The sequence below is a fragment of the Halorussus ruber genome (genome assembly GCF_004765785.1).
Taxonomy (GTDB): Archaea; Halobacteriota; Halobacteria; order Halobacteriales; family Haladaptataceae; genus Halorussus; species Halorussus ruber.
Map to the genome: position 1 here is coordinate 109499 of NZ_SBIT01000001.1, position 55595 is coordinate 165093.

At 65.0% G+C, this 55595-nt stretch carries 53 protein-coding genes and 2 tRNA genes (2 of these 55 running past the window's edge); 39 read left to right on the forward strand and 16 right to left on the reverse strand.

What is annotated here, in order from left to right; all coding sequences use genetic code 11:
- The 6 genes from EPL01_RS05095 to EPL01_RS05120 form a co-directional block, all read left to right on the forward strand.
- A protein-coding gene (locus EPL01_RS05095; protein WP_135824179.1) for an ABC transporter ATP-binding protein crosses the window boundary here: on the forward strand, window positions 1-1090 show its 3' portion. Its footprint begins 176 nt before the window's first position; the window shows 1090 of its 1266 coding nt (coding positions 177-1266); the start codon falls outside the window, past its left edge; it ends in the stop codon at window positions 1088-1090.
- A complete protein-coding gene (locus EPL01_RS05100; protein WP_135824180.1) occupies window positions 1083-2165 on the forward strand; it encodes an ABC transporter ATP-binding protein in 1083 nt (360 codons plus the stop codon). The genes EPL01_RS05095 and EPL01_RS05100 overlap by 8 nt, the downstream gene beginning before the upstream one ends.
- Window positions 2166-2343: 178 nt before the next feature.
- Complete coding sequence (locus EPL01_RS05105; RefSeq protein WP_135824181.1) at window positions 2344-2745, forward strand: DUF7344 domain-containing protein; 402 nt, start codon at window positions 2344-2346, stop codon at window positions 2743-2745.
- Window positions 2746-2834: 89 nt separating this feature from the next.
- Entirely contained in the window at window positions 2835-3383 is a 549-nt protein-coding gene (locus EPL01_RS05110; RefSeq protein WP_135824182.1) for a peptidylprolyl isomerase, read from the forward strand.
- Between the two features lie 412 nt (window positions 3384-3795).
- Window positions 3796-3878, forward strand: a tRNA-Leu gene (locus EPL01_RS05115).
- Between the two features lie 1059 nt (window positions 3879-4937).
- A complete protein-coding gene (locus EPL01_RS05120) occupies window positions 4938-5495 on the forward strand; it encodes a DUF5813 family protein (protein WP_135824183.1) in 558 nt (185 codons plus the stop codon).
- A gap of 15 nt (window positions 5496-5510) precedes the next feature.
- Here EPL01_RS05120 and EPL01_RS05125 read toward each other — a convergent pair whose 3' ends face one another.
- Entirely contained in the window at window positions 5511-5741 is a 231-nt protein-coding gene (locus EPL01_RS05125) for an Lrp/AsnC family transcriptional regulator (protein WP_135824184.1), read from the reverse strand.
- A gap of 1 nt (window position 5742) precedes the next feature.
- Window positions 5743-6438: a potassium channel family protein gene (locus EPL01_RS05130; RefSeq protein ID WP_135824185.1), complete on the reverse strand. Its 696-nt coding sequence runs from the start codon at window positions 6436-6438 to the stop codon at window positions 5743-5745.
- Between the two features lie 82 nt (window positions 6439-6520).
- Between EPL01_RS05130 and EPL01_RS05135 the strand changes: the two genes are divergently transcribed.
- Window positions 6521-6751: an Lrp/AsnC family transcriptional regulator gene (locus EPL01_RS05135; RefSeq protein WP_135824186.1), complete on the forward strand. Its 231-nt coding sequence runs from the start codon at window positions 6521-6523 to the stop codon at window positions 6749-6751.
- 48 nt (window positions 6752-6799) lie between these two features.
- Here the strand turns inward: EPL01_RS05135 and EPL01_RS05140 are convergent, their stop codons facing one another.
- Window positions 6800-7864: a thiamine pyrophosphate-dependent dehydrogenase E1 component subunit alpha gene (locus EPL01_RS05140; protein ID WP_135824187.1), complete on the reverse strand. Its 1065-nt coding sequence runs from the start codon at window positions 7862-7864 to the stop codon at window positions 6800-6802.
- A gap of 99 nt (window positions 7865-7963) precedes the next feature.
- On the opposite strand from EPL01_RS05140, the gene EPL01_RS05145 reads away from it, so the two are divergent.
- The 6 genes from EPL01_RS05145 (at window position 7964) to nadC (ending at window position 14494) form a co-directional block, all read left to right on the forward strand.
- Window positions 7964-8608 (forward strand): helix-turn-helix domain-containing protein, encoded by a 645-nt coding sequence (locus EPL01_RS05145; protein ID WP_135824188.1) that lies wholly within the window; start codon window positions 7964-7966, stop codon window positions 8606-8608.
- Between the two features lie 112 nt (window positions 8609-8720).
- Window positions 8721-9014 carry a DdfA family disk-determining factor gene (locus tag EPL01_RS05150; protein ID WP_168215817.1) on the forward strand — a complete coding sequence of 98 codons (294 nt, stop codon included), beginning with the start codon at window positions 8721-8723 and terminating at the stop codon, window positions 9012-9014.
- Window positions 9015-9121: 107 nt separating this feature from the next.
- Window positions 9122-10675 carry an amidohydrolase gene (locus EPL01_RS05155; RefSeq protein ID WP_135824189.1) on the forward strand — a complete coding sequence of 518 codons (1554 nt, stop codon included), beginning with the start codon at window positions 9122-9124 and terminating at the stop codon, window positions 10673-10675.
- Between the two features lie 309 nt (window positions 10676-10984).
- A complete protein-coding gene (gene nadA, locus EPL01_RS05160; RefSeq protein ID WP_135824190.1) occupies window positions 10985-12118 on the forward strand; it encodes a quinolinate synthase NadA in 1134 nt (377 codons plus the stop codon).
- Window positions 12115-13683, forward strand: a complete 1569-nt coding sequence (locus EPL01_RS05165; protein WP_135824191.1) for an L-aspartate oxidase — start codon at window positions 12115-12117, stop codon at window positions 13681-13683. Before nadA ends, EPL01_RS05165 begins: the two co-directional genes overlap by 4 nt.
- Complete coding sequence (gene nadC, locus EPL01_RS05170; protein ID WP_135824192.1) at window positions 13670-14494, forward strand: carboxylating nicotinate-nucleotide diphosphorylase; 825 nt, start codon at window positions 13670-13672, stop codon at window positions 14492-14494. The genes EPL01_RS05165 and nadC overlap by 14 nt, the downstream gene beginning before the upstream one ends.
- 398 nt (window positions 14495-14892) lie before the next feature.
- Here nadC and gpmI read toward each other — a convergent pair whose 3' ends face one another.
- The gene (gene gpmI, locus EPL01_RS05175) at window positions 14893-16410 is read right to left on the reverse strand and encodes a 2,3-bisphosphoglycerate-independent phosphoglycerate mutase (RefSeq protein WP_135824193.1); all 1518 of its coding nucleotides are present in this window, start codon (window positions 16408-16410) and stop codon (window positions 14893-14895) included.
- 552 nt (window positions 16411-16962) lie between these two features.
- Here gpmI and EPL01_RS05180 point away from each other — a divergent pair.
- Window positions 16963-18219: a DNA double-strand break repair nuclease NurA gene (locus tag EPL01_RS05180; RefSeq protein WP_135824194.1), complete on the forward strand. Its 1257-nt coding sequence runs from the start codon at window positions 16963-16965 to the stop codon at window positions 18217-18219.
- 17 nt (window positions 18220-18236) lie between these two features.
- On the opposite strand, the gene EPL01_RS05185 is transcribed toward EPL01_RS05180, so the two are convergent.
- On the reverse strand, window positions 18237-18587 hold the full coding sequence (locus EPL01_RS05185; RefSeq protein ID WP_135824195.1) for a DUF7113 family protein: 351 nt from the start codon (window positions 18585-18587) through the stop codon (window positions 18237-18239).
- Window positions 18588-18887: 300 nt separating this feature from the next.
- On the opposite strand from EPL01_RS05185, the gene EPL01_RS05190 reads away from it, so the two are divergent.
- The 3 genes from EPL01_RS05190 (at window position 18888) to EPL01_RS05200 (ending at window position 23048) form a co-directional block, all read left to right on the forward strand.
- Window positions 18888-20792, forward strand: coding sequence for an ATP-binding protein (locus EPL01_RS05190; RefSeq protein ID WP_135824196.1), 1905 nt, complete (start codon window positions 18888-18890; stop codon window positions 20790-20792).
- Window positions 20793-20887: 95 nt separating this feature from the next.
- Window positions 20888-22594, forward strand: a complete 1707-nt coding sequence (locus EPL01_RS05195) for a histidine kinase N-terminal 7TM domain-containing protein (RefSeq protein ID WP_135824197.1) — start codon at window positions 20888-20890, stop codon at window positions 22592-22594.
- A gap of 25 nt (window positions 22595-22619) precedes the next feature.
- Window positions 22620-23048: a universal stress protein gene (locus tag EPL01_RS05200; protein WP_135824198.1), complete on the forward strand. Its 429-nt coding sequence runs from the start codon at window positions 22620-22622 to the stop codon at window positions 23046-23048.
- A 177-nt stretch (window positions 23049-23225) separates the two neighbouring features.
- Here EPL01_RS05200 and EPL01_RS05205 read toward each other — a convergent pair whose 3' ends face one another.
- A complete protein-coding gene (locus EPL01_RS05205; RefSeq protein ID WP_135824199.1) occupies window positions 23226-24737 on the reverse strand; it encodes a KaiC domain-containing protein in 1512 nt (503 codons plus the stop codon).
- Window positions 24738-24797: 60 nt separating this feature from the next.
- Between EPL01_RS05205 and EPL01_RS05210 the strand changes: the two genes are divergently transcribed.
- The 3 genes from EPL01_RS05210 (at window position 24798) to EPL01_RS05220 (ending at window position 27078) form a co-directional block, all read left to right on the forward strand.
- Window positions 24798-25625: an NAD(+)/NADH kinase gene (locus tag EPL01_RS05210; protein WP_135824200.1), complete on the forward strand. Its 828-nt coding sequence runs from the start codon at window positions 24798-24800 to the stop codon at window positions 25623-25625.
- A 50-nt stretch (window positions 25626-25675) separates the two neighbouring features.
- The gene (gene mptA, locus EPL01_RS05215) at window positions 25676-26605 is read left to right on the forward strand and encodes a GTP cyclohydrolase MptA (protein ID WP_135824201.1); all 930 of its coding nucleotides are present in this window, start codon (window positions 25676-25678) and stop codon (window positions 26603-26605) included.
- Window positions 26606-26874: 269 nt separating this feature from the next.
- The gene (locus tag EPL01_RS05220; protein WP_135824202.1) at window positions 26875-27078 is read left to right on the forward strand and encodes a hypothetical protein; all 204 of its coding nucleotides are present in this window, start codon (window positions 26875-26877) and stop codon (window positions 27076-27078) included.
- 18 nt (window positions 27079-27096) lie between these two features.
- On the opposite strand, the gene pyrF is transcribed toward EPL01_RS05220, so the two are convergent.
- Entirely contained in the window at window positions 27097-27990 is an 894-nt protein-coding gene (pyrF, locus tag EPL01_RS05225) for an orotidine-5'-phosphate decarboxylase (protein WP_135824203.1), read from the reverse strand.
- 202 nt (window positions 27991-28192) lie between these two features.
- Between pyrF and EPL01_RS05230 the strand changes: the two genes are divergently transcribed.
- Window positions 28193-28849 (forward strand): HAD family hydrolase, encoded by a 657-nt coding sequence (locus tag EPL01_RS05230; RefSeq protein ID WP_135824204.1) that lies wholly within the window; start codon window positions 28193-28195, stop codon window positions 28847-28849.
- Here the strand turns inward: EPL01_RS05230 and EPL01_RS05235 are convergent.
- Together EPL01_RS05235 and EPL01_RS05240 are read right to left on the reverse strand one after the other, a co-directional pair.
- The gene (locus EPL01_RS05235) at window positions 28844-29218 is read right to left on the reverse strand and encodes a DUF7993 family protein (RefSeq protein ID WP_135824205.1); all 375 of its coding nucleotides are present in this window, start codon (window positions 29216-29218) and stop codon (window positions 28844-28846) included. The genes EPL01_RS05230 and EPL01_RS05235 overlap by 6 nt on opposite strands.
- Window positions 29219-29569: 351 nt before the next feature.
- Window positions 29570-30025: a DUF2240 family protein gene (locus EPL01_RS05240; protein WP_135824206.1), complete on the reverse strand. Its 456-nt coding sequence runs from the start codon at window positions 30023-30025 to the stop codon at window positions 29570-29572.
- 455 nt (window positions 30026-30480) lie between these two features.
- Between EPL01_RS05240 and EPL01_RS05245 the strand changes: the two genes are divergently transcribed.
- The gene (locus EPL01_RS05245; protein ID WP_135824207.1) at window positions 30481-31380 is read left to right on the forward strand and encodes an HFX_2341 family transcriptional regulator; all 900 of its coding nucleotides are present in this window, start codon (window positions 30481-30483) and stop codon (window positions 31378-31380) included.
- 30 nt (window positions 31381-31410) lie between these two features.
- Here the strand turns inward: EPL01_RS05245 and EPL01_RS05250 are convergent, their stop codons facing one another.
- Window positions 31411-32622 carry an outer membrane protein assembly factor BamB family protein gene (locus EPL01_RS05250; protein WP_135824208.1) on the reverse strand — a complete coding sequence of 404 codons (1212 nt, stop codon included), beginning with the start codon at window positions 32620-32622 and terminating at the stop codon, window positions 31411-31413.
- A 48-nt stretch (window positions 32623-32670) separates the two neighbouring features.
- On the reverse strand, window positions 32671-33402 hold the full coding sequence (locus EPL01_RS05255; protein WP_135824209.1) for a DUF1405 domain-containing protein: 732 nt from the start codon (window positions 33400-33402) through the stop codon (window positions 32671-32673).
- Between the two features lie 115 nt (window positions 33403-33517).
- Between EPL01_RS05255 and EPL01_RS05260 the strand changes: the two genes are divergently transcribed.
- Window positions 33518-34249, forward strand: a complete 732-nt coding sequence (locus tag EPL01_RS05260; RefSeq protein WP_135824210.1) for a hypothetical protein — start codon at window positions 33518-33520, stop codon at window positions 34247-34249.
- 51 nt (window positions 34250-34300) lie between these two features.
- Entirely contained in the window at window positions 34301-35209 is a 909-nt protein-coding gene (gene pdxS, locus EPL01_RS05265; RefSeq protein WP_135824211.1) for a pyridoxal 5'-phosphate synthase lyase subunit PdxS, read from the forward strand.
- Window positions 35210-35251: 42 nt separating this feature from the next.
- On the opposite strand, the gene EPL01_RS05270 is transcribed toward pdxS, so the two are convergent.
- Both EPL01_RS05270 and EPL01_RS05275 read right to left on the reverse strand, forming a co-directional pair.
- Window positions 35252-35974 carry a hypothetical protein gene (locus EPL01_RS05270; RefSeq protein WP_135824212.1) on the reverse strand — a complete coding sequence of 241 codons (723 nt, stop codon included), beginning with the start codon at window positions 35972-35974 and terminating at the stop codon, window positions 35252-35254.
- A gap of 59 nt (window positions 35975-36033) precedes the next feature.
- On the reverse strand, window positions 36034-36915 hold the full coding sequence (locus EPL01_RS05275; protein WP_135824213.1) for a homoserine kinase: 882 nt from the start codon (window positions 36913-36915) through the stop codon (window positions 36034-36036).
- Between the two features lie 128 nt (window positions 36916-37043).
- Here EPL01_RS05275 and EPL01_RS05280 point away from each other — a divergent pair, with 128 nt between their 5' ends.
- From EPL01_RS05280 to EPL01_RS05310, 7 genes are all read left to right on the forward strand, one after another.
- Window positions 37044-37688: an adenylate kinase gene (locus tag EPL01_RS05280; RefSeq protein ID WP_135824214.1), complete on the forward strand. Its 645-nt coding sequence runs from the start codon at window positions 37044-37046 to the stop codon at window positions 37686-37688.
- Between the two features lie 632 nt (window positions 37689-38320).
- Window positions 38321-39235, forward strand: a complete 915-nt coding sequence (locus tag EPL01_RS05285) for a DUF106 domain-containing protein (protein WP_135824215.1) — start codon at window positions 38321-38323, stop codon at window positions 39233-39235.
- Between the two features lie 636 nt (window positions 39236-39871).
- Entirely contained in the window at window positions 39872-40447 is a 576-nt protein-coding gene (cmk, locus tag EPL01_RS05290) for a (d)CMP kinase (protein ID WP_135824216.1), read from the forward strand.
- A 4-nt stretch (window positions 40448-40451) separates the two neighbouring features.
- Window positions 40452-41321 carry an RNA-guided pseudouridylation complex pseudouridine synthase subunit Cbf5 gene (locus tag EPL01_RS05295; RefSeq protein ID WP_135824217.1) on the forward strand — a complete coding sequence of 290 codons (870 nt, stop codon included), beginning with the start codon at window positions 40452-40454 and terminating at the stop codon, window positions 41319-41321.
- 71 nt (window positions 41322-41392) lie between these two features.
- On the forward strand, window positions 41393-42472 hold the full coding sequence (locus EPL01_RS05300; RefSeq protein WP_135824218.1) for a succinylglutamate desuccinylase/aspartoacylase family protein: 1080 nt from the start codon (window positions 41393-41395) through the stop codon (window positions 42470-42472).
- Between the two features lie 125 nt (window positions 42473-42597).
- Window positions 42598-42668, forward strand: a tRNA-Pro gene (locus EPL01_RS05305).
- Window positions 42669-42986: 318 nt separating this feature from the next.
- Complete coding sequence (locus EPL01_RS05310; protein ID WP_135824219.1) at window positions 42987-44048, forward strand: beta-keto acid cleavage family enzyme; 1062 nt, start codon at window positions 42987-42989, stop codon at window positions 44046-44048.
- 30 nt (window positions 44049-44078) lie between these two features.
- On the opposite strand, the gene EPL01_RS05315 is transcribed toward EPL01_RS05310, so the two are convergent.
- On the reverse strand, window positions 44079-44609 hold the full coding sequence (locus EPL01_RS05315; protein ID WP_135824220.1) for a hypothetical protein: 531 nt from the start codon (window positions 44607-44609) through the stop codon (window positions 44079-44081).
- Between the two features lie 207 nt (window positions 44610-44816).
- On the opposite strand from EPL01_RS05315, the gene EPL01_RS05320 reads away from it, so the two are divergent.
- The gene (locus tag EPL01_RS05320; RefSeq protein WP_135824221.1) at window positions 44817-45515 is read left to right on the forward strand and encodes a class I SAM-dependent methyltransferase; all 699 of its coding nucleotides are present in this window, start codon (window positions 44817-44819) and stop codon (window positions 45513-45515) included.
- 64 nt (window positions 45516-45579) lie between these two features.
- Window positions 45580-46131 carry a GNAT family N-acetyltransferase gene (locus tag EPL01_RS05325; protein ID WP_135824222.1) on the forward strand — a complete coding sequence of 184 codons (552 nt, stop codon included), beginning with the start codon at window positions 45580-45582 and terminating at the stop codon, window positions 46129-46131.
- Between the two features lie 342 nt (window positions 46132-46473).
- Here EPL01_RS05325 and ilvD read toward each other — a convergent pair whose 3' ends face one another.
- Window positions 46474-48180 carry a dihydroxy-acid dehydratase gene (gene ilvD, locus EPL01_RS05330; RefSeq protein ID WP_135824223.1) on the reverse strand — a complete coding sequence of 569 codons (1707 nt, stop codon included), beginning with the start codon at window positions 48178-48180 and terminating at the stop codon, window positions 46474-46476.
- A 234-nt stretch (window positions 48181-48414) separates the two neighbouring features.
- On the opposite strand from ilvD, the gene EPL01_RS05335 reads away from it, so the two are divergent.
- From EPL01_RS05335 to EPL01_RS05350, 4 genes are all read left to right on the forward strand, one after another.
- Window positions 48415-50556, forward strand: a complete 2142-nt coding sequence (locus EPL01_RS05335) for a glycoside hydrolase family 15 protein (RefSeq protein ID WP_210424079.1) — start codon at window positions 48415-48417, stop codon at window positions 50554-50556.
- A 199-nt stretch (window positions 50557-50755) separates the two neighbouring features.
- Window positions 50756-51715: a glycosyltransferase gene (locus EPL01_RS05340; RefSeq protein ID WP_135824224.1), complete on the forward strand. Its 960-nt coding sequence runs from the start codon at window positions 50756-50758 to the stop codon at window positions 51713-51715.
- Between the two features lie 69 nt (window positions 51716-51784).
- On the forward strand, window positions 51785-52750 hold the full coding sequence (locus EPL01_RS05345; RefSeq protein ID WP_135824225.1) for a beta-ribofuranosylaminobenzene 5'-phosphate synthase family protein: 966 nt from the start codon (window positions 51785-51787) through the stop codon (window positions 52748-52750).
- A gap of 623 nt (window positions 52751-53373) precedes the next feature.
- Entirely contained in the window at window positions 53374-54210 is an 837-nt protein-coding gene (locus EPL01_RS05350) for an RAD55 family ATPase (RefSeq protein ID WP_135824226.1), read from the forward strand.
- Between the two features lie 12 nt (window positions 54211-54222).
- On the opposite strand, the gene EPL01_RS05355 is transcribed toward EPL01_RS05350, so the two are convergent.
- The gene (locus EPL01_RS05355) at window positions 54223-54789 is read right to left on the reverse strand and encodes a hypothetical protein (RefSeq protein ID WP_135824227.1); all 567 of its coding nucleotides are present in this window, start codon (window positions 54787-54789) and stop codon (window positions 54223-54225) included.
- Window positions 54790-55074: 285 nt separating this feature from the next.
- Here EPL01_RS05355 and EPL01_RS05360 point away from each other — a divergent pair, with 285 nt between their 5' ends.
- Window positions 55075-55392 carry a helix-turn-helix transcriptional regulator gene (locus EPL01_RS05360; protein WP_135824228.1) on the forward strand — a complete coding sequence of 106 codons (318 nt, stop codon included), beginning with the start codon at window positions 55075-55077 and terminating at the stop codon, window positions 55390-55392.
- A 3-nt stretch (window positions 55393-55395) separates the two neighbouring features.
- Window positions 55396-55595, forward strand: the 5' portion of a protein-coding gene (locus EPL01_RS05365) for a hypothetical protein (RefSeq protein ID WP_135824229.1). The gene runs 130 nt beyond the window's last position; the window shows 200 of its 330 coding nt (coding positions 1-200); the start codon lies at window positions 55396-55398; its stop codon lies beyond the right edge, outside the window.

Consider the following 55595-nt stretch of genomic DNA (forward strand, 5'->3'; position numbering starts at 1 on the left):
GGAGTCGCCCGGTCGCATCACCAGCGGCGAGGTCTGGTATCGCAACCCCGACCTCGCCGACGAGGTGCGCGACGACGACCCCGAGGCGGTGGACGGCGACTACGTGGACGTGCGCCAAGTGCCCGAGAACGTCCGGCGCGCGCTCCGCGGGCCGTCGTTCGCCACCATCTTCCAAGACCCGATGAGTAGCCTCAACCCCTCGATTACGGTCGGCGAGCAGATCGCCGAGGCGGTCGAGGTCCAGCGCCGGGCGCGGTCGAATCCGCGCTCGACTCGGTCTCGGACGCAGGGCTTCGGCCTGACCGACATGCTGGCGAGTACCGTCCTTCCGGGCCACAACTACGTCAGCGACGAGAGCAAGGAGCGAGCCATCGAACTCCTCGAACAGGTGGGGATTCCCGACCCCGCCGACCGCGCCGACGAGTACCCCCACCAGTTCTCGGGCGGGATGCTCCAGCGCGCGATGATAGCCCAAGCCTTGGCGGGCGAACCGGATCTTCTCATCGCCGACGAACCGACCACCGCGCTCGACGTGACGATTCAGGCCCAGATTCTCGACCTCCTGCGGGACTTGCAGGAGGAGACGGGCATGAGCATCGTGATGATTACTCACAACCTCGGCGTCATCGCCAGGATGTGCGACCGCGTCGGGGTGATGTACGCCGGGGAAATCGTCGAGCGCGGCGAGTTGGAAGACGTGTTCGACCACCCGGTCCACCCCTACACGCAGGGCTTGCTGGGGTCGATTCCGGACTTGGACGACCCCGCGCCCCGCCTGCAACCCATCGAGGGTAACGTGCCGGACCTCATCGACTCGGAGATGGACGACCGGTGTTACTTCGCCGACCGGTGTCCGAAGGCGATGGAGGAGTGCCTGAGCCATCCTCCCGAGTTCGATGTGGAGACCGGCGAACCCCGAGACGAGAAGACCGCGGCGGGCGAACACGGCGTCCGGTGCGTCCTCGCCCAACAGGAGTTCGACCCCTCGCGGGCGCTCCCCGAGGACTACTTCGAGAGCGACGCTCGGCGGACCTCGGAGGGGGCGCGCGATGCTGCCGCCGAGGACGAGGAGGTGAGCGCGGATGACTGACCCGCTCGTTCGCGTCGAGGACTTGGAGAAGTACTACTACGAGCGGGACAACTTCACCGACCGACTCCTCGGCAGAGAACCCGAGAGCGTGCAGGCCGTCGACGGCGTGAGCTTCGAGGTCAAGGAAGGCGAGACGCTCGGGCTGGTCGGCGAGTCCGGGTGCGGCAAGTCCACCACGGGCGAGACCCTGCTCCACCTGCGAGAACCGACCGGGGGCGCGGTCCATTTCGACGACCAGAACGTCTTCGAGATGGACGACCTGACCGAGTTCCGAAAGCGCGCGCAGGTCGTCTTTCAGGACCCCTTCTCCAGTCTCGACCCGCGGATGACGGCGGGCGAAATCGTGCGCGAACCCCTCGACGTTCACGAAATCGGCACGAAGGCCGAGCGCCGCGAGCGCGTCGCGGAACTCATGGAGCGCGTTGGCCTGTCGGCCGGACAGGTTGACCGCTACCCTCACGAGTTCTCGGGCGGCCAGCGCCAGCGCATCGGCATCGCTCGGGCCTTGGCGCTCGAACCGGACTTCGTCGTGTGCGACGAACCGGTCTCGGCGCTGGACGTGTCGGTGCAGGCCCAGATTCTGAACCTCTTGGAGGACTTGCAGGAGGAGTTCGGCCTGACGTACCTGTTCATCGCCCACGACCTGAGCGTCGTTCGGCACATCTCCGACCGCGTGGCGGTGATGTATCTCGGCGAAATCGTGGAGGTCGGCCCCGTCGAGGAGATATTCGAGAACCCCGGCCATCCCTACACCGAGGCCCTGCTGGAGAGCGTCCCGCGGGCCGACACCAGCGAACACGGTCGGCAGGTCGAGACGCTCTCGGGCGACGTGCCATCGCCGCGGGACCCGCCGTCGGGATGTCGGTTCCACACTCGGTGTCCCTACGCCCGGGAGGTCTGCGCCCAAGAGGACCCCGACGAGTACGAAGTCGAACGCGACGACGCGGCGGGCCACCGCGCGGCCTGCTTCCGGCGAGTCGAAGACCACGAGTACTGGTCGAGTCCGACGCTCGAAGCCGACCAGCAGGCGGCGGCTGGTGAGACGACAGCCGACGAGACGGCGGCCGACGACTGAGGCGCTTTCCTCCTCGTTTTCGGGAGTCTCAGGGTTTCGGCATGAATTGTCGGGCAGTACCCTTTTCTCCGGGAAGGTGGTTTTTGTTGCACGGAGTGACGCTCGGCGCGCGCCTCGACGGGGGTGGTTGGGACGCCGCCACAGGCGCGGTTCGTACTGCGAGCGTCCCACACTACACATGAGTAAGGAAGAGAACGGAGAAACCGTCTCCACGCCACACGTCTCCGAGAAGGACGTACTGCCAGTCAGAAGCGAGAGCGAATCGCTCGACCCGGTGTTCCGGGCGCTCTCGGACCACCGGCGGCGATGCGTCTGTCACTACCTCGCGCAGGCGGAAGACCTGCTTTCGGTGGACGAACTCGCGGAGTTGCTCGCGGCGTCGATGACCGAGAAGACCCGCGCGGTGCTGACCTCCGCCGAAATCGAGAAGACGCGGACCGAACTCCACCGAATCCACCTGCCGAAGCTGACCGAGGCGGGTATCGTGGAACACGACGACGAACAGGGAGTCGTCCGCCTCGCCGAGTCGCCGGGCATCGCCGACACCCTGCAAGCCGCCGCGAGCGTCGATTTGCAGTAGACACGCTTTTTTCGCGCAGACGACGCTGCGAGAGCGCCCCGTTAGTCGCGTCCGGCACCGTTATCTGTCTATGGTCCGTCCACGGAACTATGGCAGACGACCTGACTGCGACGCTTCACACGACGCACGGCGAGATAGAAGTACAGCTCTTCGACGAGCGCGCCCCGCGAACGGTCGAGAACTTCGTCAATCTGGCGAAGCACGACCCCGCCGCGAACGACGACCCCGCGCCGGACACCACGACGTGGAAAGACCCCGAGACCGGCGAGGTCCGCGGCGACTCGCTGTACAGCGACGTGCCCTTCCACCGCATCATCGCGGACTTCATGATTCAGGGCGGCGACCCGACCGGCACCGGCCGCGGCGGCCCCGGTTACGAGTTCGAAGACGAGTTCCACGACGAACTCCGCCACGACGACGCTGGCATCCTCTCGATGGCCAACAGCGGTCCCGACACCAACGGCTCGCAGTTCTTCATCACCCTCGACGCCCAGCCGCACCTCGACGACCGCCACGCGGTCTTCGGCAAGGTCGTAGACGGCATGGACGTGGTCGAGGAGATCGGCTCGGTCCCGACCGACCACAACGACAGCCCGAACGAGGAGGTCCTCCTCGAGCGGGTCGAGATTCACGAATAGAAGCGCCGCTCGTTCTTTTTGGCACAGCCGTTTCCGGTTAGTCGGACTGGCAGTCACGGGGTAGGGGCGACTCCGGTGCCACCAGCGAGGCGACGGAGTCGCCGAGACGACACTGCTGACTGACTCGCCAGCTATCTGCCCATAACCACGCGAAGCGTCCGGGCAGGGTTCGTTGCGCGCTGGTATTTAAATACTCGTGACGGCGGACCGATTCTCCGACATGAATGCGCCGGGAGCGAAATCCCGCGGTAAAGAAATCATATTGTTATCTTAAAACAATAGAACAATGTCTAAAGCAATGTAAGGGTATGTAGTAAGTGGAAAATTACATATCGGATAGAACTCTACCACTTCCTTCCTCGTCCGAGCAGACCGAAACCCACTTCGGGGAGAGTCGTCAATCCACTCCTGCGCGAGGGTTGCCGAGCGGCCAAAGGCGGCGGGCTTAAGACCCGCTCTCGAAGGAGTCCATGGGTTCGAATCCCATCCCTCGCATACCACCTTTTTATTGCGAGCGCAGTCGCCGCTGGCGACTGCGCTCGATAAAAAGCTGGACCAAAAGCACGGCGTCACCCCCTCAGAAGCGCCGGAGGCGCTTCTTCGAGGGTTCCTTGGCCCGCTCGCTCACTCGCTTCGCTCGTTCGCTCGCGGTAGAAGTGCTGGTGCGTGACCGCCGACCGCACAGTACCGCCGACCGCACAGCACCGCAACCGCCAACCGCACAGCACCGCGACCGCTTCATGTGCTCGCCTTCTCAGCACGCCGTGAAAATCGGCTGAGCGTGCTACTCCCAACTCGTAACAGAGTTTATTTCTGGTCGGCGCTTTGCTGACTCGTCCACGTGCGGAAGCAGGCTTTACAGGTGGTGCGAGGCGAATGCCACGGGGCTTGACCCCGAGGCACTTCACAAATCGGTTCTCCTTTGTATCGCCCTTCCAGTTCCTCGACGGGCGTCCGGCAATTATAGCAGAGGAGGACCTCGTCGTGGTCATCCACAGTTCGCTCGTACTCTCGTGGCCTCGTTGACGGATTGTCGGGCGTTTCACCTCGCTTTAGGTCAGGAACTTTCGACCCCAGCGGCCCATCCCTGATTTTCTGGGTAATCACGTCGAACAAAGACCCCGCACGCGGTCGCCCTTTCTCCGCCTCTCCCGGTTTCGTGTCTCTGTCACGCATGAAAATCACTAACGCAGGCAGTCCTTGAGCATATATAAGCTGTAGATCGTTTACCATTCCACTTCGTTTCAACTGGTTGTTGTTTGTTCCGTGTTCACATATGCGATTTTCTCTTTGCGATTAGTTGTCATACCTCGGCGCGAATCAGCGACGTTCGCTTGCCAACTCCTTCCGGTGATTCTGGCGTATCTCCTCCCACACAGGTAGCGTTTCAATTCGCACGTACGAACTCGGAGAGTCGCGGAACGCGACGATACGGACATGACTTTGACGATACCCTCAGCATTTTAAACATCGCACGAATACGAGGACCCCACTACACGGTCGACCGTCTCCCAGTCGAAACCCACATTCCTCCGAATCCACTACCCAGAGCCAATGACCGACGAGTCCGTCGAACGCGCTTTCCGCGAGCATCCAGACTTCGAGCAGACCGACGACGACCAGTTCGAGACGCCCCAGAAACCGTTTCCGGGCGTCGTAACAGTCACCGAGGAGGACGCGACTGACACCGACCCGGACGAGGCCCGCCACTACGAGGTCGAGGTCCGAGCGCCCATGCTCGACGCCGTAGTCGAGGGCGAGGAGGTCGCCGAGGTGGTCGAAGACGGCTGGTTCGAGACCTTAGAGTTGCGACTCGAAGACGCCCACACCGTCACCAACGCCGATTCGGCCTCGCCGCCCGAAGTCGAGCGCGAGGGGTCGGGCGAGGACGCGGAGGTCGTCGTCACCGTCGAGTTCGACCGCGCCGACCCGGAGTACGCCGCCGAGGACGCGCTGGCGGTCGTGGAGTACGTCGAGGGGACGTGGGTGCAGGGCATCATCCCTGGCTACGACTACGGGGAGCCTGCGGCGAGTCTCCGCGAGCGCGCCAGACAGAATTACGACGAGGGGGGCGCGGGCGGCCGGGGTGGCCCCGGTGGCGCACCGATGTAGACTCGGACGACGGCGCTAATCCATAGCGATGTACGTCTGGGTGTCCTCGACGCCTCGGACGCCCTGAATCCCGTCGGCCGCGATTCCCTTCACGTCGGCGGGTGAGTCCACGTCCAACTTGGCGATGATGTCCACGTCGCCAGCGACGATGTGGGCGTCTATCACCCCGTCGAGGTCCATGATTGCGCTCTTGAGCCTGTCCGCCTCGCCCGTGTTCGCCTTGACCATGACGTATGCAGTAACCATGTTAGTTTTCTCCCGTCATCGCTTGTGCAGTCTCTCGGCTGGCGTCGCCCACCAGAATCTGTCGCACGTCCTCTAACACCTTGAAGTCGGCCAGCACCGCCAGTCGGTCGCCGACCTCCAGCGAGTCGTCCGGCAGGGGAATCCCCATCGCCTCGTCGGCCTTCCCGAAGGCGAGAATCCGCGAGTCGGCCGGAATCGAGAGTTCGCTGATGGAGTAGCCCTTGACCGGCGACTCGTCGGTGATGGTGAGCTCCACCACCTGCAAACTCTGGGCGATGTCGGCGATAGCCCGGACGTTGCCGCCCATCATGGCGTTCTTCGCGGCGATGGCTCCCAGACGCTCGGGGTAGACCACCTCGTCTACGTCGCTGGCGAACTTGCGGTAGATGTCCTCGCGGTAGTCCTCGTCGATGCGCAGGACGGTCCGACAGCCGTAGTGCTTGCCGACCATGCAGGCCGCGAAGTTGACGTTCAGGTCGCCGGTCAGCGCGCCGACCGCGTCGGCGGACTCCAAGTCCGCCTTCTTGAGCGCCTCCTCGCGGGCACCGTCGCCCTCGATGACCTCGAAGTCGTCGTTCCGGGCGCGCTCGACCTTGTTTGCGTCTGCCTCGACCAACGTGACCTCGTGGCCCTCCTCGCGGAGAACTCGGGCCGTGCGAAGCCCTACCCGACCCGAACCTATGATAACGAAACGCATGGTAACGCTTACGACGGGACGACTGAATAACTTTTCTCCGTCCCAAAGGTTTTTCTCGTATGGTACAGAATCCCATAGTGCGATGGTTCACGCTTTTATTATGGTAAAAACGGCCGCTGGACGCTCCGAGGACGTGATAGAATCGGTTCGAGAGCTGAATCACGTCTCGGAGGGCCACGTCGTCGCGGGCGAGTTCGACATCATCGTGGAGGCCGACGCCGACGAAGTCTACGAGGTACTCCACGCCGCCTCCTCGGACATCTCGGGGATAGACGGGGTCGCCGACACCAAGACCTACATGGCGCTCGACTGAATGGGAGACACACAGAACTGAGCGGGGGAACGGTAGAATCGACTTCGCTTAGTGGTCCAATTCCTGCACGTCGTTCTCGCCGAGGAACGAATCCAGCCACGCCTTCTGCTCTCGCAGGTTCGGGGGCAGGTCGGCGTAGACGCGGTCGAACACGTCGTGGGGGTCGCCGGGTTCGACCGACTCGGCGCGCTCGACCGCCTCGTCCAACTCGGCGTCAACCTCGTCCTCAACCTCGGCGACGAACTCGTCGTCCAGCACGTCCTGCTCGCGGAGGTACTCCTCGTAGCGTTCGAGGGGGTCGGCGGTCCGCCAGTCGGGCAACTCGCGGGCGGTCTCCTCGTACTGACTCGGGTCGTCGCTGGTCGTGTGGGCACCCTGCCGGTAGGTCAGACTCTCCACGAGGACCGGGTCGCCGTCCCGGGCCGAGTCGAGGGCCTCCGAGACGGTTTCGCGGACCGCGAGAGGGTCGTTGCCGTCGACCTGCACGCCCTCGAAGCCATAGGCCTCGGCCTTCTGGGCGATGGTGTCGGAGGCGGTCTGGCGGTGTCGAGGTAAACTAATCGCCCACTCGTTGTTCTCGCAGAAGAAGACCGTCGGCGCGTCGAAGACGCCCGCGAAGTTCAGCCCCTCGTGGAAGTCGCCCTCGCTGGTCGCGCCGTCGCCGAAGTAGCAGAGCGCGGCGTGATTCTCTTCGGCACCGCCGACCTCCTCGCGGTAGTTCATCGCCATCCCGGCCCCGGCGGCGTGGGGAATCTGCGTGGCGATGGGGACCGCCTGCGGGAAGTTGGGGACCTCGTGGCCCGAGTGGAACTCGGGGCGGCCCCGGCGGAAGAGGAGGATGTCGCTCATCGGCACGTCGCGGGCGATTTGCATGGCGTTCGACCGGTAGGTCGGGAAGAGCCAGTCGTCGTCGTCCATCGCCAGCGCGGCCCCGACCTGCGAACCCTCTTGGCCCTTGTAGGGCGGCCAACTGCTCATCCAGCCTCTGCGCTGGAGCGCCAGCGCTCGCTCGTCGAACGCCCGCGCTCGAACCATGTCCCGGTAGGTCGCTCGGGCCTCCTCGGGGGAGAACGGCGTCTCCGAGAGGTCACGCTCGCCGATGATGCGGTTCATGCGCCGCGATTTGTCCGCCCCTCGCATAGTGGTTCCGGAAAACCGTTGGCGGGGAACCACCCCAACAACCTTGGACGCGCGTGTCGAACCCCGAGTGTCATGAGCGTCATCGCGGAGCTGTCCGTGCCCGTCGAGGAGTTCCCGCTCGGTCGGGCACTCGACGCGACGCCGGACATGCAGGTCGAACTGGAGCGCATCGTCCCGACCGGCGGGAGTGCGCTCCCCTTCTTCTGGGTCTGGGGCGACGACGTGGACGCCTTCGTCGAGACGCTGCGCGAGAATCGCGGCATCGAGAGCGTCACGGTGTTAGACGAGGTCGAGGACGGCGCGCTCGTCAGGGCGGCGTGGAGCAACGAACCGGGCCTCATCGAGGGCATCCTCGAATCGAAAGCCACCCTGCTGGAGGTCCGGCGGCGCGACGGCGTCTGGCGGTTCCGACTCCGGTCGCCCGACCGGGAGGCCATCGTGGACCTCCAGCGCTACTGCGCCGACAACGACATCGACCTGCGACTCAACTGGATTCACACGCTGAGCGAAGTCGAGGCCGGTCAGCAGTACGGCCTGACCGACGACCAGCGAGAGACCATCCTCGTCGCCTTCGAGGCGGGGTACTTCGACGAGCCGCGTGAAATCACCGTAGAGGAACTCTCCGAGCAGTTCGACGTCTCTCCGCGGGCGGTCTCGAAGCGGATGCGGCGCGGACTCCGGAACCTCGTCGCCGTCACGCTCGTCCCCAAGAAGTGACCCCTACTTAAACCCCTTCGGTGACGAACCCCCGAGGGTACGCCAGCAGGTCACTAGTGTTCGACGTAGCGCGCTCTCGAGAGACCGACGTGCTCTGCGAGTCCGAACACCCATGAGCGAGAAGCAATCAGCACTCAATCGCGGCACGGTACTGACGTACGAAGTAGACGAGAACCAAAGCCTCAGCGAAGGCGTCGTGGCGGCGGTCGCCGCGGTGTCGAACACCGACCCGGCGGAGATGGACCCGCTGGCCGAAGCCATCGACCCCGACGCCCTCGACGCCCTCTTCGCCGACCACTACGACGGGACGCCCCGGTCGGCGGGAACCGCCCAGTTTTCGTTCTTCGACCACGAACTCGTCGTCAGCGGTGACGGCCACGTCTCGGTGGTCGAAGCGCCCCAGTAGTCTCCTCGGCCGGTTCGTCGCTCTTCTGCGGTCGGTTCGTCGCGTATCTCTTGCCCGCGTTCTCCGATTCCCCAACGATTATCGCCTCTCCGGCGCACGTCTCTGGCATGACAGCGGCGGCAGACTGCATCTTCACGAACGCGGAAGTCCACACGCTCGGCGAGTCCGACGAGGTCGCCGAGGCGGTGGCGGTCCGCGACGGCGAAATCGTGCGCGTAGACGACGAGTACGAAGTCGAGTTCCTGAACGGCGTCGAGACCGAGGTTGTGGACCTCGGCGGGCGCGTCCTCCTGCCGGGGTTCATCGACGCCCACACCCACCTCCAGCACCTCGGGCGCTCGCTGGTCCACGCCGACCTCTCGGCGGCCGATTCGCCCGCCGACTGCGTGGAACTCCTCGGTGAAACCGAGAATGGCGATACTGAGTGGACTCTCGGCTTCGGCTACGACGAGAGTACGTGGGACGACTCGCGGTATCTCACCCGCGAGGACTTAGACGCCGTGAGCGAACAGCGCCCGGTCGCGGCCTTCCGCGAGGACATGCACATCGCGGCGGTCAACTCGGTCGCCCTCGACCGCTACGTCGCCGAGATGCCCGAGGAGGACGTGCGAACCGAGGGCGGCGACCCCACGGGCGTCATCGTCGAGGAGGCGGTGGACGTAATCTACGAGGCCATCGAACCCGGTGCCGAGGAGATGCGCGAACTCGTGGCGGCCGCCCAGCGCGAGGCCAACCGGTTGGGCGTCACGGGCGTCCACGACATGGTTCGGAACTCGCGCGCCCCCGAGGTCTACCGCCAGATGGACATGGACGGCGACCTCAGCCTGCGAGTCCGCATCAACTACTGGTCGGACCACCTCGACGCCGCCGTCGAGACCGGCCTGCGGACCAACCACGGGAGCGAGTTCGTCCGGACCGGCGCCATCAAGACCTTCACCGACGGGAGCCTCGGCGGGCGGACCGCCAAGCTCTCGGACCCCTACGCCGACGCCGCGGACGCGGAGGGCGACCCGGAGGATGCGACCGGCCAGTGGGTCGTCTCGCCCGAGGAGCTTCGGGAACTCGTCGCCGAGGCCGACGGCGCTGGCTTCCAGCTGACCGCCCACGCCATCGGCGACGAGGCGGTCGAGGAGGTCCTGTCGGCCTACGCCGAGACCGACGACCCCGGCGCGGCACGTCACCGCGTCGAACACGCCGAACTCGCCGACGACGAGGCGGTCGAGCAATTCGCCGAGACGGGGGTCGTGGCCTCGGTCCAGCCGAACTTCCTCAAGTGGGCCGGAGAAGAGAGTCTGTACGAGGACCGACTCGGGACCGAGCGCCGCGAGCGGTCGAATCGCTACGCCGACCTGCTGGAGGCGGGCGCGCCGCTGGCGTTCGGGAGCGACTGCATGCCGCTGGACCCGCTGTTCGGCGTCCACCAGACGGTCAACGCGCCCGCCGAGCGCCAGCGCCTCTCGGTCACCGAGGCCCTGCGGGCCTACACCCGCGGCGCGGCCTACGCCGGGTTCGACGAGGAGCGACTCGGGACGATTGCGGAGGGCAAGAAGGCCGATTTGGTAGTGCTCGAACGCTCGCCGTGGGAGCATCCCGAGGACATCGAGAACATCGACGTGGCGCTGACGATCGTGGACGGCGACGTGGTGTACGACGGTCGGTAGGGTCGGCCTCTCACCCTACGGGATTATCTACCTTCGTTTGAGAACTAATTAGTTGTCTTTGAGAAATATATTTATATCTAAAATACCTATAATTGTTTCCTAGCCGTCGGCGAGTCGGTCATCTCGGCCGCGTCCGAAACTGTCGCCGAGGCAGACTCCCGACGGTCTCCGGTTCACGAACCGACTCCGTTGGAGGCATCCCCGAATGTAAAAGTCGATAGCACCCGAGCCAATTCACCGCTCGCCTATGAAGAGAAAATATTTTCAATAGTGGATACCGAAGTCTGTTGCAATCGGAGGTGGCTGACTGTGCCAAAAATGGAAACGGCGGACATCGAAACAGACCTGAGTCTCTTCAAATACGACAACCTCGAACAGTTGCCCGAAGCGTATCGGGGTTTGAGCGAGGAAGAGCGCCGCGACAGAACCGAGGCCGCGAAAGACGAGTTGGGCGACGACCTCGTCATTCTGGGCCACAACTACCAGCGCCGCGAAATCGTGGAACACGCCGACTTCATCGGCGATTCGTACCAACTCAGCGTCGAGGCCGCCGAGGCCGACGCCGAGTACGTCGTCTTCGGCGGCGTGACCTTCATGGCCGAGTCGGCTGACATCATCACCGACGACGACCAGACCGTCATCCTCCCCTCGATGGAGGCCTCCTGCCCGATGGCCGGAATGGCCGAGGCCCTGCAAGTCGACGCCGCGTGGGCCGAGATTACCGAAGCGGCCCCCGACGCGAACATCGTCCCCATCACGTACATGAACTCCTACGCCGACCTGAAGGCGTTCTGCGCCGAGCAGGGCGGCGCGGTCTGTACCTCCTCGAACGCCGACAAAGTGTTCGAGTGGGCCTTCGAGCAGGGCGACAAGGTCCTGTTCCTCCCCGACAAGCACCTCGGCGAGAACACCGCCCACCGCCTCGGCATGGCCGATTCTATCGCCGAGTGGGACCCGTGGGACCCCGAGGGCAAGGACGCCGAGGAGGTCGCCGAGAGCGACATCATCCTGTGGGACGGCTACTGTCAGGTCCACGAGCGATTCCGCGCCGACCACATCGAACAGGTCCGCGAGGAGTACGACGACGCCAACGTCATCGTCCATCCCGAGTGCCGCCGCGAGGTCGTGGAGGCCGCCGACGTGGCCGGAAGCACCGCGACCATCTGCCAGACTGTCGAGGACGCTGACCCCGGCGAGACGTGGGCCATCGGTACCGAGATTCACCTCACGAACCACCTCCAGCGGTGGCACCCCGAGGTGAACGTCGTCCCCCTCTGCGGGGACGCCTGCATGGACTGCAACGCGATGCGCCAAATCGACCCCAACTACCTGACGTGGGTGCTGGAAGAACTCGTCGCGGGCCGCGAGCGCAACGTCATCGAAGTCGCGCCACAGGAGGCCGAACTCGCCGACGTGGCGATGCAGCGAATGCTGGAGATATGACCATGACGGACGACACTACGCCAGATTTCGCCGAAGCAGACGTGCTGGTCGTCGGAAGCGGCGTCGCGGGATGCGCGGCGGCCCTCTCGGCGGCCCGCGAGGGCGCGGAGGTCCTCGTCGTCACGAAGGCCGAGCGCCCCGAGCAGACCACCTCCCACTGGGCGCAGGGCGGGGTCGCCACCACGCGCTCGGACCCCGAAGCGTTCGAGCGAGACATCATCGAAGCCAGCGCCGACACCGCCGACCCCGAGGCGGTGGACACGCTCGTCTCGGACGCCCGCGAGGCCGTCGAGGACGTGCTGGTCGAGACCCTCGACGTGCCCTTCGACCGCGCCGAAGACGGCGACGGCGGCAACGGCGGCGACGGTTCGGACTTCGACTACACCCGCGAGGCGGCCCACTCCGAACCCCGAATCCTCCACGTCAACGCCAGCACGGGCAAGCACGTCCTCGGTCCCTTCCTGAACCACCTCGACGACCACGAGCGAGTCACGGTCCGGGCCGACACCGCCGCGCTCGACCTCATCACCCACGAGGGGCGAGTCCACGGCGCAATCGTAGAACAGGACGGCGAGCGCGAGTCGGTCTTCGCGGGCGCGACGGTCCTCGCCACCGGCGGCATCGGCGCGCTCTATCGGAACTCCACCAACCCCGAGACCGCGACCGGCGACGGGATTGCGATGGCCGCCCTCGCGGGGGCCGACGTGGAGGACATGGCCTACATCCAGTTCCACCCGACCGCCTATGCTGGCGAGGACCCCTTCCTCGTCAGCGAGGCCGTCAGAGGAGAAGGGGCGCTCCTCCGGAACGCGGAGGACGAGCGATTCATGCCCGACTACCACGAGGAGGCCGAACTCGGCCCGCGCGACGTGGTCGCCCGCGCCGTCGCGGACGAGCGCGAGCGCACGGGCGGGGTGTATCTAGACGTATCCCCGCTAGACTTCGAGTCGGAGTTCCCCGACCTCGCCGAGAAGTGCGAGGAGCGCGGCGTGGACTGGGAGTCGGGCATCCCGGTCGAGCCGAGCGAACACTTCCTCTGCGGTGGGATTTCGGTGGACGACCGGGGCCGGACCGACCTCGACCGGCTCTTCGCGGTCGGCGAGTGCGCCCGGACCGGCGTCCACGGCGCGAACCGCCTCGCGTCCACGAGCCTGCTGGAGGGGCTGGTCTGGGGCCTGCGCGCCGGGGAGTCCGCGGCCGGATTCGACCCGGAGCGCGTCGAAGCCCCGGACTTGCTGGACCGCGACCCCGACCTGCCCGCCGGGTTCGCCCGCGAGAAGTTCGTCCGCCTTCGGAGGGTGATGGACGAGAACGTTGGACTCAGGCGGACGCCCGAGGGCCTGCAGCGCGCGACGGCGGTCCTCCGGCGGCTCAAAGGCGAGGTGGACGCCTACACCCGGACCAGAACCTCGCGGAGCCTCTACGAACTCCGGAACGCCAGCGTGGTCGCCCTGCTGGTCGCCCGGCAGGCGATGGAGGCCGACCCGGTCGGATGCCACGCGCTCGAAGACGTGACCAGCGACGAGGGTGACGCAGACGAGGTGCCAGCGAATGCGAGTGACTGACCGGAAAGTCGAGGAGTGGCTCCGCGAGGACGTTGGCCACCGCGACGTGACCAACCACGTCCCCGGCGAGACGACGGGCCGACTCGTCGCCAAGGAGGAGGGCGTCGCGGCCGGACTCGACGCCGCGAGGGCCGTCTTCGACTACCTCGACGTGGACGCCTCCGCGACGGTCGAAGCGGGCGACCGGATTTCGGCGGGCGATGTCCTGCTGGAAGTCGAGGGTCCCGCCGAGTCGGTCCTCCGAGGAGAGCGCGTCGCGGTCAACGTCGCGGGCCACGCCTCGGGCGTGGCGACGAAGACCCGCCGGGCCGTGGACGCGGCCCGCGAGGCGACCGGCGAGCGGAGCGACGAGGTCGCCATCGCGGGCACTCGGAAGACCACGCCCGGCTTGCGGGGCGTCGAGAAGCGCGCCATCGCGGCGGGCGGCGGCGACACCCACCGCCTCACCCTCTCGGGGATGGTCATGGTCAAGGACAACCACGTCGCCGAGATGGGGATGGAGGAGGCGGTTGGGCACTTCCGCGAGGAGAAGTCCTTCGCCACCAAAATCGAGGTCGAGGTCGAGCGTCCGTCGGACGCGGCGCGGGCCGCTGAGGCCGGGGCCGACATCGTCCTGCTGGACAACATGACGCCCGACGGGGTGCGCGAGGGCGTGGAGTCGTTGCCGGAGGGCGTGCTGGCGGAGGCGAGTGGTGGAATCGGAATTTCGGACGTGCCGGAGTACGCCGAGACCGGCGTGGACGTGATTTCGATGGGGTCGCTGACGCACTCGGCGGCGAGTCTTGACCTGTCGTTCCGGACCGGAGAGTAGTTTAGATGAATATGTAGTCATGTTTCGGATTTTTTTATTTCTTTTAGAATTGTAGAACTGTCTGGTGGCGGAAATCGAACGGAGCTAGCTTCAGGCTTGAACATAGGAGTCTGCCGCACCGCGCTGCAACCGCGAACCACACCCACCCCGACCGATTGCGTTGCTCGGCCGCCGGAAGACAAACCGCGTCTTCCGAGCCTGCGCTACTCATCCCTCGCGCGGTTGGCGGGGCCACGAGAGACACCGACGGACAAACCGCGTCCGTCGAGCAGTCACTCGCTTCGCTCGGTCCGTCGAGCAGTCACTCGCTTCGCTCGTGACGACCCCGCCAGCGCGCGCCGAGTCGGGAGGAGAGGCCAGTACGTGCCGAGAAGAAGTCAACCCGAGCGTTCGACAGCCTACTCCAACAGATTCTGGCCGGTCATCGCGTTCGGCTGTTCGACGCCGATGAGCGACAGGAGGGTCGGCGCGATGTCGCAGAGCGACCCGCCCTCGCGGACGCGCTTACCACCGCTATCGCCCTCGGGCGTCAGGTAGACGAACGGGACCAGATTGTAGGTGTGGGCGGTGTGGGGGTCCTCTGGCGTGCCCATGTCGTCGGCGTTGCCGTGGTCGGCGGTGACGAGGAGGTGCCCGCCTGCGGCCTCGACCGCCTCCACGAGGCGGCCCAGTTGGGCGTCCACGGCCTCGACTGCTCGCACCGCGGCGTCGAAGTCGCCCGTGTGGCCCACCATGTCCGGGTTCGCGTAGTTCAGCACCAGCACGTCCGGGTCCTCGCGCTGGATGGTATTTATCGCGGTGTCGGTGACCTGCTCGGCGCTCATCTCGGGTTGCTGGTCGTACGTCGGCACGTCGGGCGAGGGGACGATTTCGCGGCGCTCGCCCTCGAACTCGACTTCGCGCCCGCCGTTGAGGAAGTAGGTGACGTGGGCGTACTTCTCGGACTCGGCGATGCGGAGTTGGGTGAGGCCGTGGTCGGCCAGCACCTCGCCGAGGGTGTCCTCGGGTTGGTGGGGCGGGAAGGCGACCGGGAGGTCGAACTCCTTGTCGTACTGGGTCATCGTCGCCACGCAGATTTCGGGGGGAGTCGTCTCGAACTCCCAGACCGGGTCGATGTCCGCGAGCATCCGCGTGAGTTGCCGAGCGCGGTCCGACCGGAAGTTGAAGAAGACTACTGCGTCCCCGTCCGAGAGGGCAGAACCGCCCTCCACGAGGGTCGGCTCTACGAACTCGTCGGTCGTGTCCCGGTCGTAGGACTCGCGGACCGCTTCGACGGCAGATTCGGCCTCCCGCTCGGCCTCGCGGTTCACGATGGCGTCGTAGGCGCGTCTGGTGCGCTCCCAGTTCTGGTCGCGGTCCATCGCGTAGTACCGCCCCGAGACGGTCGCCACGTCGCCGGTCCCCTCGCGCTCTACGACCGACTCCAGTTTCCCCAAAAAGTCCTCGCCGCTCCGGGGCGGGGTGTCCCGTCCGTCGGTGAAGGCGTGGGTCACGGCGTCCACGCCGCGCTCGGCGGCCAACTCGATGAGCGCGTAGAGGTGGCGCTGGTCGGAGTGGACTCCTCCCTCGCTCACCAGCCCCATGAAGTGAACGCACCCGTCGTTGTCCCGTGCGTACTGGAAGGCGGAGTCGATGGCCTCGTTGTCGCCCAACTCGCCGCTCTCGATGGCGTCCTCGATACGGGTGTACTCCTGTTTGACCACCCGGCCCGCGCCGATGTTGAGGTGGCCGACCTCGCTGTTGCCCATCTGACCCTCCGGCAGGCCGACCCTCCTCCCGGTCACGTTCAGGGTGCCGTAGGCCCCCGAATCGGCGTACCGGTCGAAGTTCGGCGTGTCGGCGGCTTCGATGGCGTTTCGTCCACCGTCTTCGCTACCTAACCCCCAGCCGTCGAGGATGATGAGCGCGGCCTTCATGCGCGACAGGAGGGCGTCGCGTCCTAACTACCCTTCGGCTTTCGGAAGCGAGTAAAGAGATTTTCAACCGGAACAAAATCGGGGATTTCTCGTCCGGCGCGCGGGGATGCGCGCAGTTCTGCGCGCATCCCTCGCGCGAGGGACGAGCGAACGACCGGCGGGAGTGAGTGAGGAGGCTGGGGAGGTGTGAGGTCCGCGGTTGCGGTGCAGGGCGGTTGCAGTGCTGTGCGGGACTCCGTGGCTCAAGCCTGAAGTTAGCTTTTTGCTATCGAGCTGATAGCAGAGAGCAACGCTGGGTGGACTAATTTTATTTCTGAAGCCCCCGCCCGCTCGCGGTCGCTGAGCGACATATCCACGGCCCTCAGCAACGCCCGCCGTGGATAGTGGTCGCTCAGACGACCAAAGTGAACGCGACCGCGCGGCCCCTTCACCCACCAACGGTGGATAGGTTGGCTAAGCCAACTGCCGGAAGTCGGCCTGCGCTCGCCAACCGCACGACCTCCTTCCCCGGAACCCAACCCTTTTTGCAGAGTTGGCGAGAATCCATCTCCCATGACTCTCGACCCGGTGCACTTCGACGGCATCGCGGGCCTCGCCGACCACATCGACTACGACGCCGAGGACCGCGACCACCGGGAGTTCGCCGAGGAGGTCTGGAACCACTACCTCGACCCGCTCTACGGCGAGGAGGGCGAGATTCTGACGCCCATCGGCGAGCAGTCGCGCCGCCGGGTGGACGCCCAAAACATCGCACTCGAAGACGACCCCTTCCCGACGACCCACGGCCTCGACGCCGGAACCCTGAACCCCCGACCGTTCAAGAACGGACTGGTCATCGACGTGGCCCACGCCGCGATGAGCGCCACGCCCTCGGAGCTGGACCTCCACGACCGCCGGACCGTGGTGAAGGCGCTCCACTCGAACGACACCGCCGCCAACTTCGGGACCGACTGGGACGAGTACGACGACGGAAGCCAGCGCCGTATCGTCCACACTCACCTCCCCCAGAACCAGTACGAGGAGGACGTGGTCCACGCCCTCGCTCTCTACCTCGCCGAGAGCAGTCACGCCCTCGAACACGCCGACCGGGTCTCGGACTTCCTGCTCCTCGACGGCCCCATCTACCCGAAGGGCGTCCTGCGGTGGTACTCCCGCAGTTCGGTGCTGACCGACCTCTTCGAGGAGTCCGACGAAGTCGCCCGGATTCTGTCGAACTACGTCGAACTGGTCGAGACGTTCGCCGAGCGCGGGGTCCCCTTCGCCGGGTTCGTCAAGAACGTCTCCGCCAAGTCCGTCGTCCGGGCGCTCAAGCAAAAGGCCGACTTCGGACCGGTGCCGTGGGCACACGACGCGGGCCTGTTCGCCCAGATTTTGGAGCGCCGAGACCTCGTGGACGGCGAGTTCGAGCGCCTGACCGACGAGTTGACCCTGACCAACTGGTTCGAGTCCCGCGCGGGCCTCGACGGCTTCTTCGACGCGGACCCGAATCGCCACCTCGACCGAGAACTCGACCCCGAGGACTACAAGGTCACGTTCTGCGTGATTTACGACCCGCGCCGGGACCTCGTGTTCAAGGTCGAGGCCCCGAAGGTGTTCACCGAGGACGACGCGACCCGCGAGCGCATCGAGCGCCAGATTCTCGGCGAAATCGCGGCGCGGCGCGGCCCGCCCCGGGTCGTCTCGAAGGCCGACGAGTTGGCGGCCATCGACCGCGGGAGCGCCGACTCGCTCATCAAATCGTTCGAGGAGTCGCTGGATACCGAACTGGACGAGAACTACAACGCGGTGCGGTGGGGTCGGGACTACTGACGACTCCAAAAACGAGTCTACTGCGGTTCCGCCGCCTCGGGTTCCTGTTTCTCGACAGTGATTTCCACGTCGTCGGCGTCGATGCCGATGCGGACGAACTGCGTCCGGATATGTTCGCGCGCGGCCTCCTCGGCCTGCTCGCGGGTGTCGAACCCGCGGGGCATCGGCGACTCGAAGGCGACGTTGACCTCCTCGCCGTCGACTTTCTGGACCGTCCCGCCGCTCTCGACCTGATAGAACTCGTCGCAGACCCAGACGTACGGCGCGTCCTCGTCGGGCGCGCCCTTGAACCGCGGCGCGCGCTCCCCCCGCTCGTACAGCGTCCCGGTCAGGGTGGTACCCCCTGCTTCGCCACGGATGAGTAGCATAGACCGGACGTAGGACGCGGGGAGATAAAAGGGGTGCGCTCGCGCGAAGTATCCCGGGTAGCGAAGGCCGAAGCGAAGTCGAGAGTCTCGACAGAAACGTATTCACATTTTCTAAAGAATCCCAAACATACCTTTAATATTCATAATTGTGTCTCTAAGTGGGTCGAGACCCGACAGACGACGCCCCGACTGCCGCCCGCACCGGACGAGGTCCTATCCGTGGCCGCGCCGGAGGAGCTTCCACCCGTGGCCGCGCCGGAGGGAAACCTGTTTGTCTCATGCGCTCATTGCCGGGTAACGATGACCGACCTCGGCGACTTCAGCAGGTCCGGCGAGAGCGACGACTCGGAGACCTCCGAGTCGTCGGCTCCCGAGACCGACGACTTCGATGCGGACGCTTCCGGCTCCGACACCGCCGGTTCCGACCTCGACGACGTGGGCGACTTCGAGACCTCGTCGAGTTCCGGCGCGCGCGACGGCGCGGAGTTCGACCAGATGACCGCCAATCCCGCGGGCACCGACCGGGGCATCGGCACGCTGTCGGCGGCCGAGGGCCTACGCATCGGCGAGGAGGACGACGAAACTCACCTCCAAGCCTACGTCACCGCCGACAACCGCGAGGAGGTCCGAGTCGGCCAGTACCTCCTCGTGCCCTACCCCGACGAGGAGAAGCTCTTCTGTCGCATCTGCGGGCTGGAGTACCTCCAAGAGTACCGCGTGGACGACGCCACCGAAATCCACTCCAAGCGCGCGATGCGCCGGGACGAAATCGAGGAGACCGACTACAAACTCATGGCCGACCTCGAACCCGTCGCGGTCCTTTACAAGGACGGGAACGGCCCGGACGCCGAACTCAAGCGCCGGATGACCGACCGCGTGCCCAAGCCCAAGTCGGTCGTCCGCGAGGCCAGCGACAAGTCCGAAATCAAGACCGGCCTCAAGATGCCCGAGGACGGCGTCTTCCTCGGGCACCTCTCGGTCGGCGGCGAGAAGGTCCGGACCGCCGCGGAGCCGCCGACAATCGACTACCGGCTGAAAGACGACTACGAGGACGGCGACCCCCTCGTCTTCCGCCACACCCTCGTCGCCGGTGGCACCGGGTCCGGCAAGACCCACGGCGCGAAGAACATCCTCCGGCAGTTCCTCGCCGACGAGCGCCGATACGAGATGGAAGACGGCGCGGAGCGCCGGACCGCGGTCGTCCAGTTCGACCCGCAGGACGAGTACGCCCAGATGCACGACGACAACCCCGACGTGACTCGGGAGGACGAGCGCACGTGGGAAGCCGAGAACGTCGCCCACGGTGGCCACGACGAGACGAAGGCGTTCGTGCCGAAGGTCGGCGGTGGGCGCTACGCCGCGGACCACCACCGCGCCGAGCAGGTCGAGTTCACGATTCCGTTCTCGATGGTCGCCCGGCGGCCGTGGCTGGTCGCGGGCGCGAGTCTCAACGACAACCAGTACAACGCCCTGCGCCTCCTGTTAGACCGCTTCTTCGAGCAGTACGGCGACTCGGCGACCTACGAGCAGTTCGTCAGCTACATCGACGACCCCGCGCTCCGCGAGGAGTTAGACGAGAGCGGTCGGGTCCACGAGGCGACGTACGACGCCGTGAAGCGCCGCGCGATTAGTTCGTCGTTCTACGACGTGTTCGACCAAGACGCCCGGCCCATCACCGACCAAATCAAGCAGTTCGTCAAGCCCGGCCAGTTGAGCGTCGTGCCGACCTACCACCTCAACGACTCGCGGGCGACCGAGGTCGTCGTGCTGGCGCTCGCCAGCCTGCTGGTGGACGAGAAGCTGTCGAACGACCCGACCCACGACCGCATCAAGCAGACGCCCCTCGTGGTCGGGATGGACGAGGCACACAACTTCCTGACCGACGCCGACAGCGTGCAGGCCCGGAAGGTCATCGGGAAGTTCACCGAGGCCGCCAAGCAGGGCCGCAAGGAGCGTCTGGGCCTGTTCCTCATCACGCAGGACCCCCAAGACATCGCCGAACCCGTCTTCAAGCAGGTCAACACCACCGTCGTCCTGAATCTGGGCGACGAGGACGCCATCAAGAGCGTCAACATCCCCGCCAAGCTGGAGGGGAAGGTGCCCTACATGGAGAAGGGACAGATGGTGGTCTACTCGCCGGACAACTCCGAACCGGTCGAAATCATCGGCCTCTCGAAGTGCGTGACCAAACACGGCCGAGACTAGAGGCGGTCAGAGCTGACTAGTCAAGGTCGGTCGACATTTTTGCCCGCCGAAACCAACCTACTTTTTTATTGGTTGGTTCTGTTGTAACGGCTGAGATGGAACTCTCTTTGACGTGGCTGGCGCTCGGCCCCCTCTCAGCTTTTGTTATGTCGCTGTACTTCATCTGGCACCTCTGGCCCTACCGCGACGAACCGGGCGGAGGGCTATTTATCGCCACGGTCGTCTGCGAGGGGCTGTGGACCGGCTCGTACGGTGTCGCGCTACTCGTCTTCGACCCGGTCGTTCGCCAACTCCTCGAAATCCCGATTTGGTTCGGAAAGAGCTTCATCACCGTATTCTTCCTCGCCTACGCGCTCGAATACACCGGTCGGGCCGAAATCGTCCGGTCGAAGTGGATGTACCTCCTCGGCGCCATTCAGTTCGCGTCGGTCATGCTCGTGGCGACCAACCCCCTCCACCACATCGCGTGGAACAACTACCACATCGACCCGATTTTCGGCGCGGCCACGGTGGCGTACACCCACCAGACGTGGCTGTTCATGTCGATGCTCATCTTCTACTCGCTCACGACGGTCGCGCTGTTGCTCCTGCTCGAAGCGTTCGTCAGTTACGGGTCGGTCTACCGAGGTCAGACGGCCGTCGTCGCGCTCTCCTTTTTCCTCCCCTTCGTGGCGAACGCGGCGTGGCTGTTCAACTGGGTCCCTCATCCGGGCCTCAACCTCACCACCTCGGCGCTGACGATTCACCTCGTACTGGACTTCTACGGACTGTTCCACCTCGACATGTTCGAGCAGTCGCCCGCGGCACGGCGAGTCGGCGAGCGCGCCGCCATCCACGACCTCGGTACGCCGGTCCTCATCATCGACACCAAACACCGCGTCATCGACGCCAACGAGGAGGCCGAGCGCGTGTTCGGCATCGACGCCGTGGGCGACATCGGCGGCCAGTTGAACGACCTCGTGGAGACGCGAATCGACGTGACGGCCGACGAGCAACTCATCACGGTCCGGACCGACGGCGAGCGCCGGGAGTACAGCGTCGCCAGTTCGGAAGTGGTAGACTCGACGGGGATTCACGTCGGCTACACTCTCGTCTTCCAAGACGTGACCGAGGAGAAGCGCCGCGAGCAGCGCCTCGAAGTCCTCAACCGCGTCCTGCGGCACAACCTCCGCAACGACATGACGACGATTACCGGCTACGCCGAGGTGATTCAGGACACCGACGACCCAGAGGAAATCGAGGAACACACCGAGACAATCATCGAGACGGGACGCGAACTGGCCGAACTCGGCGACAAGGCCCGGAAGTTCGAGCAGGCGATGGGCGAGTCGGGCGAGCGCCAGCGCGTCGAGTTCCGGACCTTCCTCGCTGACCTCGCCGGGGAGTTCCGCGAGGAGTACCCCGACAGTCACATCGACGTGGACCTTCCCGACGGACTCGAACTCGACACCGACCCCGCGGTGGCCCGCATGGTGTTCTCGAACCTCGTGGAGAACGCGCTCAAACACGCTCCCGGCGACGAACCGCGGGTCGAAATCAGCCTCGCCGAGGTCGAGCGCGACCAGAACTCGGTGGTCCTCACCGTGCGCGACGAGGGGCCGGGGATTCCCGACCACGAGGTCAAGGTCATCAGTCAGGGCGAGGAGCGCGACCTCGAACACGGGAGCGGACTCGGCCTCTGGATCGTCCAGTGGGGCGTGAACGCGCTCGGCGGCGACGTGTCGTTCGAGGGAGACGAGACCGGCACGGTCGTCACGGTCCGACTGCCCGGACTGGTCGATGCGCCGCGCATGAAAGCTTAAGCGGTCCCCGTATCTATCGGCAAACATGAGCAAACAAGTTCTCGTTCCGCTCGACGGGTCGCCCCAGTCGAGCGACGCGCTCGAACACGCGCTCGAAGAGTTCGCCGACGACGAAATCACGGTCTTCCACGTCATCGACCCCATCGACGCGGGGTACAACGCCCCGGTCGGCCTCCCCGGCGGGTCCGAAGAGTGGTACGAGGGTGCCAAAGAGGAGGCCCAGTCCCTGTTCGAGGAGGCCCAAGAAGTCGCCGACGAGTACGGCATCACCCTGAAGAACGCGACCGAGATGGGCCGACCGGCTCGGACCATCGTGGAGTACGCCGACGACGAGGGCTTCGACCACATCGTGATGGGAAGCCACGGCCGGTCGGGCGTCTCGCGGATTCTGCTCGGGAGCGTGGCCGAGACGGTGGTCCGGCGCGCGACGATTCCGATTACCGTGGTTCGGTAGGTCTGCTATACCAACCTCGGGCGGAGCGAGCGCGTGCGCTCTGCGCACGCGCTCGCTGGACGACAAAAGACAATTTTTCATTGCTTTCAAAATTATTTTTCATTCCTAGAAGATTCTCTATTTATCTTTCCGCGGAGCGCACCAGCGGTCGCACTGCGAGTGCAGTAAAAGGTCGGCTCAAAAGATGTTCGCCTGCCGGTAGACGCTGATGCCCTCGTTGGTAATCGAGTAGGGCTTGATCTCCCGGGAGTGGTTGGCGTCCCGAATCTTCTGGATTTCGACCGCGAGTCGGGTCTCGCGGAAGTCGTCGCCCGACCGGATGTAGCGCAGGATGAACACGGCGTCCACGAGGTACTCGATGATGCCGTGCCGTGAGGCGTAGGCGTTGTCCTCGCTGGCCTCGCTCGTGAGCATCGTCGTCACGCCCGCCTCCTTCAGGCTCTTGGTGAAGTCGTAGACCTCGTTTCGGCGGGTGGCCTGATTGTCGTACATCATCTCCAACAGCGACACCGAGTCCAGCACGAGGCGACTCGCGCCGAACTGCTCGACCAGTCGCGGCAGGTCGTTGCGAATCGAGGTCAGGCTGTTGGCCATCTCGATGGGGTCCAAGTCGATGACCGCGAGCTGGCCGTTCTTCTCGTACTCGTCGAAGTCCCACCCCTTCTCGGTCGCGGTGTTGACGATGCGGTCGTGGCTCTCTTCGAGGGTGATGAATACCGCGCTCTCGCCCTGCTGGAGGGCCTCGTGGAGGAACTGCAGGCCGAAGGTGGTCTTGCCGGTCCCGGCCGACCCGACGGTCGTGATGAGCGAGCGCTCTGGCACGCCGCCCTGAATCATGTCGTCCAAGCCCTCGATGCCGAGGTCGATGCGGGGTATCGAGGACTCGAACTCCTCGTCGTCGAACGATTCGTCCTCGAAGGGGCCGTCGCCGCCGCCGAATCCGCCGCCGAAGCCCTCGTCGGCGTCCATGCCGAATCCGCCAGCGCCGCCGCCCGCGCCGCCCGCGCCGCCGAAGCCACCGCTGGCGTCGTCGCTCGCTCCGCCGCCCATGCCGCCCGCGTCCATGCCGCCGCCGGGCGCGTTCTCGAACGCGCTGGCGAAGTCGTCCTCGAAGAGTTCGTCCTCCTCGTCGTCTCCGTCGTAGGGGTCGGCGTCCGCGAAGCCGCCGCCAGCGCCGCCAGCGTCGCCAGCGTTACCAGTACTGTCCCCGTCGCTCGCGCCGAATCCTCCGTCGTCGGATTCGGCGTCGGGGGCGTCGTCACTCGCACCGAATCCGGCGGGGCCGGTGTCGTCGGCGTCGAACTCGCCGCCCATGCCGAACTCCCCGCCCTCGCCCGGTCCGTCGTCGCCGACTGCGGCGTCAGTCGGGTCAGCGTCAATTGAGTCGGCGTCAATCTGTTCGGCGTCGTCGGCGTTCCCCTCTGCGCCGAAGTCGGGGGCGTCCCCGAATCCGCCGGGGTCGTCTTCGGCGTGTTCGAGTTCGGCCTCCGCGGAGTCGGGGCCTCCCGAGTCGGCTCCAGGTTCCTGCTTTTCGCCGTCGTCCGCTCGGTCGCCACCCTCGCTCTCGCCGCCCTCGCTCTCGTCGTCCTCGCGGAGCGCGCGCTCGAACCAGTCGTCGTCCTCGGTCACGTGAGCCACCTCCTCGGCGGTCGAGCGCGATGCATGTCCGGCACCTCGGACCGGCCACATTTTAATGTTTCTCGCCACCGCGTCGGCGGACTTTTGACGGGCGGGGGAGAATACCCGACGATGAGAGTCGGCATCGTCGCCCAGAAGGGCAACGCTCGGGCGGCCTTTCTGGCCGAACAGATACGCGAGACCCTGCCGGAGGAGGTCACGGTCCGCCTCGACGACGCGACCGCCGAGCGCGTGGACGGCGAGGGCTACCCGGTCGAGGAGATGGACGCCTGCGAACTCGTGGTCTCCATCGGCGGCGACGGCACCTTCCTGTTCGCGGCCCGCGGAGCGGGTTCGACCCCGATTCTGGGCGTCAACCTCGGCGAGGTCGGGTTCCTCAACGGCGTCGCGCCCGACGACGCGGTCGAGACGGTCGAGGCCGTCGTGGCTGGCTATCGGGAGACGGACACGATTCCGTCCCGCGAGGTGCCCCGACTGCGGGCGACCGGCGAGGGCGAGAGCGACTGGTCGGTCCACCCCGCGCTCAACGAAATCGTCGTGCAGGGACCACAGCGCGGCCACGGACAGGGCCTCGACTACGAGGTCCGAGTCGATGGCCGGGAGTTTACTGCGGGACGCGGCGACGGCGTGCTGGTCTCGACCCCGACCGGAAGCACCGCGTACAACCTGAGCGAGGGCGGGCCGCTCGTCCATCCCGACGCCGACGCGTTCGTGATTACCGAGATGTGCGCCGCCGAGTCGATGCCCCCGCTGGTGATGGACGGCGACACCGAAGTCGTGATTCGCGCCGAGGGCGCGAAGTTCGGCTACGTCAGCGCCGACAGCACGCGCAAGCGATTCGAGATGCCCGAGTCGGTGACGGTCCGGCCCGCCGACGAGCCGACCAGAATCGCCGAACCCTCCAGCGACTTCTTCCGGGCGCTCGGAAAACTCGATTGAATCTGCCGAAAGGGAAAGCCCTAATCCCGCTGGTTTGCTAGTCGCCGGTAATGACCGAGCAACTGCCGGACGTGCAGGCCTCCGAACCCGACGTGACTGTCGGCCTGAACCGCGTCGGCGTGACCGGCGTCACGAAGTTAGTCGAACTCGCCCGCTCCGACAAGCGCCCCATCGTGCTGACCGCCGAGTTCGAGGTCCTCGTGGACCTGCCGAGCTGGCGCAAGGGCGCGGACATGAGCCGAAACATGGAGGTCGTGGACGAGATTCTGGAGGACGCGGTGGCCGAACCAACCTACTCGGTCGAAGACTTGTGCGGCGAGGTCGCCGAGCGCCTGCTGGGCAAGCACGACTACACCTCGAAGGCCGAGGTCAAGATGGAAGCCGAGTACATGATAAAAGACGAGACGCCCGCGAGCGAGCGACCGACGCAGGCCACCGCGGACATCATCGCCAGCGCCACCGCGACCGAGGAGGGCACCCGCGAGGAGATCGGCGCGCGCGTCACCGGCATGACGGTCTGTCCCTGCTCGCAGGGCATGATGAGCCAAACCGCCCGCGAGAAGCTGGAGGACCTCGGCGTCGGCGAGGAGGAAGTCAGCGAGTTCCTGCGCGAGGTCCCGCAGGCGGGCCACTCCCAGCGCGGCCACGCCACCCTCACCGTCGAGAGCGACGGCGCGCCCGAGGCCAACCTGATGGACCTCATCGAGGTGGCCCGCGACTCGATGAGCGCCCGCATCTACAACCTCGCCAAGCGCCCCGACGAGGACCACATGACCTACGAGGCCCACGCCAACGCCAAGTTCGTGGAGGACTGCGTGCGCGACATGGCCGAGGGCGTGGTCTCGGAGTTCCCCGACCTGCCCGACGACGCCGTGGTGACGATGAAGCAGAGCAACGACGAGTCCATCCACCAGCACAACGCTCACGCCGAGCGCGTGGCCGAGGTGGGGACGCTCCGCGAGGAACTGGCCGACGACTGATTACGAATTTCGGGTTTCGTTTCGCGTTTCTTCTTTCGTCTGTCACTCGCTCGCCGCCGGACCTAGATTTCTCCGGCGCGAATTGTAACTGACCACGGGACGCGCCCGCCGCGCGCAGAACTGCGCGCGGCGGGCGGGGAGGCACGGGGCGCAGTGGCGGTGCGGTGGCGGTGCGGTCGTACTCGACTGAACCCCGTCATCGACACCATGACTGATGCTCCCACACACTGATACGCCTCGAAGCCCTACCTGAATCGAGTGAAACGCCCATGAGTGTCACAGGCCTCTGCCAGATTTGTGAACAGCGAGAAGCCGAACACTCGTGTCCCAACTGCGGGACCCTCGCGTGCGAGAAACACTGGGACGAAGCGGACGGCCTCTGCGCGAACTGCGCGGCCACCATCGAGCGCGGTGGCGGCGAAGGCCAAGTCCGACCCGAGGACTTGGACGACGACGAAGTGATGCGATTTTAGACAGGGCGTCGCGCCTCGCTACCGGTGGCGATTCAGTTGGCGCTTGAGCCGCCGGGCCGACTGGCGGGCCGCCGCGGCGTGGTCGTCCTGCCCGCGAGAGCGTCCTCGGCCCGCGGTCTCGCCAGCGTAGAGGACTTCCCGCGTGGTCTCGACCAGTCCGAGGCCGTCGTTCGGGCCGCCCTCCGGCGCGACGTAGTCGGCGACCCCGGGGTCGTTTCGCGCGCCGCCGACCGCGAGGAGCGGCCGTTCCGGCGCGCGCTCGCGGATGGCTTCGAGTTCGTCGCTTCCCCCGCCGACGAGGAGGCCCACGTCGGCCGCGTTCTCGGCCTCGCTCGCCTCGGGGTCGCTCTCCTCGGCCTCGCCCTCCGCGGCCCAGTCGCTGACGAGTCCCGCGACGTGTTCGGCGAGGGTAGTTCCGTCCTCGTCCTCCTCGTCGGACCGCGAGTCGTTACCCTCCGCGAGTTCCCGGTCCTGCAAGTCCGCCGCGCCGGAGTTCGGCGTCCGGCAGGTGACGAAGACGCCCAGATTGGAATCGAGGAGGCCCGCGAGCGCGTCCCGGCCGAGATACGGCGAGACGGTCACGGCGTCGGCGCGGTCGAACAGGTCGGCGTCGGGGTTCGGTACTTCGGCGTACTTGCCGTCGAGGACGACCGGGACTCCTCGGCCGCGGGCGTAGGCGACGGTCTCGGCCAGCGCGGTCCACCCCTCGCGGTCGGCGTAGACGGCCGGGTTGACCGAGTAGGCCGCGACGTGTTCGTGGGTCGCGTCCACGATGCGGCGGTTGAACGCCCGCCGCGGGTAGTCGTGATTTCGGCAGTCGTCGGGGAGCCGCGAGCGCTCGGGGTTCAGCCCCACCGCCAGCAAGCTGTCGGTCAGCCGGATTCGCTCGCGCAGGCGGTCGAAGAAGGTCACACCGGGCGTTGCGATGGCGCGACCAAGGCTCTTACTCTTGAACTGGAAATATAGATAGCTAACCGCTTAAGACATATATTTATTGCTTAGAGAATTATTTTGTTGTTTTTTGGTCGTCCGGGACGGTCGTTCGCTACTCCTCGAAACCCCGAGCCCGCTCGCGCCCGTAGCCCTCAAGGGCGCATCGTGCCAAAAACCTCCCATGACCCTCTCTGCCGTCGTCTTCGACTTCGATTATACGCTGACCGCTCCCGGCCGCCCGCGGCAGGCCGTGTTGGACGACAGCACCGAGGCGGTCGGCGCACCGGACCTCTCGCGCGAGGAGTACCTCGACGCTCACTCCCAGCACCTCGACAGCGACTCGCGCGACCCCATCTTCGACGCCCTCCTGCCCGAGGATGCCGACACCGACCCCGAGGAGTTGTCCGCAGTCTACCGCGAGACGGTCGCCGAGTCGCTCCGCTCGGTCGAGGGCGTGGCGGGCCTGCTGGCCGACCTCGAAGCCGACTACGGCCTCGGACTACTCACCAACGGCCCCTCGAAGGCCCAGCGGAGCAAACTCGACCCCTTCGACTGGGTCGCGCGCTTCGACGCGATTGCGATTACGGGCGACCTCGAAGCGGGGAAGCCCGACCCGGCGGCCTTCGAGGCCATCCTCTCGGACCTCGGCGTCGAACCCGCCGAAGCGGTCTACGTCGGCGACGACCCCGAGGCCGACGTGGAGGGCGCGCGAAGCGCCGGAATGCACGTGATACAGGTCGTCTACGAGGACGGTCCTGACCGCCATCCCGACGCAGACGCTCACGTCGAGCGTGACTCGCTGGCTGCAGCGCTACCGGAAATCCTGAAACAGCTATAGAATCGCCACGAACACGTCCGTCGCGCGCTTGACCGCCGCGCCGTCCTCCACGAAGACGATGGTTCGCGGGGGTTCGACCGCCTTGGGCCGGACGCGCAGTTCGACCGACTCCGCGGCCTCCGCCGCGGCATCGACCTCCTCGCGGAACTCGATTCGAGCGCGGTCGTCGTGGACGTAGACCTCGGCGAGCGTTTCGTCGGTGTCCACGAACGCGATTTCGTAAGCCAGTTCGCCGTCGGCCGACGGCTCGACGTCCGCGTCGGCGTTGACGACTTCGAGCGCGTCGAGTCCGGAGTCCTCGCGGCTCGACACCTCCGAGGAGAGCAGTTGCGCGATTCGCTTGCCGTCGGTGGTTCGGTCCTCGACCATACCGGAGAATCGAATCGCGGGGGAATCAGCCTTCGGCTTTGGGCCGGATTCGAGTGGCTGTCACCGGGGACTGCACGCGCTCGGTGTCACAGCCACCGGGAAGCGCCAGGCCGACCAACCGCCAGCAGGCGCTCATGGATACACCCGACCGTCTGGGTGGATGAAGGGGCCGCCCGGTCGCGGGTCGGAGACCCATGGTCGTCTCAGCGACCACTATCGCGGACCGGGCTGTGCGGAGAGGTCCGCGATATGTCGCTGAGCGACCGCGACCGGGCGGGGGCTTCAGGAAACGTTCATCGCTACCGATTCTGCGGTTTGCACTCGTGGTCGCGCCAAGAAGGGGAGGAGAGGTTAGTCTACTTTCAGTTCCTCACGTGCTTCCTCGGCCTCGCTACCCACCTCGACGCCCCGCCGTCGGGCGTAGACCACGGCCGCGGCCTCGATGGTCACGCCGAGGCGACCCTGCAGGTCGTTGATCTCGGCCACCGCGGTCTGCTTGTCGGTGCCCGCCGAGACCACCCTGTCGAGCAACTTCTCGAAGGTCGATTGCTCTTGGAGGACCGACTCGTCGGGCACGAACTCCTCGGGTATCTCGACCGCCGCGGGGTCGAACTCCGCGAGGACCTCGTCGGTCTCGTCGTCGCGCGCGAGGAGACCCTGTCCGGTCGCCAGGTCCACCAGTCGCTCGGCCTGGTCGGGCGAGAACCAGTCGCGGTCCAGCGACAGCGCCACGACGAACTCGCTCTCGGGCATCGACTCGGTGCCCTTCTGCTGGAACGGGGCGGCGACTGCACTTCGGAGACTCATTCGGGTGTGAGTGGTGCGGGAGTAGTGGGTAAAGGTGGCGGTTCTTGGATGTGGTAGTGGTTTCTGAGTGTCAGTTACGGTCCGTGTTGTTGGTGTTCTTCGACTCGACAGGAGACGCCGCCGATTCGATGGGACGACGGTTTCTGAAGCCCCCGGTCGCTCGCGGTCGCTGACCGACATATCGGCGCAAACCGCGCGCCGATAGGGGTCGGTCAGACGACTACAGTGAACGCGAGCGACCGGCCCCTTCATCCCGCCCGTGTTCGATTCGGCCGAGCGTCTACTGTCGGCTGGTCGGCCGAGCGTTCGCTGGCGGTTGGTCAGTTAGCGCGACTCGGTGGCGTGGTTAGTCGGTGCATCTCGGTGGGTGGCCAACTCACACGAAACTCCAAGTCGAAGTCGTCGCGTACCGCGAAAGGTTGGGGTTTAACCGGCCTTCCGCGCAACGGGAGCATATGCAAACCCACATCGTCCCGGTCGGCTTCGACTACGACCGGCTCATCGCGCCCCTCGTGCGCGACCAGTTGGACGTGGACCGCGTCATCCTGCTGGAGGGCGCAGTCGGGAGCGAGGCCAACGTCGAGTACTCCCAGAACCTCTCCCAGAAGCTCGAACAGGACTTCCAGAACCTGTTGGGGGCGTCCACCGAGCGCGTGGTCGTCGCCGACGTGTACGACTACGACGCCGCCTTCGAGCAGGCCTACGACCTCATCAACGCGGAACTGGACGCGGGCCGCGAGGTCTGGGTCAACATCTCCGCGATGCCCCGGACCGTCAGCTTCGCGTTCGCCACCGCGGCCCACTCCGTGATGGTCGAGCGCGAGGAGGACCGCGAGAAGATTCACACCTACTACACCGCCCCGGAGAAGTACCTCGAAACCGAACTCGCAGAGGAGCTACGCCGCCAGATGGACCTGCTCGAAGACCTCGAATCCGAAGTCGAGGACGACCGCATCGGCCAGCGACTGGAGAGCGCCCGGGACCTCCTCTCGGAGTTCGACGAGCGCGGGACAACCATCGGCGCGAAGGAGATCCGCGGCGGGCACATCGTGGAACTCCCGGTGGCCTCCTTCTCGAACGTCAAGCCCTTCGAGGAGGTCATCCTGTTCAAACTCGGCGAAGAAGGCGAGTTCGAGTCGGTCTCGGAACTCGCGGAGGCCCTCGCGCTCGAACTCGACGAGGAGTACACCGACAGCTTCCGGTCGAAGGTCATCTACAACGTCGATAGGCTGGGACCGGGCGGTAAAGGGTACATCGAACAGGAGGAACACGGGAAATCGTATCGGACCAGATTGTCGAGAATCGGGGAGCTGTGGGTCCGAGCCCACGCAAACGGAGAGACGCAAACGCAGTAAGTCCAGCGCGTACAGGAACGCAGAAGCGTCCTATTCGAGCGCGTACAGGAGACCATCGCTCGTCCCCACGTACAGCCGTCCGTCCGCGGGTATCGGCGAACCCTTGACCGGCGGGTCGATTCGGACGCGCCAGCGTTCGCCGCCGCTCCGAGTCCACGAACTCAGCGCGCCGTCGATGTCCACCGCGTAGACGCCGCGCTCGCCCACCGTCGGTCCGCCGTAGTACGTTTTGCCCGCCGCAGTCCACTCGGTGTCGCCCGTCGCGGCGTCGAGCGCCCGGAGCGTCCCGTCGAGACAGGCGACGTAGAGCGTGCCGTCGGCCAGCGCGGGCGACGCCTGCACGCCGCGCGGCGGGTCGACGCGCCACGCCTCGGCCCCGGTGTCCGTCTCTAACGCGACGAGCGGGCCGGTACCAGTTGGAACGTAAACCAGTCCGTCGCCGACGACCGGCGCGTCTACCGGGTTGAACCGAGCCGACTCGCCGAGTGATTGCGACCACACCGCCGACCCGTCGGCGAGGTCGATGGCGTGGACGGTTCCCTGCGTGTCGGGATCGCCTTCGTCGTCGTCGCGGGCGGCGGCGTAGACCGTCCCGTCGGCGACGGCCGGCGCACCCCAGACCGACGTTTCGACGGGATACTCCCACCGGACGCTCCCGTCAGCCAACTCGACGGCCGTGACCCGGCCGCCGCCGGGCGAGTGGCCGGTCATTCCGACTCCGGCGACGATAACGCTCTCGGAGACGGTGGGCGGCGATTCGGGGTAATCGAGGTCGGTCCGCCAGCGGTCGTACGTCACCGTTCGACCGAACGCGCGCAGACCGCCGTCCGCCGCGACCCCGCGGAAACCGTACCGTCTCGGGAGCGCAAGTGTGTCGTCGGCGAGCGCGGGCGTCAGTTCCTTGTACCCGGTCGGGTCGTGCCACCGGACGCTCCCGTCGTCCGGGGCGAGCGCAAACAGTCCGTCGAACCCGGCGTTGGCATAGACGGACTCGCCGAGGACTGGCTGGGCCGAGTTGCGGTAGTAGCTTCCGGCGGCGTGGACCCACGCCGTGCGAGGTTCCCCGTCGGGGCCGGTGGCGTCGGGATTGAACGCCGCGTTCGTCGCGTCGAAACCGAACTGCGGCCAGTTCTGCTCGTCGGGGACGGTCTCCGTTTCGGTGCAACCGGCCAGACCTGCTATGACCCCCGTTCCGAGGGTCGCCAAGAACGAGCGCCGGGAGGGAAACGCGGCGGAGGGCATCGAGTCGAGGGTGGGAGGGGCAGGAAAAAAGAATTCCGAAGCCGCGGATTACGCCCTCGCCTCCAACTTCTTCACTCGCGTCGCCAGCGCCAGAAACGTCGCGGCAATCGTGATTACGACCGCACCTGCGGCCGCAATCTCGTGCGTCGGCGAGGGATGCGAGAACCCAGTCGCCAGCACCTCTTGGCCCGGAAGCGCGGTGTGGTGGGGCGTTCCCACGAGAGGAATGAAGTAGTCCACTACGTCGTTGAACCCGTACCAGACCACCGCCACGAGAACCGCGCCGACCGGAAAGTCGCTGTACCGGTGAATCAGGAACGCCTCGGCGACCATCCCGAGGTGGCTCCAGAACAGGAAGTTGTACATCAACACCGAGTTGTACGAGAACCCCTCCATGAACGCCAGCAGGACGAACGGCGTCCAGAGGCCCAACTTGAGACACCCGAAGAACGCCAGCGCGTTGACCACCTCCGAGTTCCGACCTAACTTCCAGAGGCCGAGGCTCGCCGCGATGAAGAAGGTCGCCACCGGGCTGTCGGGGACGAACGGCCACATGACGGGCGGTTCGACTGCGAACTGCCACGTAATCAGGGAGTCCGAGAGCGGGAGGAGATGGAAGCCGTAGTACCAGAAGCCGAAGGCGGTTCCGACGATGTTGACCGCGACGATGACCCACGCGTAGCGGAGCGCGAGGTCCTCCAGGGACTCCGGCAGCGGAGCGAGATACCGAGGCAGGTCGGCGCGACGCGGTACGTCGGCGCGGCGGGGCACCCTCGTCATTGGCGAAAGCCTCGGAGGGCGGTGGCTAAATCCTAACGGTACCGCAGTCGTTCCGCGGACGCTCCCCAGCCACTCGTCGAAACGTTTTTTGCAACGTTCTGAAAAAGCTCCGTTAGTGATAGAACTGGGCGTGAACGCGGCGATTCTGTTCGGCTTCGTCGGGGCAATCGTCGTCGGAATCGGAGCCTACCAGTTCGGCCACTACGAGCGCGTCCGGCGTCGTTCGGTGGCGCTAAGTCAGGCCTCGTGGTTCGCCCCGGTCGTGGCAGTTCCGCCGATAGCGGCGAGTCTCGGTGTCGCTGACTTCTTCCTCTCGGAAATCTCGGTCGCCGGACTCGGCGCGCTGTTTCCGGCAATCTGGCCAGTCGCGGGTGTCGGTCTCTTCACCTACGCGCAGGTCGAAACCTACGCGGCCGCCGAGGCCATCCGTCACCACCCGGACGTGACGGCGTTCGACGACGACAGCGACGAGGACGAAGGCGAGGACGGCAATGAAGACGGCGACAGCGATAGCGACGAGGATAGCGACAACGACCTCGTCTACCGGAAGAGCGACTACTATCGGTCGTGGTGGACCTTGGTAGAGCGCCACCATCCTCACGCCCTTACGGCCTCGCTGGCCGCGTTTCCGTTCCTCTCGATGGCCGCGCTCGTGCTGATGCTCCGTCCGAACGTCGGAGTTCGGCTCGCGGGGGTGGCGTCGTTCTCGCTCGCGCTCTACGACCTCGTGCTGTTGGGCGTCGTCGCCGGGGGGACGTACCGGATGACCGACGACGAGGAGGCGGCGCAGGTGGACAGACTCGTCGCGCGTCGAGACGCCGAGTGCCAGCAGGCCGACCGCCGGTAACGACGTGGGGCAATCGGTACGTCTTAAGTCCCCGAATCCTAACGTGGCGGTATGGCCGACGAAACTGATATCGAGGAACTCAAGCGAGGGAGCGAACTCGTCAAGCGCGGGTTCGCCCGGATGCAGAAGGGCGGCGTTATCATGGACGTAGTCAACCGCGAGCAGGCCCGCATCGCCGAGGACGCGGGCGCTGTCGCGGTGATGGCGCTCGAAGCGGTCCCGGCCGACATCCGCAAGCGCGGCGGCGTGGCCCGGATGGCCGACCCCGCCGACGTCGAGGAGATCATCGACGAGGTCTCTATCCCGGTAATGGGCAAGTCCCGCATCGGCCACACCAAGGAGGCCCAGATTCTCGAAGCCATCGGCGTGGACATGATAGACGAGTCGGAGGTCCTCACGCCCGCCGACGACAAGTACCACATCGACAAGCGCGAGTTCACCTCGCCGTTCGTCTGCGGTGCCCGGAACCTCGGCGAGGCCCTGCGCCGCATCGAGGAGGGCGCGGCGATGATTCGCACGAAGGGCGAGGCTGGCACGGGCGACGTGAATCAGGCCGTCCACCACCAGCGCAACATCAAGAGCGCGATTCGCAAAATCGAGGGTATGACCAAAGAGGAGCGCGAGGCATTCGCCCGCGACATCGAGGCCCCCGCCGACCTCGTCCACGAGACCGCCGAGGAGGGCCGCCTCCCGGTCGTCAACTTCGCGGCGGGCGGCATCGCCACGCCCGCAGACGCCGCGCTGATGATGCACCACGGTTGCGACGGCATCTTCGTCGGGTCGGGCATCTTCGGCGCAGAGGACCCCGAGGCGATGGCCGACGCCATCGTGGAGGCGACGAACAACTGGGACGACCCCGAGCGACTCGCCGAAATCAGCAAGGACATCGGGTCGGGCATGAAGGGCGAGGCCAACGCCGACCTGCCCGAGGAAGAGCAGTTGCAGGGTCGCGGGAACTGAGGAAGATAGACAAATTTGTTCTAAATATAGAAATTAATTATACTAAATAAGGTTGAGTAAAAATTGGATTTTTCTAGCTATTCCATCAAGAATATTATTGTCACTCTCATCGGGATTATTTCCTGAGTATCGGCGTGTATTCGTCTTTCGTCGCTTCATCATCTGTTTCAGGGAGGCAATGTGACGTTTGATTACTGGATCTTTTACCGTTACTGTAGTGCTATTTTTAAGAGCCTCAAGTACGAGTTGCTCCGCATCTTCGTCAAGCTCCTCGCAATTTAAAAGATTAGAAATTGACTCTAAACCATCCTCGCCAAAGGCAGAGAGGGTTTTTAGAAACTCTCGCTGATGTTCGAGTATTTCCTCTTTTTTAACTCCCTCTGCCAGTGTTGCGCGTGTTTGGATTTTTTCTGGAGAGCTAGCAGAAGTTGCATTAACTGGGCTAGTCAGTTTCTGTCGGAACTCCTGTTTCCTTCGTCGTTGGACGGGTTCTCGTATCTCCTTCAGCGCTTTTTGCCGGATTTCCCATTCGAGAGTAATTTCTGATGCAATCTCAGCTAATACGAGATAGGCTTGTGGACCAAAGCGTGAAATTGTTTCAACTGCCTCTAATTTGTCTTTTCGGCGATTTGATTTGATGACGAATTGCTTGAGGTCTCCCAATGTAGCACCATATTGTGAGTTGAAAACGTTGTTTTTGGTCTCCTCACATACATCTACTTCTTCAGGGTCAACAGCGACGTATCGAGTAATCTTTGGTCTCATTTGTAATATAAATCGGTAAGCCACCGAGAAACATTAAATTTCTGCCACTGAAGGTTGTTCTACCGACTGATTTCCGCCCCGTCCCCGATTTCGGTCTGGTAGGCCTGCGCGTCAACCCCCGCCTCCGCGAACGCGCCGACTATCGCCGAGGCCACGTCCCGGCGCTGGCCGCGGTGGCGACAGACCGCCAGGACGCCCGGTCCCGCGCCGGAAATCGTCACGCCGGTCGCCCCCGCCTCGCGGGCGGCCTCCTCGACCGCCTCGTAGCCGTCCACGAGGTCGGCCCGTGCGGGAGTGACCACCGGGTCGGTCAGACCCCGACCGACCAGTTCGGGGTCGTCCCGGCACATCCCGGCGACCAGCGTCGAGGCGTTGCCGACCGTCTCGACCATCTCGTTCATCTCGACAGAGCGCGGAACGACGCCGCGGGCGTCGCGGGTCGAGACGACGGTCTCGGGCAGGCAGACCACGACCGGGAGGTCGGCGTCCATCGTGGTGATGCCGTCGTCGGTGACGATGGTGAAGCCGCCGAGAATCGAGGGGGCCACGTTGTCGGCGTGGGCGTCCCCCGAGACGACGGCTTCGCCCTCGGCGGCGAGCCAGACTAGCTCCTCGTCGGAGAGGCCGCAGTCGTAGAGTTCGTTCAGGGCGACCGCCGCGCCCGCCGCGCTGGCCGCCGAGGAGCCGAGACCAGACGAGGGACGGACTCCCTTGTCGATTCGGATGTGAGCGGGGGCGTCGAGTTCGCGGGCGACGACGCCCGCGGTGTTCTCCGCCGGGTCTGTCGGGACGTACTGGGCACCCACGCCGGTCACCTCTATCGTCGTCTCGGGGGCGCGTTCGACCCGCACCACGTCGGCCGGGCGGGTGAGCGCCGCTCCGAACACGTCGAAGCCGCTACCGAGATTCGCGCTCGTCGCTGGGGCCCGCACCGTAAGCATGCCCGTGCATAGTCAGGGGCAAATCAAAAACCTGCCGGGGCGCGTCGCTTTTTGCGTGACGAGTGTTGGCACGGCGCACTTTATCCGCTTTCTTTAAGCCTTTATGCGAGGGCGGCGGAGTTCGATACATGAACCCGAACATTCTGATACTCGGTGCGCCGGGCGCGGGCAAAGGAACCCAGAGTGAGAAAATCGTCGACGAGTTCGGCGTCGAACACGTCACGACCGGTGACGCCCTCCGGGCGAACAAGCAGATGGACATCAGCCATCTGGACCTCGAATACGACACGCCCGGCGAGTACATGGACCAGGGCGAACTCGTCCCCGACGAAGTGGTGAACGAAATCGTGGACAAGGCCCTCTCGGAGGCCGACGGCTACGTGCTGGACGGCTACCCCCGTAACCTCGACCAAGCCGAACACCTCTCGAACATCACCGACCTCGACGTGGTTCTGTACCTCGACGTGGACGAGGACGTGCTGGTCAGTCGGCTGACCGGCCGCCGCGTCTGCGAGGAGTGCGGCGCGACCTACCACGTCGATTTCAACCCGCCGGAAGAGGAGGGCGTCTGTGACGAGTGCGGCGGCGACCTCTACCAGCGCGAGGACGACTCCGAGGAGACCGCCCGCGAGCGCATCCGGGTCTACGACGAGAACACTCAACCCGTCGTGGAGTTCTACGACGAAAGCGGCGAACTCGCCCGTATCGACGGCGAGCAGACCCCCGACGAGGTCTGGACGGACGTGAAGGCGACCATCGAAGACCGCGCCTGAATCGGTCGGCGTCGGGTCGTCGCTTCAGTCTCGGCTTCGACTTTTTGTTTCGGCTGTGTTCGGTGGTTCGACGTTTTCGACGGTCTCGCTTCCCCGGTTTCGAGACGGCGACTCCCCGACTCGGCGCGCGCTGGTGCGCTCTCTCGTGAGCGCACCCTTCCGTGCGAGGTCTTCGTGAGCGTAGCGAACGACGGCTCGGACGCCGCGGGTTGTCTTCCGGTGGAGTCGGCCGCCGGAGGCGGCCGACGAGGTTGGGGAGGACGAGGCGCAGTCGCGGTACGGTAGACGCCTGTGCTCAAGCCTGAAGCTAGCGCTCTGCCGTTTCTACGGTGCTGTGCGGTCGCGGTCTTGGATTGCTGCAGTCGTCGCCCGCTTTCGGTGTACCTGCCTAACCAGTAGCCCGTTTCATTACTCAATTGATGTCTGTGCGTTCGGTGTCCGCACGTTCTGGGCCGGTAGACAATTACAAAACAAATTTAGAAGTGCATATTTAATTTCTTAACATACAATTAGTTGTCTTCACACGTTCTCCGGAAACACACCCCACAAACCGAACACAAATCTCAAACGAACTGTCCCGAGCGCGCACGAGAGCGAAAGTTGATTAACCGGGGGATTCCAAATCTGTCACAATGGCACGGACCGCGGACAAGATCGAGTCGCTCATCGCCGACGATTCGGCGATGGCCGACGCCTTAGCGGTCGTCTACGACCGCACCGACGGCGGCTCCGAGCGAATCGGGTGGGCCGACGTGAACGACGAACTCACGAGCGGCCAGTGGGGCCGACTCATCGAGAAGGACGTGTTGGAGAGCGTGGACGACGAGTTCCGGCTCGCCGACCCCGACGCCGTCGAGGCGGCGTTGGAGGGCGAATCGACCACGGCCTCGACAACGACGACCGACGTGGACTTGGACGACGAGGAGATGGACGGCTCCTCGTGGACCACGTGGGACAAGCTCGCCGCGGTCGGCGCGGCGGGACTGTTCCTCGGCTACTCTCAGACGACGGTTCGGAACATCGTCGGGAGTACGGTCGAACTCTTCGTCGGCCCAATCGACGGCGTGCTGCCGTTCTACATCGTCGTGTTGGTGCTGGCGCTCCTGACGGGGCTGTTCACGACGCTCCTGCAGGCGAACCTGATGGACATGGAGAAGATGAGCGCCTATCAGGAGCGCATGAAGGAGATTCAGGACAAGCGCAAGGAGGCCCGCGAGCGCGGCGACGACGAGGCGCTCGAACAGATCCGCGAGGAGCAGATGGACGCGATGGGCGACCAGCTGGGCATGTTCAAAGAGCAGTTCCGCCCGATGGTCTGGACGATGTTCTTCACCATCCCCGTGTTCCTCTGGATCTACTGGATGGTGCTGGACGGCCACGTTGCGACCGGCGAGTGGGAAATCGTCGCGCCGCTCATCGGCGAGGCCCGCTGGACCACGAAGGTGCTGGGCCCGATGCAACTCTGGATCGTCTGGTACTTCCTCTGCTCGATGGGCTTCACCCAGCTCATTCGGAAGTCGCTGAACATCCAGACGACACCGACGTAGACTGCGCAATTTTCCTTTTCTTTTGGGTTTCTGTGGGTCGTCGGATTCCTCCCACGGCTGAAGCCGTGGGCTTCCTCCTTGCATCTATGTGAGTGCGGACCGCAGAATTGTCGTGATGAATGCTTCTCGAAACCCCCGCTCGGTCACGCTGTCTCGACGCAATCGTGAGCGCGAACCACGGAGTTGTCGTGGTGGACATTTCCTGAAGCCCCCGCCCGGTCGCGGTCGCTGGCCGACATATCTGCTCCTCTCAACACCGCCCGTCGCAGATAGGGGTCGGCCAGACGACCAAGCCTTCGGCGCGACCGGGCGGCCCCTTCATCCACTCACCGATAGTTTGCGTCACCGGCTGTAACCGGTGGAAAGCGCCACGGAGCGCGGGCCTCACGCCTCCCCAGCCTCCTCGTTCACTCCCGGTGGTCGTTCACTCGTCCACCGTCAGAGGCAAGACCTCGCACGACGATGGCAGCTCACGAGGAGCCGCCAGCGCGCGCCGAGTTTCTGTTTCGGCTGTGGCCCCGGTTCGTATTTGCTCTCCGTGCGCTCCGAGTTCCTCTCGAAGAGAGTTACGAGTTAACAGGGCGAACCCCCGGCGAAGTTCAAAACCCCTTTTATACTTCGCCTCGGAGATGGGATATGCTAATTACAGTCTCCGGACCACCGGGTGTCGGAAAGAGTACGACGGCCTCCGAACTCGCCTCCGTACTCGACCTCGAACACATCAGCGGTGGCGACATCTTCCGCGAACTCGCCGACGAGCGAGGCTACACGACCCTAGAGTTCAACAAACTCGCCGAGGAGGACGACCAAATCGACCGCGATTTGGACCAGCGACTCGAGCAAATCGCGGCCGACCGCGACGACGTGGTCCTCGAATCGCGCCTCGCCGGGTGGCTGGCGGGCGACCACGCCGACTTCCGGGTGTGGCTCGACGCACCCCTCGAAGTCCGCGCCGCGCGAATCGCCGACCGCGAGGACAAGACCGTCCAGAACGCCCGCGAGGAGACCGCGGCCCGCGAGGGGAGCGAGGCCGACCGCTACCGGGAGTACTACGGCATCGACATCACCGACCTCACCATCTACGACCTCTCTATCAACACCGCGCGCTGGGACGCCGAGGCGGTCGTGGACCTGCTCACCACCGCGGTCGAGGACTACGACCCCGACGCAGACGAGGGCAAGTACCCCGTCGAACTGGACTACGAGTTCTGACGCCATGCTCCGTGGACCTCCCGACGAACGGTCGCCCGACGACCTCCTCGAGTTCGGCGTCGTGAACCTCGACAAGCCGCCCGGTCCCTCGGCCCATCAGGTCGCGGCGTGGGTCCGCGATTTGGCAGACGTGGGCCAAGCCGCCCACGCCGGGACGCTCGACCCCAAGGTCACGGGCTGTCTCCCGATGCTGACTGGCGCGGCGACCCGCCTCTCGCAGGTGTTTCTGGAGGGAGCCAAGGAGTACGTCGCGGTGCTGAAACTCCACGACGAACCCCCGGCCGACGTCGAGGCCATCGTCGCGGAGTTTGAAGGGCCGCTCTACCAGAAACCCCCGAGGAAGAGCGCGGTCGCCCGCCGACTCCGCGTCCGCGAGGTCTACGACTTGGACGTGCTGGAAGTGAAAAATCGGCAGGCCTTGCTGCGGATTCGCTGCGAGAGCGGGACCTACATCCGGAAACTCTGCCACGACCTCGGCCTCGCGCTCGGCACCGGAGCGCACATGGGCCACTTGCGGCGGACCGCGACCGACCCCTTCGACGACTCGACGCTGGTCACGATGGAGGACTTCGCCGATGGATTGGCGAAGTGGCGTGAGGATGGAGAAGACGACTGGCTCCGCGAAGTCGTCCAGCCCGCAGAGCGCGCCCTGACCCACCTCCCGAAAGTCACCATCGCGCCGAGCGCCGCCGAGGAGGTCGCGCAGGGAGCGCAGGTCTACGCGCCCGGCGTAATCGACGCGGAGGACGCCGACGAGGGCCAACTGGTCGCCTGCTTCACGCCGGACGAGGCCGCGGTCTGTCTGGGGACGATGGTCGGCGATGCTGACGCGGACTCGGGGACAGTAGTCGAGTTAGAGCGCGTGCTGGTGTAAGACGCACGCCTCCCTGCGCCTCCCCTGCCGCCAAACTCACTTTTTTCACGCCGCCCGGACACCTCGTTTCCATGCAACTCGGAACCGCGGACTCCGAACCCGGCGAACTCGTCACCGGGTGGCTCGACGTGACGAATCTCCCGACCGGCACCCCCGAGCGACTCCCGGTCCTCATCGCGGAGGGCGAAGCGGACGGCCCGACGCTCTGGATTACGGCGTCCATCCACGGCAACGAGGTCACGGGCCTCGCTGTCGCACAGGACGTGATGACCGAGGAGTTGCCCGGCGAAATCCGGGGCACCGTGGTCTGCATCCCGAACCTCAACCCGGCGGGCCTGCGCCGCAACTCTCGTACCTCCTACTACGACGACGAGGACCCAAACCGGTACTTCCCCGACCCCGACGCAGAGAGCAGTCGGCCCCCGAGCGTCCAGCAGTTGGTTGACGAGCGCGTCTACGACGAGTTCGCCGACTCCGCGGACGCCCTCGTGGACCTCCACACCGCTCACGTCGGGTCGATGCCCTTCCTGATTCGGGACAGAGTCCTCTTCGGGGAAGAGCGGACCGAAGACGAGGCCCGCGAACTCGCCGACCTCCTCGAATCGCTGGTGGACGCCTTCGGCATGCCCGTGGTCAACGAGTACGCCGCCGAGGAGTACACCGAGCAGAACCTCCAGCGCTCGACCGCCGGCGCGGCGCTGAACAACGCTGGCGTCCCCGCGTTCACCGCCGAGCTGGGCGGCCACGATGTCGTCGAGGAGGACACCCGCGCCGCGGGAGTCGAGGGCGTCAGAAACGTCATGCGCGAGTTGGATGTCCTCCCCGGCGATCCCGACCCGGACGCGGTCGGCCCCGACGCGCCGGTCGAGTACCCCGTCAAGCGCGCGGTCCACCCCCACACCGAGACGGCGGGCATCGCGCGCCATCGGGTCGAAGCGGGCGACGTGGTGGCGGAGGGCGACCCCGTCGCGGACATCTGCACGCCCCACGGCGAGGTCGAGGCCACGGTCGAGTCCGACCACGACGGCTACGTGCTGGGCCGGATGCACGGCGTCGCGGCCTACGAGAACGACGCGCTGGCGAGCATGGCGGTCCGCGACGACGGCGACCTCGTGGTCCCGCGGGACGCCGAGGAGTCTACGTCCGAGTGAGATGTTGCCGGGTCCGCGTCCGAGTGAAATGTTGCCGGGTCCGACTCCGAGTGACACGGCCGCTACGAAACGAAGCGCTTAACTCAAGGACGTGCCTTTGTTGAATTGCACGCGAAGTGCATTGCGGGACCGTGGGGTAGCGGTATCCTCAGCCGATGGGGTCGGTTGGACCTGAGTTCGAATCTCGGCGGTCCCACTTTCTGCGACGCAAAAATGGGAGCACGAGGTATCGCGGTTTGATACCTCGGCGGTCCCACTTTTCACGAAGCAAGACGAGGAGCGGGCTATCGCCGTTCGATATTTCGGCGTCCCGTTTCACTTCCTTCCGGTGCCGACGTTCGGGCACCGGCTCCGTCGTCACGCCGTCGCGTAAATTCCGGATAGGTCCGAGAATCGGAAATCGTAGTACAATCGCCAACGTTGGCGTGAAGCCCTCGATTTTGTCGGCATATGTTTGGATCATTATTTTAACAAGGAAATATTTAAGTTAAATTGAAATTGATACTCGGGTGAAATGGCACCCGATTCTCACGAGAGCGACGCGCCCGGCACCGGCGACGAGCCGCTGCACAAGAACCTCTACGACGATATTCCGTTCGACGAGTTAGAACCGTCCGGCACGTTCACCGAGGAGGCCGCGAAGCAGTTCTTCCCGGTCCACGAGCAAGACCGAATCGACACGATGGACAGTCCGGTCATCATCGAGTGCGCGTATCCGGGGTGGCAACCCGGCGGCGAACACTACCCCGCGGTACCCGACACGAAGGACGAGCAGATTCAGGAACTCGTGGACAGCGTGAACGCCGGGGCCGCGGCGGTCCACGTCCACCCCCGCGACGAGAGCCGACGCCCGCAGTGGAACGACAACGAACTGCTGACCGACATCCTCGACCCGGTGTTCGAGGAGTGCGGCGACGTGGTGACGTTCTCGCAGGGGTGGGAAGTCGCGCCCCACGCCGACTACGTCTCGGGCGTCCAAGACCTGCTCGAACGCGGTGACGGCAACAAGTACTGTCAGGGGAGCGTCATCCTCCCGCCGGGGCTGTTCGGCGCGGGCGCGCTCCACTCGATGTCGTCCATCCGCGAGGCGTGTCGCTACTACGAGGAGAACGGCGTCAAGCCCATCTTCCAACTCTACGACACCCACGTCCTGCGGGACATCAAGCACCACCTCATCGACGAGGACGAGACGGTCTGGGAACCCCACGTCCTCTGTATCCGGGCGGGTGCCCACGACTCGCTGACGACGGAAAACGACCCGTGGTCGTACTTCAAGGTCATCTCGGAGATCTACAACGTGCGCCAGACTATCGACAACAGCGTCGTCGGCCTCTATCCCGGCGGTCGGAACTGGCTCCCGATGCTGATGATGGGGCTGGTCGCTGGTGCGAACGTCATCCGGGTCGGAATCGAGGACGCCTACTGGCGCTACCCCCACAAGGACGAACTGATTCGGAAGAACTCGGAAGTGGTCGAGATGGCGGTCGAACTCGCAGAGATGCTCGGCCGCGAGGTCATCACCGACCCCGAGCGCGCTCGGGAGTACCTCGGAATGGAGTACACCTCGCCGCGGTAAGGGGGAAACTCCTCGCCGCAGTTAGAAGCGTTACCAGGAAATCTGGAATGTCGTGACCTCGCCGTCGCTGGTCTGCTCGACGCGGACGAACGCGTCGTCACCGCTGAACTTCTCGGCGGTGGCCTTCAGCAGTCCCTCGTCGAGCGACGACGGGTAGGGGTTCTTGCACTCGATGACGCCGCCTCGGTCGCCGGTCTTCTCGAACTCGTAGTAGCCGATTTCGTCGCCGCGGTGGGTGTTCTGGTACTGCTGGTTGAGCGCTTCGAGCGCGCCCTCGACGCTGTCGATGGTCGGCGGCCAGTCCACGAGGCCGGGAATCTCGGAGCCGATTTTGGTCACGGTCTTCGGGCCGACGGTGTCGGCCAACTCCTCGAAGGCGTCGATGTACGCGCCCCACGAGTACCACTCGTCTTCCTCCGGTTCCGGGAGGCCGTGGTCGTCGAGAATGCCGAGCGCGCGGTCCTTGTACGTGGTCGAGAACTGACCGACGCCTTCCACGACCGACCGAACAGTCTGTCCGCTTACTTCGCCGTCCGTACTGAATGCTTTTTGATGTGCCATACATCATGAATCATATTTGCTTGACTTAACTTTACTGTTATAATATTATCAGATATGATAATTGGTGCTACGGTTGAGAATCTTAACGTCTGAATCGAAACGCGAGTTTTTGGCGATTTCAGAGGCTAGGTTACAAAATTTCGACCTAGAAAATACTACGAACTAGCTAGGATAATTTTATAATCAGAAAGCTGGGAGGTAGTACGTATGGACGGCACGGAGACGTACGCCATCGACGACGTTGCGTTCATCGGCCGGACGGTGACAGAGTACGAACACATGTTCGACCTCGACCTCTCGGCGTGGGAGGGCGAGTCGGTTCTCGACTGTCCGGGCGGTGCGTGCGCGTTCGTCTCCGAGGCGAACTCGCGTGACATCGACGCGGTCGGCGTAGACCTGATGTACGACACGCCGCCCGAGGAGTTACGCCAGCGATGCGAGGAGGACATCGACAGGGCCATCGCCGGGTTCGACGGCGTCGAGGACCAGTTCGTCTGGGACTTCTACGACGACGTGGCCGACGTCCGCGCCCACTGGAGCGCGGCGTATCGGGAGTTCATCGAGGACTACGAACAGCACTACGACAGCGGGCGATACCTCCCCTCGAAACTGCCGGAACTGCCCTTCGAGGACGACGCGTTCTCGCTGGTGCTGTCGGCCCACCTGCTGTTCCTCTACATGGACAAGCTCGACCACGAGTTCCACGAGCAGTCGCTGCTGGAACTCGCCCGCGTGGCGAGCGACGAGGTCCGGGTCTACCCCCTCGAACGTTTCGACGGCATGCGCTACCCCCGACTGGACGAACTGCGGGAGGTGCTGGCCGACGCGGGGTACAGCACCGAGATTCGGTCGGTGCCCTTCGAGTTCCAGCAGGGGGCCGACGAACTCCTTCGAATCGAGGTCTGAGAACGAAATCCCGACCCTCACCGGTCCGACATTTAATAGTCCGCCCGCCGACGCTCTCGACGCAATGGCCGGACCAACCTTTCTCGACGGCGAGCGCGTGACGCTCCGCGTCCCTGAAGAGTCAGACGTGGCGTTTCTGCTCGAAAACGAGAACGACCCCGCAGTCCGCGCGACTCGGAGCGCCTCCGCGCCGACCGGTCCCGACGACGTTCGCCGCCGACTCGGCGGGACGCTCGGCCAGAACGACGACACCCTCGCGCTGGTGATCTGGGCCGACGGCGAGCGTGTCGGCCACGTCTATCTCGTCCGCGAGAAACCCAACGACCAGACCTACCGGCGCGCGGAACTGGCCTACTGGATTACCCCCGACGCGCAGGGCAACGGCTACGCCACCGACGCCGGACGGACCATTCTCGACCACGGGTTCGACAGCCTCGGCCTCCACAAGGTCGTCGCCAAGACCTTCGCGTCGAATCCGGCCTCGGCGCGCGTGCTGGAGAAGTTAGGGTTCACGCAGGAAGGCGTCCTCCGCGACGAGGCGCTGGTCGGCGGCGAGTTCGAGGACCTGCTTCGGTTCGGGTTGCTGGTCGAGGAGTGGCGGGAAGGCGAGGAGTGAAGAGGGTCGTTTCTCTGTGGCGTTAAGCAATATTTCTGTTTTCTAAAGGTATAAATACATGTCTTAAAGAATTGTTTTGGTATCTATTTGTCCCTAATATCTGCCCTTCGGCTCGGCGCGCGCTGGCGCGGCGTTCATGCCGCGCCATCGGCGTGCGAGGGATGAGCATCGCAGGCCGGAGGCCGAGAAGCGCAAGAGGTTGGGGAGGTGTGAGGTTCGCGGTCGCGGGGCGGTACTGTGTGGTAGACGCCGAGGCTTCGGCGATAGCTAGCTACTCGGAAACTACAACTCGTACTGTAATGCCTCGAACAACAACCGACAGAAAAGACGTTTTAACTACCGCTAGTCCCGCTTCACGCCCGGATTCGTCACCGCGCCGTTGGCCGCCGAGCCGAAAGTAGCGCCGTATTTGGCCAGCACGCCGTTCTGATACGCTAGCTCTGGCTCATCCCGAGCGTCCAGCCGCGACTCGATTTCCTCGTCGGAGAGGTCCACCGCGAGCGTCCGGTCGGGAATGTCGATAGTCACGTGGTCGCCATCTTCCAAAGCACCAATCGGCCCGCCGGAGAACGATTCGGGGGCGACGTGGCCAATCATCGGCCCGCGAGTCGCGCCCGAGAACCGGCCGTCCGTGACCATCGCCACGTCGTCCTCGTGGCCCGCGCCGACGACCGCCGCGGTGACGCCGAGCATCTCGCGCATCCCCGGCCCGCCCTGCGGTCCCTCGTTGCGGATGACGATGACGTCGCCCGATTCGATGTGCCCCTCTTGGACGTACTTCATCGCGTCCTCCTCGGTCTCGAAGACGCGGGCCGGTCCCTCGTGGTGGAAGTCGTCCTCGCCCGTGACCTTCAGGACGCCACCGTCGGGCGCGAGGTTGCCCGTCAGAATCTTGATTGCGCCCTCCTCGTGGAAGGGGTCCGAGACCGGGCGGACGAACTCGGCGTCGATGTCCGAATCCTCGGGGAGGTCGAGTTCGTCCAGTTCCTCGGAAATCGTCCGGCCCGTGACGGTCATGGCGTCGCCGTCGAACAGTCCGGCGTCCACGAGGCGGCGAATCACGACCGGGACGCCGCCCTGCTCGTAGAGGTCGAGCATGGTCTTGGTGCCGCCGGGTTGGAGGTTGGCGATTTTGGGCGTCCGGCGCGAAATCTCGTCGAACTCCTCGATGTCGAGGTCGATTCCGGCCTCCGCCGCCAGCGCGAGCAGGTGCAGGACGCCGTTGGTCGAACCGCCGATGGCGACCTGTAGCGCGATGGCGTTCTCGAACGACCGCTTGTCGAGGATGTCGGAGGGACGCCGGTCCTCCTCGATGCACTCGACGGCGAGTTCTCCCGTTCGCTCCGCGACGTCGTATCGCTCCTCGAACTCGGCGGGTGCCCCGGCGCTCCCGAGGGGCGCGAGGCCGAGCGCCTCCGAGATGGAGGCCATCGTGTTCGCGGTGAACATCCCACCGCAGGAGCCAGCGCCGGGGCAGGCGTGGCGCTCCAAGTCGTCCAGTTCGTCCTCGCTCATGTCCCCCTCGGCGACTGCGCCCACGCCCTCGAAGACGTTCTGGATGGTGACCTCCCGGCCGTCGTGTTCGCCCGGCATGATGGACCCGCCGTAGAGGAACACGGAGGGCAGGTCGGTCCGAATCGCGGCCATCATCATCCCCGGCAGGTTCTTGTCGCACCCGCCGATGGTCACGAGGGCGTCCATTCGCTCGCCGAACGCGACCAGTTCCACCGAGTCGGCGATGACTTCTCGGGAGATCAGCGAGGCCCGCATCCCCTCGGTCCCCATCGAGATGGCGTCCGAGATGGTGATGGTCCCGAACTCGATGGGCATCCCGCCCGCCACGTCCACGCCGTCGTAGGCCGCGGCGGCCACGTCGTCCAAGTGGACGTTGCACGGCGTGATGTCGGCCGCAGGGTTGGCGACGCCGACCATCGGCGAGGAGAGGTCCTCGTCGTCGTAGCCCATCGCGCGGAACATCGCCCGGTGCGGGGCGCGCTCGACCCCTTCGGTGACTTCGCTACTGCGGAGGTTCTCGGACTTCTCGGTCATACGTCCGGATGGCGGCGAATCGGCTTAAGTTACCGCCCTCGGACAGATATTGCTGTCTGACCGTCAGGTTCGGCGGCGGTCGAACGCCGAACTGGTCCGGCGCTCCCGCCAGCTCTGCCATCGGATTTCGAATTCGAGTGCAACCCGACTCGTAGCCGAATCACCGCTCGAACTTATATTAATTTTATTTCGAGGAAATTTTTATAGACTCGTATCTAACACGATACGCGCTACATGACAGATGACAACCGATTCAGCCGACGGACAGTTCTGAAAGGCATCGGCGGGACGGCCGCCGGGAGCGCCCTCCTGCGGAGCGTCTCGACGCCCGCCTCGGCGGGCGAACACTATCCGGACAGCGACAAGGACGCCATCGTGAGCGCTCCCGATGGCGCGGGCCAGAACGTGCTGGCGACGCTCAACCAGTACCCCGGCGTCGAAGGCAACGACTGGTACGGCACACTCATCGAGGACACCTCGGCCTTCCGGCGCGACGTGGAACACGTCCGGGACGTGCACACGATGCTCTGGGACGCCGACCTCGGCCAAACCCTCGACGTTCGCAACGACGCCGCCGGGAGCGAAGTCACCTACGAGTCGAGTACGGTCCCGGAAGTCCACGTCCACAACTGGTTCCAGTTCGACAGCGGCTACTGGGCCGACCTCTATCAGGACGTGCTGGTCACCGCGGACAAGCCCGCGCTCCTCGTGCAGAACAACGTCCAGTTCGACCGAGCCAACGACCACACCCTCTACACGCTCGTCAACCCCGCCATCGACGAGTACGACAGTCGCGGCGAGGGCGACTCGGGTTACTACACGACCGCAAGCGGCTACGACTGCATCGTCGCAAACGACGGGTCGTGGTATCTCGCCTACGCTCAGAAGCGACCCTCGACCGGGAAGACGACCTTCGACGGCCACCGGGTCGGCGTCGAGGGCGACACCTCGGGGTCGGACAAGAGCGCGTGGCACGACATCTACGGCGAGAACGACGGCTACATCGACCGGAACAACTCCGCGTCGGGCAACGTCGATTCCGGCGTCGGCCTCTACGTCGGCGGCGCGACCGACGTGACGTGGCTCACCGCAATCGGGTTCGGCAAGTCCGAGAGCGAAGCCATCGACAACGCGACCGCCGCACTCGACAACGGATACGCCACCGAGCGGAGCAACTTCGAGTCGGCGTGGACCGACTGGCACGCGAGCGTTTCGTCCGGCCCGACCGGCGACGCCACCGCCGACGCGATGTACGAGAAGTCCCTCACCAGCCTCAAGTGCGCCCAGGACCCCCGCGGCCCGATGATTGCGGGGGCCTTCGAACCCGGAAGCGAGGAGTACACCTACGTCTGGCCGCGCGACCAAGTCGTCGTGATTCAGTCGCTCCTCTCGGCAGGAGCGACCACCGAGGCGAAAGAAGCCCTCTCGTGGCTCGACAGCGCCCAAATCACCACCGACACCTACGACGACCGGAACATCAACCGGAACGGGACGTGGTGGCAGAACTACTACGTGGACGGGTCCAGCCACTGGGAGGCGCTCCAACTCGACCAAGTCGGCGGCCCCCATCTACGCCCACTGGCTGGTCTGGCGGGAGACCGGCGATTCGACGGTCCTCAACGACCACTACTCGATGTCGAAGCAGGCCGCCGAGTTCCTGCTAGGTTACGACAACGGCTACGGCTTCCCGAAGAAACACCAAGACCCGTGGGAGGAGATATGGGGCTACTCGACCGAGGGCACCGCGGCCGCGATTGCGGGCCTCCGGGCGATGGCCGAGCTGGCCGACGCGAATGGCGAGACGGCCTTCGCCGACGACTGCCGGAGCAAGGCCGACACGTGGGAATCGAACTTCGACGCCTACTGCTACAAGACCGACGCCTATCTCGGCGACCACTACGTCACGGCCGACAGCCCCGAGTACACCGGGAGTCCGCCCGCCGACCAGCGCCCCGACGCCGCGGCGTTCATGGCCTACTGGCCGTGGAACGTCAAGGCCGCCACGAGCGCCGAGATGAAATCGACCGTCCGAAAGGCCGACGACAACCGGTGGAAGGCCGACAACTCCCCCTGTGCGGGTCGGTACCCCGAGGACGACTACACGCCGAGCGGGACGGCCGAAGACGGCGGATGGCCCCTCTGCGAGGCCTACGCCGACGTAGTGCGCTGGCAGAGCGGCGTCGATTCGAGCGCGGTGAGCGACTACGTCTTCGACCACGCCGAGACGTGGACCACCGCGGCCGGACTCCTCCCCGAGCGCGTGGACGGCGACGGCGACGTCCGGTGGAACTCCAACCTCCAGTGGAGTCAGGCGATGTACCTCCTGCTGGTCGAGAGCGACCAGCGCGGGACGCCGTTCGGTCTCGCGCCGAGTAGCTGACTCCTCGGCGCACATTTCATGCCAAGGAGTATCAATCCACAACCACGTCGGTCGAATCCCCGACGAGTTCCGGCGTTGGCCTTCGGAAACAAAAGCTAAGTCGGCGTGATGCGGAGAAGCGCCTCTCGGCGGCCTGCGAGCCGACGAAATCCTAGAATGGGAACATACTTTCCGGGCGGCCGTCGAAGGGACGGCATGGACCAGACGGTCGCCGTCGCCCACTACCCCGAAGGCGCTGGCCACGCGACCCGGATGCTCGCCGTCGCCCAAGCCTTCGAGGAGGCGGGCACGGAGGTCGTCCTCGCGGGCGGCGGCCCCGGCTCGCGATTCATCGAACACAACGGCTACGAGGTGTTCCGGGCCGCGCCGGTCGATTACATCGGCGACTACCAGCAGGGGTCGCTCGGCCGCGTGCTGACCCGGAGTCTGCCCTACAGCGGCAAGCGCGTGTTCGACTTCGTGCGGTGGCTCCGCCGGGAGGACCCCGCGGCGCTCGTCACCGACGACATGTTCGCCGCGATGGCCGCGCCGCTGACCGGGACGCCGCTGTACATCGTCACGCACAACGCCGCCTCCTACTACGACGCCGCCGTCGAGCAGGTGTTCACGTGGCTCCTCAATCGCTACCAGTTGGGGGCGGCCGAGTCGTTCCTCTACCCGGCGGTCTGGCCGCCCGACGAGGGCGACCCGCCGGGCGTGACCCACGTGCCGCCCATCGCGCTCGACCCCGAAGGGTGCCCGCCGCCGGAGGAGGACATCGAGGTGCTGGTCGTCCCGAGCGTCTACTCCACGAACTTCGATGTGCTGGCCGAGACGCTCCGGACCGAGGGCCATCAGGTGACGCTGGTCGGCGACGACCGCTGGGAGCCGGTTCCGGCGCTCCTGCCGTGGATTCGGTCGGCCGACGTGGTTGTCTGCTCAGGGTACTCGACCGTGATGGAGGCCGCCGTCGCCGGGACGCCCTGCGTGGTCTACCCCTTCACCGACGAGCAACACGGGGTCACGCGGGTCCTCGAACGCCGCGGCGTCGAGGGCTTTCAGGTCGAACACTCGGTCACCCACGTCGCCCGGGCAGTTCAGCATCCGCCCAAAGCCCCCGACCACGAGAACGGAATCGACCGCGTCGCCGACCACGTCCTCGGCGAACTTGTCTGAACGCGGCCGACCTGACCACGTTTTGCCACTATCGGAACCACGAACACCAGTCCCTCCCAAGTCGAGGGTATGGCTCGCGTCGCCGCCGGAGCGCGCCTCCACTTCGGCTTTCAGAACCTCTCGCTGGCTCACGAGCGACTCTACGGGTCGCTCGGGGTCGGTCTCGACGCCCCGCGCGTAGTCGTGACTGCCGACCCCGCCGACGAGGTCCGATGCAACCACGACGCGGCCCGCGAGTACGCCCGGCGAGCGGTCGAACTCCTCGGCGTGGCGGGCGCGGAGGTGACCGTCGAGGAGACCCTGCCGCGCCACGTCGGCCTCGGGAGCGGGACTCAGTTGGCACTCACCGTCCTCGCCGCGGTGGCGCAGGCCCACGACTGCGACCCGACGGTCCGCGAGCGCGCCCCGAAACTGGGCCGGGGCGGTCGAAGCGGCGTCGGCGTCGCCACGTTCGAGTCGGGCGGGTTCGTCGTGGACTCGGGCCACCCGACCGAGCGGTTCACCGCCGACCGGCCCGCCCGCGGCGAGTGGTCGGTCCCGGCGGTCGCGGCCCGCCACGGGATTCCCGACAACTGGCGGTTCGTGGTCGTCCTCCCCGACTCGGACCCGGGCCGGAACGGCGAGGCGGAGGACGAAAGCATGCGCTCGGTCGTCGAGCGCGCGGACCCCGCGCTGGCCGACGAAATCGCCGCGGTCGTGACTCGGCGCGTCCTCCCGGCAATCGCGGAGGGCGACGCGGAGCGGTTCGGCGCGGCGGTCGCCGAGGTCGGCCGCCTCAATGGCGCGTGGTACGCCGACGAGCAGGGCGGGGTCTACCGCCCGCCAGTCGGCGAACTCGTCGCCGAACTCGCCAAGTCGCCCGCGATAGCCGGTGCTGGCCAGTCCTCGTGGGGGCCGGCGGTCTACGGCGTCACCACCGAGCGCCGCGCCGACGCGGCCCGCGAAGCGGCCCGCGAGGCGCTCTCGACGGCTGGCGTCGGCGGCGAGGTGCTTCTCGCCGGTCCTCGGAATCGAGGTGCGCGAATCGAGGATTGATTTTGGCTCTGCCTTTTCAGGTTAGTCGGACTGGCGGTTACGAGGTCAGAGCGGCTCTGCCGCCACCGAGGCGGTGAAACCGCCGAGACGACACTGGTGACTGACTCGCCACCTCCCTACCCGTAACCGCGCGAAACGTCCGAAGTTGATTCGTCCCGCTCTCGTATTTCAACCTTCGCCTGCGCAGGTCCGGCCATCTGCGAGTGTCGTGAATTGGTACTCACTACAGGACGCACCGGAGCCGCGCTCGGCCGCATTCGGTGCGGTCGCGGCCGAGCGCGGCCACAGTGGGGAGGTACGGGGGCGCGGTGCGGTGGCGGTGCGGTCGTGGTGGTGCCGTGGGGGCGTGGTGGTGCAGGGTGGTGCCGTGCGGTTGCAGTCTTCGTTTGCTCGAGCGAGGGTCACGGTCTGCGGACTAGCTTTGCTCAGGATTCAGAGCAGAGAAATAAATGCCTGTTCTTAAGCAATTTGTTTCTGTCTCAAGAAATTAATTTGTTGTCTTTCGGAGGAAACGTCCATCTCGCGTCACGACGTGCATCCGACCGAGGAGTCGAAAGTCCGCCGGTTCCCCCGCACAGACGAAAGACCCAAGCACCACCGCCGAGACCACCCGAAACGAATCAATGGACCGAGTACCCTTCGGCGTCTCCCGACTGGACGACATCATCGGCGGCGGTGCCCCGCCCGGAAGCGTGGTCCTGCTGGCGGGCGAGGCCGGGGCCGGTGCCCGCGAGTTCTGCTACACCGCGGCGACCATCAACGGGTTGGCCCACACCGACGACGACCAGTTCGACCTCCACTACGGCGACGTGGCCGAGCGCGCCGCGGTCCCCGAGGAGATTCACTACGTCTCGTTCACCGCCAGCGGGAACGAACTCCGGCAGGAAATCGAGTTCACGATGAGCGAGGAGTTAGTCCGCGCGGGCGTCCGGGCCGTGGAGTTCGCCGACTTCAGCCAAGAGTACTTCCAGCTCTCGGCCATCCCCCGCGAGTGGTACACCCGCAAGACCCAGACCATCACCGACCTCGGGCGAGGAAGCGACCGTCGAGGGGTACTGGAGGCGCTGGGCGGGTACCTCAACCAGAACGCGCCGGGGAATCTGGTCCTCCTCGACTCGCTGACCGACCTCGCCCGCGCGCCGAACGAACACCTAGACTGGAGCGACATCACCTTGCTGGTGAAAGGGCTTCAGAAGGCCTCTCGCGCGTGGGGCGGGATGATTCTCGTCCTCGTGAATCAGGAGGCGCTGACCGACGAGGAGATGGGCAGTCTGATGGGCGCGGCCGACGGCACCATCGCCTTCGAGTGGGAGACCGGCGGGAACGAGCGCGACAGGGTGATGTTCGTCCGGGAGTTCCGTGGGGTGCTGTCTCGACTGGAGGAGGAGGACATCATCCGATTCGAGACGGAGATTCACGACGGCGGATTCGACATCAGTAACGTGCGGAAGATTCGGTGACGTGACCAGTGGTCATCTTTCGGGGTTCTTGACCATGATTCTCTTACCAGAGCGTTTTGAGACCAATACCATTTCAATAGTTTCTATCAACCGCGATAGTTCGTTTTCTACTACTTTCGGTTTGCTTGAATGGATGTCTACGATAAGGCGACCTCTATTCGGAGGATGAACAAGGAGATTAGCATCATTATACCAAGGGTGTGAACGTAGTTCCTCCATCATGTCCGGAACACCTGATGACTTTGGAATACCATCGTGGTTGCGAAGAACCTGTTCAAATTTTAAGTTGATAGACGTGTTCCCCTCGCTTCCGAAAATAGATTTCTCCAACTTATAACGAATACGGTCGTCATTTTCTGAACACCCAATTCTATCGACATGGATTGTATGAGATATCACGTCCGCCTCCTCAGGCATTTGAATCGTATATTCTCTGCCTTCGAGCGAATTTTTCAGTATCTCTTGTTGCTCATAAATACCTTGAGTTCTGTTTGACCGCCAAATTAGAAAACTAAAGAATGCCGCAGGTATGGAAAACAGCAGTATTAGAGTCGACAAAATAATCTGGGTATTTACCATGTTTTAATGATAGTAGTCAACAGATATTGAAGGTTTGGTTGACTGGAAAATTCAGAGATTCCTCAGATTGGGACCGACGTGGGATAGGAGTTTCAGCATTGACGTTAGGTCACGTTCTCCCTGTCTATTTCCTCAACTAACAGTCTCACCCCGATAAGAATTCCAAGCACTCGCGCCAGATGCCCTCCAACGAGTTCGGTTTCTTGTGGTGTTTCCATCGGCATCTCATCTGCCGGAAAAGAACTCACCATCGGACTTATTACACTCTATTACGTTCTATCACACATGCCTATCAGTATCGACCAGTTCAACGAGGAGCCATCGGGAGTCCTTGACCTCCAAAAGGGAACCAATCCCTACCGTATCATCCAGTTTCTCGCCGAGAACGAACACCAAGCGTTCACCCAGACCGAAATCCACGAGGCGACTGGCATCAACCGCGGAAGTGTCGGTGCCACGCTATCGCGCCTCGAAGACCGCGGTCTCGTTCGCCATCGCGGGCGATACTGGGCCATCGCCGAGGACGACCGCCTCGCGGGATACGCGGCCCAAACGCAGGCCAGTTCGGCGTCCACGAACGACGACTACTATGGTGAGGAGTAACCGATGGTGTACGACCGCGGAACAGTCGTGAAAGGCCCGGACCTGCTCGCCGACCATAACTATCGCCCCTACGTCTGCCTTAGCGACGATGCCCACCCATTTAGCGATGAGGAAGCACTCTACACGGCGGTCACGACGACCCGACGCGCAGTCGCTATCCCACTCGCCGACGCCGATTTCAAGAGCGGTGGACTACCACGCGA

What these genes read in the sequence shown, in the direction of transcription:
- EPL01_RS05130 (WP_135824185.1), bottom strand. Translation starts at nt 6,438, where the DNA reads ATGCGTTTCGTTATCATAGGTTCGGGTCGGGTAGGGCTTCGCACGGCC.
- EPL01_RS05125 (WP_135824184.1), bottom strand. Translation starts at nt 5,741, where the DNA reads ATGGTTACTGCATACGTCATGGTCAAGGCGAACACGGGCGAGGCGGAC.
- EPL01_RS05250 (WP_135824208.1), bottom strand. Translation starts at nt 32,622, where the DNA reads ATGCCCTCCGCCGCGTTTCCCTCCCGGCGCTCGTTCTTGGCGACCCTC.
- EPL01_RS05140 (WP_135824187.1), bottom strand. Translation starts at nt 7,864, where the DNA reads ATGAACCGCATCATCGGCGAGCGTGACCTCTCGGAGACGCCGTTCTCC.
- EPL01_RS05110 (WP_135824182.1), top strand. Translation starts at nt 2,835, where the DNA reads ATGGCAGACGACCTGACTGCGACGCTTCACACGACGCACGGCGAGATA.
- EPL01_RS05210 (WP_135824200.1), top strand. Translation starts at nt 24,798, where the DNA reads ATGAGAGTCGGCATCGTCGCCCAGAAGGGCAACGCTCGGGCGGCCTTT.
- EPL01_RS05300 (WP_135824218.1), top strand. Translation starts at nt 41,393, where the DNA reads ATGCAACTCGGAACCGCGGACTCCGAACCCGGCGAACTCGTCACCGGG.
- EPL01_RS05310 (WP_135824219.1), top strand. Translation starts at nt 42,987, where the DNA reads ATGGCACCCGATTCTCACGAGAGCGACGCGCCCGGCACCGGCGACGAG.
- EPL01_RS05220 (WP_135824202.1), top strand. Translation starts at nt 26,875, where the DNA reads ATGAGTGTCACAGGCCTCTGCCAGATTTGTGAACAGCGAGAAGCCGAA.
- nadC (WP_135824192.1), top strand. Translation starts at nt 13,670, where the DNA reads ATGCGAGTGACTGACCGGAAAGTCGAGGAGTGGCTCCGCGAGGACGTT.
- pdxS (WP_135824211.1), top strand. Translation starts at nt 34,301, where the DNA reads ATGGCCGACGAAACTGATATCGAGGAACTCAAGCGAGGGAGCGAACTC.
- cmk (WP_135824216.1), top strand. Translation starts at nt 39,872, where the DNA reads ATGCTAATTACAGTCTCCGGACCACCGGGTGTCGGAAAGAGTACGACG.
- EPL01_RS05315 (WP_135824220.1), bottom strand. Translation starts at nt 44,609, where the DNA reads ATGGCACATCAAAAAGCATTCAGTACGGACGGCGAAGTAAGCGGACAG.
- EPL01_RS05185 (WP_135824195.1), bottom strand. Translation starts at nt 18,587, where the DNA reads ATGCTACTCATCCGTGGCGAAGCAGGGGGTACCACCCTGACCGGGACG.
- EPL01_RS05200 (WP_135824198.1), top strand. Translation starts at nt 22,620, where the DNA reads ATGAGCAAACAAGTTCTCGTTCCGCTCGACGGGTCGCCCCAGTCGAGC.
- EPL01_RS05360 (WP_135824228.1), top strand. Translation starts at nt 55,075, where the DNA reads ATGCCTATCAGTATCGACCAGTTCAACGAGGAGCCATCGGGAGTCCTT.
- EPL01_RS05275 (WP_135824213.1), bottom strand. Translation starts at nt 36,915, where the DNA reads ATGCTTACGGTGCGGGCCCCAGCGACGAGCGCGAATCTCGGTAGCGGC.
- EPL01_RS05325 (WP_135824222.1), top strand. Translation starts at nt 45,580, where the DNA reads ATGGCCGGACCAACCTTTCTCGACGGCGAGCGCGTGACGCTCCGCGTC.
- EPL01_RS05240 (WP_135824206.1), bottom strand. Translation starts at nt 30,025, where the DNA reads ATGAGTCTCCGAAGTGCAGTCGCCGCCCCGTTCCAGCAGAAGGGCACC.
- EPL01_RS05190 (WP_135824196.1), top strand. Translation starts at nt 18,888, where the DNA reads ATGACCGACCTCGGCGACTTCAGCAGGTCCGGCGAGAGCGACGACTCG.
- EPL01_RS05285 (WP_135824215.1), top strand. Translation starts at nt 38,321, where the DNA reads ATGGCACGGACCGCGGACAAGATCGAGTCGCTCATCGCCGACGATTCG.
- EPL01_RS05100 (WP_135824180.1), top strand. Translation starts at nt 1,083, where the DNA reads ATGACTGACCCGCTCGTTCGCGTCGAGGACTTGGAGAAGTACTACTAC.
- EPL01_RS05180 (WP_135824194.1), top strand. Translation starts at nt 16,963, where the DNA reads ATGACTCTCGACCCGGTGCACTTCGACGGCATCGCGGGCCTCGCCGAC.
- gpmI (WP_135824193.1), bottom strand. Translation starts at nt 16,410, where the DNA reads ATGAAGGCCGCGCTCATCATCCTCGACGGCTGGGGGTTAGGTAGCGAA.
- EPL01_RS05345 (WP_135824225.1), top strand. Translation starts at nt 51,785, where the DNA reads ATGGCTCGCGTCGCCGCCGGAGCGCGCCTCCACTTCGGCTTTCAGAAC.
- EPL01_RS05335 (WP_210424079.1), top strand. Translation starts at nt 48,415, where the DNA reads ATGACAGATGACAACCGATTCAGCCGACGGACAGTTCTGAAAGGCATC.
- EPL01_RS05165 (WP_135824191.1), top strand. Translation starts at nt 12,115, where the DNA reads ATGACCATGACGGACGACACTACGCCAGATTTCGCCGAAGCAGACGTG.
- EPL01_RS05340 (WP_135824224.1), top strand. Translation starts at nt 50,756, where the DNA reads ATGGACCAGACGGTCGCCGTCGCCCACTACCCCGAAGGCGCTGGCCAC.
- EPL01_RS05255 (WP_135824209.1), bottom strand. Translation starts at nt 33,402, where the DNA reads ATGACGAGGGTGCCCCGCCGCGCCGACGTACCGCGTCGCGCCGACCTG.
- EPL01_RS05150 (WP_168215817.1), top strand. Translation starts at nt 8,721, where the DNA reads ATGAGCGAGAAGCAATCAGCACTCAATCGCGGCACGGTACTGACGTAC.
- EPL01_RS05320 (WP_135824221.1), top strand. Translation starts at nt 44,817, where the DNA reads ATGGACGGCACGGAGACGTACGCCATCGACGACGTTGCGTTCATCGGC.
- EPL01_RS05145 (WP_135824188.1), top strand. Translation starts at nt 7,964, where the DNA reads ATGAGCGTCATCGCGGAGCTGTCCGTGCCCGTCGAGGAGTTCCCGCTC.
- EPL01_RS05135 (WP_135824186.1), top strand. Translation starts at nt 6,521, where the DNA reads ATGGTTCACGCTTTTATTATGGTAAAAACGGCCGCTGGACGCTCCGAG.
- EPL01_RS05205 (WP_135824199.1), bottom strand. Translation starts at nt 24,737, where the DNA reads ATGTGGCCGGTCCGAGGTGCCGGACATGCATCGCGCTCGACCGCCGAG.
- EPL01_RS05270 (WP_135824212.1), bottom strand. Translation starts at nt 35,974, where the DNA reads ATGAGACCAAAGATTACTCGATACGTCGCTGTTGACCCTGAAGAAGTA.
- EPL01_RS05105 (WP_135824181.1), top strand. Translation starts at nt 2,344, where the DNA reads ATGAGTAAGGAAGAGAACGGAGAAACCGTCTCCACGCCACACGTCTCC.
- EPL01_RS05245 (WP_135824207.1), top strand. Translation starts at nt 30,481, where the DNA reads ATGCAAACCCACATCGTCCCGGTCGGCTTCGACTACGACCGGCTCATC.
- EPL01_RS05230 (WP_135824204.1), top strand. Translation starts at nt 28,193, where the DNA reads ATGACCCTCTCTGCCGTCGTCTTCGACTTCGATTATACGCTGACCGCT.
- mptA (WP_135824201.1), top strand. Translation starts at nt 25,676, where the DNA reads ATGACCGAGCAACTGCCGGACGTGCAGGCCTCCGAACCCGACGTGACT.
- EPL01_RS05350 (WP_135824226.1), top strand. Translation starts at nt 53,374, where the DNA reads ATGGACCGAGTACCCTTCGGCGTCTCCCGACTGGACGACATCATCGGC.
- ilvD (WP_135824223.1), bottom strand. Translation starts at nt 48,180, where the DNA reads ATGACCGAGAAGTCCGAGAACCTCCGCAGTAGCGAAGTCACCGAAGGG.
- EPL01_RS05120 (WP_135824183.1), top strand. Translation starts at nt 4,938, where the DNA reads ATGACCGACGAGTCCGTCGAACGCGCTTTCCGCGAGCATCCAGACTTC.
- EPL01_RS05295 (WP_135824217.1), top strand. Translation starts at nt 40,452, where the DNA reads ATGCTCCGTGGACCTCCCGACGAACGGTCGCCCGACGACCTCCTCGAG.
- EPL01_RS05280 (WP_135824214.1), top strand. Translation starts at nt 37,044, where the DNA reads ATGAACCCGAACATTCTGATACTCGGTGCGCCGGGCGCGGGCAAAGGA.
- EPL01_RS05355 (WP_135824227.1), bottom strand. Translation starts at nt 54,789, where the DNA reads ATGGTAAATACCCAGATTATTTTGTCGACTCTAATACTGCTGTTTTCC.
- EPL01_RS05195 (WP_135824197.1), top strand. Translation starts at nt 20,888, where the DNA reads ATGGAACTCTCTTTGACGTGGCTGGCGCTCGGCCCCCTCTCAGCTTTT.
- EPL01_RS05155 (WP_135824189.1), top strand. Translation starts at nt 9,122, where the DNA reads ATGACAGCGGCGGCAGACTGCATCTTCACGAACGCGGAAGTCCACACG.
- EPL01_RS05235 (WP_135824205.1), bottom strand. Translation starts at nt 29,218, where the DNA reads ATGGTCGAGGACCGAACCACCGACGGCAAGCGAATCGCGCAACTGCTC.